General features: G+C 42.9%; 62 protein-coding genes, 2 pseudogenes and 2 riboswitches (1 of these 66 running past the window's edge). Of the genes and pseudogenes, 44 read left to right on the forward strand and 20 right to left on the reverse strand.

All coding sequences use genetic code 11. The features are described 5' to 3' along the window. The 3 genes from DW091_RS17110 to DW091_RS17120 form a co-directional block, all read right to left on the reverse strand. The coding region (locus tag DW091_RS17110) for a peptidoglycan-binding protein (RefSeq protein ID WP_147365303.1) at window positions 1-332 on the reverse strand (332 nt) is incomplete at its 3' end. Continuing rightward, complete coding sequence (locus DW091_RS17115) at window positions 332-565, reverse strand: phage holin (RefSeq protein WP_118518772.1); 234 nt, start codon at window positions 563-565, stop codon at window positions 332-334. The genes DW091_RS17115 and DW091_RS17110, both read right to left, overlap by 1 nt. 32 nt (window positions 566-597) lie before the next feature. Further along, window positions 598-882, reverse strand: coding sequence for a hypothetical protein (locus DW091_RS17120; RefSeq protein WP_158577928.1), 285 nt, complete (start codon window positions 880-882; stop codon window positions 598-600). Window positions 883-1,336: 454 nt separating this feature from the next. Between DW091_RS17120 and DW091_RS20755 the strand changes: the two genes are divergently transcribed. The 5 genes from DW091_RS20755 (at window position 1,337) to DW091_RS17145 (ending at window position 6,434) form a co-directional block, all read left to right on the forward strand. Continuing rightward, window positions 1,337-2,500, forward strand: a complete 1,164-nt coding sequence (locus DW091_RS20755; protein ID WP_118518774.1) for a glycoside hydrolase domain-containing protein — start codon at window positions 1,337-1,339, stop codon at window positions 2,498-2,500. Window positions 2,501-3,176: 676 nt separating this feature from the next. Further along, entirely contained in the window at window positions 3,177-3,800 is a 624-nt protein-coding gene (locus tag DW091_RS17130) for a hypothetical protein (RefSeq protein WP_118518775.1), read from the forward strand. 118 nt (window positions 3,801-3,918) lie between these two features. Further along, window positions 3,919-4,320, forward strand: a complete 402-nt coding sequence (locus tag DW091_RS17135) for a hypothetical protein (protein WP_118518776.1) — start codon at window positions 3,919-3,921, stop codon at window positions 4,318-4,320. 188 nt (window positions 4,321-4,508) lie between these two features. Further along, the gene (locus DW091_RS17140; RefSeq protein WP_118518777.1) at window positions 4,509-5,459 is read left to right on the forward strand and encodes a hypothetical protein; all 951 of its coding nucleotides are present in this window, start codon (window positions 4,509-4,511) and stop codon (window positions 5,457-5,459) included. Between the two features lie 408 nt (window positions 5,460-5,867). Further along, window positions 5,868-6,434 carry a hypothetical protein gene (locus tag DW091_RS17145; RefSeq protein ID WP_118518778.1) on the forward strand — a complete coding sequence of 189 codons (567 nt, stop codon included), beginning with the start codon at window positions 5,868-5,870 and terminating at the stop codon, window positions 6,432-6,434. 487 nt (window positions 6,435-6,921) lie between these two features. Here DW091_RS17145 and DW091_RS17150 read toward each other — a convergent pair whose 3' ends face one another. Further along, window positions 6,922-7,950: a GHKL domain-containing protein gene (locus DW091_RS17150; protein ID WP_158577929.1), complete on the reverse strand. Its 1,029-nt coding sequence runs from the start codon at window positions 7,948-7,950 to the stop codon at window positions 6,922-6,924. 423 nt (window positions 7,951-8,373) lie between these two features. On the opposite strand from DW091_RS17150, the gene DW091_RS20205 reads away from it, so the two are divergent. Next, window positions 8,374-8,544: a hypothetical protein gene (locus DW091_RS20205; RefSeq protein WP_158577930.1), complete on the forward strand. Its 171-nt coding sequence runs from the start codon at window positions 8,374-8,376 to the stop codon at window positions 8,542-8,544. Beyond that, complete coding sequence (locus tag DW091_RS17155; RefSeq protein ID WP_118518780.1) at window positions 8,541-9,119, forward strand: accessory gene regulator B family protein; 579 nt, start codon at window positions 8,541-8,543, stop codon at window positions 9,117-9,119. The genes DW091_RS20205 and DW091_RS17155 overlap by 4 nt, the downstream gene beginning before the upstream one ends. A 47-nt stretch (window positions 9,120-9,166) precedes the next feature. On the opposite strand, the gene DW091_RS17160 is transcribed toward DW091_RS17155, so the two are convergent. Both DW091_RS17160 and DW091_RS17165 read right to left on the reverse strand, forming a co-directional pair. Next, window positions 9,167-9,886 (reverse strand): LytTR family DNA-binding domain-containing protein, encoded by a 720-nt coding sequence (locus DW091_RS17160; protein WP_118518781.1) that lies wholly within the window; start codon window positions 9,884-9,886, stop codon window positions 9,167-9,169. Window positions 9,887-10,014: 128 nt separating this feature from the next. Beyond that, the gene (locus DW091_RS17165) at window positions 10,015-10,260 is read right to left on the reverse strand and encodes a helix-turn-helix transcriptional regulator (RefSeq protein ID WP_118518782.1); all 246 of its coding nucleotides are present in this window, start codon (window positions 10,258-10,260) and stop codon (window positions 10,015-10,017) included. A gap of 288 nt (window positions 10,261-10,548) precedes the next feature. Here DW091_RS17165 and DW091_RS17170 point away from each other — a divergent pair, with 288 nt between their 5' ends. Beyond that, window positions 10,549-11,079, forward strand: coding sequence for a sigma-70 family RNA polymerase sigma factor (locus DW091_RS17170; protein ID WP_118518783.1), 531 nt, complete (start codon window positions 10,549-10,551; stop codon window positions 11,077-11,079). A gap of 45 nt (window positions 11,080-11,124) precedes the next feature. Here DW091_RS17170 and DW091_RS17175 read toward each other — a convergent pair whose 3' ends face one another. Continuing rightward, window positions 11,125-11,628: a hypothetical protein gene (locus DW091_RS17175; RefSeq protein ID WP_118518784.1), complete on the reverse strand. Its 504-nt coding sequence runs from the start codon at window positions 11,626-11,628 to the stop codon at window positions 11,125-11,127. 37 nt (window positions 11,629-11,665) lie between these two features. Continuing rightward, window positions 11,666-13,165 carry a DNA methylase gene (locus tag DW091_RS17180; RefSeq protein WP_118518785.1) on the reverse strand — a complete coding sequence of 500 codons (1,500 nt, stop codon included), beginning with the start codon at window positions 13,163-13,165 and terminating at the stop codon, window positions 11,666-11,668. 696 nt (window positions 13,166-13,861) lie between these two features. On the opposite strand from DW091_RS17180, the gene DW091_RS17185 reads away from it, so the two are divergent. The 3 genes and pseudogenes from DW091_RS17185 to DW091_RS17195 all read left to right on the forward strand — a co-directional run. After that, the gene (locus DW091_RS17185; protein ID WP_118518786.1) at window positions 13,862-14,044 is read left to right on the forward strand and encodes a helix-turn-helix domain-containing protein; all 183 of its coding nucleotides are present in this window, start codon (window positions 13,862-13,864) and stop codon (window positions 14,042-14,044) included. Between the two features lie 63 nt (window positions 14,045-14,107). Next, window positions 14,108-15,214, forward strand: a complete 1,107-nt coding sequence (locus tag DW091_RS17190) for a site-specific integrase (RefSeq protein ID WP_118518787.1) — start codon at window positions 14,108-14,110, stop codon at window positions 15,212-15,214. A gap of 170 nt (window positions 15,215-15,384) precedes the next feature. Further along, window positions 15,385-15,686 (forward strand): annotated as a pseudogene (locus DW091_RS17195) (D-Ala-D-Ala carboxypeptidase family metallohydrolase); the annotation flags it as partial. Window positions 15,687-15,708: 22 nt separating this feature from the next. Here DW091_RS17195 and DW091_RS17200 read toward each other — a convergent pair. Further along, a complete protein-coding gene (locus DW091_RS17200) occupies window positions 15,709-16,329 on the reverse strand; it encodes a class I SAM-dependent methyltransferase (protein ID WP_118518788.1) in 621 nt (206 codons plus the stop codon). Window positions 16,330-16,421: 92 nt separating this feature from the next. Next, window positions 16,422-16,985, reverse strand: coding sequence for a TetR/AcrR family transcriptional regulator (locus DW091_RS17205; RefSeq protein ID WP_074616046.1), 564 nt, complete (start codon window positions 16,983-16,985; stop codon window positions 16,422-16,424). A gap of 303 nt (window positions 16,986-17,288) precedes the next feature. On the opposite strand from DW091_RS17205, the gene DW091_RS17210 reads away from it, so the two are divergent. Then, the gene (locus tag DW091_RS17210) at window positions 17,289-17,585 is read left to right on the forward strand and encodes a class I SAM-dependent methyltransferase (RefSeq protein ID WP_224168835.1); all 297 of its coding nucleotides are present in this window, start codon (window positions 17,289-17,291) and stop codon (window positions 17,583-17,585) included. 48 nt (window positions 17,586-17,633) lie between these two features. Here the strand turns inward: DW091_RS17210 and DW091_RS20405 are convergent. Beyond that, window positions 17,634-17,788 (reverse strand): annotated as a pseudogene (locus tag DW091_RS20405) (phosphoribosylaminoimidazolecarboxamide formyltransferase); the annotation flags it as partial. Between the two features lie 158 nt (window positions 17,789-17,946). Between DW091_RS20405 and DW091_RS17220 the strand changes: the two are divergent. The 4 genes from DW091_RS17220 to DW091_RS17235 all read left to right on the forward strand — a co-directional run bounded on the left by DW091_RS17220 (window position 17,947) and on the right by DW091_RS17235 (window position 21,297). Continuing rightward, on the forward strand, window positions 17,947-18,912 hold the full coding sequence (locus DW091_RS17220; protein ID WP_118518790.1) for a TIM barrel protein: 966 nt from the start codon (window positions 17,947-17,949) through the stop codon (window positions 18,910-18,912). Window positions 18,913-18,959: 47 nt separating this feature from the next. After that, window positions 18,960-19,133: riboswitch (cobalamin riboswitch) on the forward strand. A 107-nt stretch (window positions 19,134-19,240) separates the two neighbouring features. Next, on the forward strand, window positions 19,241-19,768 hold the full coding sequence (locus DW091_RS17225; protein WP_147365304.1) for a DUF2115 family protein: 528 nt from the start codon (window positions 19,241-19,243) through the stop codon (window positions 19,766-19,768). 24 nt (window positions 19,769-19,792) lie between these two features. Beyond that, window positions 19,793-20,374, forward strand: a complete 582-nt coding sequence (locus DW091_RS17230) for a DUF2284 domain-containing protein (protein WP_083336986.1) — start codon at window positions 19,793-19,795, stop codon at window positions 20,372-20,374. Between the two features lie 170 nt (window positions 20,375-20,544). Continuing rightward, window positions 20,545-21,297 (forward strand): class B sortase, encoded by a 753-nt coding sequence (locus tag DW091_RS17235; protein ID WP_118518792.1) that lies wholly within the window; start codon window positions 20,545-20,547, stop codon window positions 21,295-21,297. 66 nt (window positions 21,298-21,363) lie between these two features. Here DW091_RS17235 and DW091_RS17240 read toward each other — a convergent pair whose 3' ends face one another. Then, the gene (locus DW091_RS17240) at window positions 21,364-22,293 is read right to left on the reverse strand and encodes a LysR family transcriptional regulator (protein ID WP_224168836.1); all 930 of its coding nucleotides are present in this window, start codon (window positions 22,291-22,293) and stop codon (window positions 21,364-21,366) included. Window positions 22,294-22,414: 121 nt separating this feature from the next. Beyond that, window positions 22,415-22,592, forward strand: a riboswitch (cobalamin riboswitch). A gap of 93 nt (window positions 22,593-22,685) precedes the next feature. Between DW091_RS17240 and DW091_RS17245 the strand changes: the two genes are divergently transcribed. From DW091_RS17245 to DW091_RS17265, 5 genes are read left to right on the forward strand one after another with little or no spacing between them, the layout of a single operon-like run. Next, window positions 22,686-23,543 (forward strand): nitrogenase iron protein NifH, encoded by an 858-nt coding sequence (locus tag DW091_RS17245; protein WP_224168837.1) that lies wholly within the window; start codon window positions 22,686-22,688, stop codon window positions 23,541-23,543. Continuing rightward, window positions 23,524-25,068, forward strand: a complete 1,545-nt coding sequence (locus DW091_RS17250; RefSeq protein ID WP_158577931.1) for a nitrogenase component 1 — start codon at window positions 23,524-23,526, stop codon at window positions 25,066-25,068. Before DW091_RS17245 ends, DW091_RS17250 begins: the two co-directional genes overlap by 20 nt. Window positions 25,069-25,089: 21 nt before the next feature. Beyond that, a complete protein-coding gene (locus tag DW091_RS17255) occupies window positions 25,090-26,178 on the forward strand; it encodes an ABC transporter substrate-binding protein (protein ID WP_118518794.1) in 1,089 nt (362 codons plus the stop codon). A 19-nt stretch (window positions 26,179-26,197) separates the two neighbouring features. Beyond that, entirely contained in the window at window positions 26,198-27,235 is a 1,038-nt protein-coding gene (locus DW091_RS17260; protein ID WP_118518795.1) for an iron ABC transporter permease, read from the forward strand. Beyond that, window positions 27,232-28,005 (forward strand): ABC transporter ATP-binding protein, encoded by a 774-nt coding sequence (locus DW091_RS17265; RefSeq protein ID WP_118518796.1) that lies wholly within the window; start codon window positions 27,232-27,234, stop codon window positions 28,003-28,005. Before DW091_RS17260 ends, DW091_RS17265 begins: the two co-directional genes overlap by 4 nt. A 63-nt stretch (window positions 28,006-28,068) precedes the next feature. On the opposite strand, the gene DW091_RS17270 is transcribed toward DW091_RS17265, so the two are convergent. Further along, window positions 28,069-28,362, reverse strand: coding sequence for a metalloregulator ArsR/SmtB family transcription factor (locus DW091_RS17270; RefSeq protein ID WP_058694887.1), 294 nt, complete (start codon window positions 28,360-28,362; stop codon window positions 28,069-28,071). Between the two features lie 193 nt (window positions 28,363-28,555). Between DW091_RS17270 and DW091_RS17275 the strand changes: the two genes are divergently transcribed. The 11 genes from DW091_RS17275 to DW091_RS17325 all read left to right on the forward strand — a co-directional run bounded on the left by DW091_RS17275 (window position 28,556) and on the right by DW091_RS17325 (window position 35,900). Beyond that, window positions 28,556-28,927: a hypothetical protein gene (locus DW091_RS17275; protein WP_074616039.1), complete on the forward strand. Its 372-nt coding sequence runs from the start codon at window positions 28,556-28,558 to the stop codon at window positions 28,925-28,927. 2 nt (window positions 28,928-28,929) lie between these two features. Then, window positions 28,930-29,220 (forward strand): ferredoxin family protein, encoded by a 291-nt coding sequence (locus DW091_RS17280; RefSeq protein WP_118518797.1) that lies wholly within the window; start codon window positions 28,930-28,932, stop codon window positions 29,218-29,220. Continuing rightward, entirely contained in the window at window positions 29,217-30,065 is an 849-nt protein-coding gene (gene gcvH, locus DW091_RS17285; protein WP_118518798.1) for a glycine cleavage system protein GcvH, read from the forward strand. The genes DW091_RS17280 and gcvH overlap by 4 nt, the downstream gene beginning before the upstream one ends. Further along, window positions 30,055-30,453 carry a putative zinc-binding protein gene (locus DW091_RS17290; RefSeq protein ID WP_058694884.1) on the forward strand — a complete coding sequence of 133 codons (399 nt, stop codon included), beginning with the start codon at window positions 30,055-30,057 and terminating at the stop codon, window positions 30,451-30,453. Before gcvH ends, DW091_RS17290 begins: the two co-directional genes overlap by 11 nt. A gap of 6 nt (window positions 30,454-30,459) precedes the next feature. Further along, window positions 30,460-30,858 carry a putative zinc-binding protein gene (locus DW091_RS17295; protein ID WP_096919489.1) on the forward strand — a complete coding sequence of 133 codons (399 nt, stop codon included), beginning with the start codon at window positions 30,460-30,462 and terminating at the stop codon, window positions 30,856-30,858. Window positions 30,859-31,135: 277 nt separating this feature from the next. Then, window positions 31,136-32,014 (forward strand): Sir2 silent information regulator family NAD-dependent deacetylase, encoded by an 879-nt coding sequence (locus DW091_RS17300; RefSeq protein ID WP_118518799.1) that lies wholly within the window; start codon window positions 31,136-31,138, stop codon window positions 32,012-32,014. Window positions 32,015-32,052: 38 nt separating this feature from the next. Continuing rightward, window positions 32,053-32,898: a transporter substrate-binding domain-containing protein gene (locus DW091_RS17305; protein ID WP_118518800.1), complete on the forward strand. Its 846-nt coding sequence runs from the start codon at window positions 32,053-32,055 to the stop codon at window positions 32,896-32,898. 17 nt (window positions 32,899-32,915) lie between these two features. Beyond that, window positions 32,916-33,656: an ABC transporter permease subunit gene (locus DW091_RS17310; RefSeq protein ID WP_118518801.1), complete on the forward strand. Its 741-nt coding sequence runs from the start codon at window positions 32,916-32,918 to the stop codon at window positions 33,654-33,656. Next, window positions 33,653-34,366 (forward strand): ATP-binding cassette domain-containing protein, encoded by a 714-nt coding sequence (locus DW091_RS17315; protein WP_118518802.1) that lies wholly within the window; start codon window positions 33,653-33,655, stop codon window positions 34,364-34,366. Before DW091_RS17310 ends, DW091_RS17315 begins: the two co-directional genes overlap by 4 nt. 3 nt (window positions 34,367-34,369) lie before the next feature. Next, window positions 34,370-35,227, forward strand: coding sequence for a hypothetical protein (locus DW091_RS17320; RefSeq protein WP_118518803.1), 858 nt, complete (start codon window positions 34,370-34,372; stop codon window positions 35,225-35,227). Window position 35,228: 1 nt separating this feature from the next. Beyond that, the gene (locus DW091_RS17325) at window positions 35,229-35,900 is read left to right on the forward strand and encodes a 4Fe-4S binding protein (RefSeq protein WP_096919493.1); all 672 of its coding nucleotides are present in this window, start codon (window positions 35,229-35,231) and stop codon (window positions 35,898-35,900) included. A 75-nt stretch (window positions 35,901-35,975) separates the two neighbouring features. Here the strand turns inward: DW091_RS17325 and DW091_RS17330 are convergent, their stop codons facing one another. Continuing rightward, window positions 35,976-36,398, reverse strand: a complete 423-nt coding sequence (locus DW091_RS17330) for a DUF2000 domain-containing protein (protein ID WP_118518804.1) — start codon at window positions 36,396-36,398, stop codon at window positions 35,976-35,978. Window positions 36,399-36,871: 473 nt separating this feature from the next. Here DW091_RS17330 and DW091_RS17340 point away from each other — a divergent pair, with 473 nt between their 5' ends. Continuing rightward, complete coding sequence (locus DW091_RS17340) at window positions 36,872-37,510, forward strand: cadmium resistance transporter (protein ID WP_158577932.1); 639 nt, start codon at window positions 36,872-36,874, stop codon at window positions 37,508-37,510. Between the two features lie 78 nt (window positions 37,511-37,588). On the opposite strand, the gene DW091_RS17345 is transcribed toward DW091_RS17340, so the two are convergent. Together DW091_RS17345 and DW091_RS17350 are read right to left on the reverse strand one after the other, a co-directional pair. Further along, the gene (locus tag DW091_RS17345) at window positions 37,589-37,996 is read right to left on the reverse strand and encodes a heme-binding protein (RefSeq protein ID WP_058694873.1); all 408 of its coding nucleotides are present in this window, start codon (window positions 37,994-37,996) and stop codon (window positions 37,589-37,591) included. 204 nt (window positions 37,997-38,200) lie between these two features. Then, the gene (locus DW091_RS17350; RefSeq protein WP_118518807.1) at window positions 38,201-38,779 is read right to left on the reverse strand and encodes a hypothetical protein; all 579 of its coding nucleotides are present in this window, start codon (window positions 38,777-38,779) and stop codon (window positions 38,201-38,203) included. A gap of 187 nt (window positions 38,780-38,966) precedes the next feature. Between DW091_RS17350 and DW091_RS17355 the strand changes: the two genes are divergently transcribed. After that, window positions 38,967-43,517: an EAL domain-containing protein gene (locus DW091_RS17355; RefSeq protein WP_207665250.1), complete on the forward strand. Its 4,551-nt coding sequence runs from the start codon at window positions 38,967-38,969 to the stop codon at window positions 43,515-43,517. Window positions 43,518-43,603: 86 nt separating this feature from the next. Here DW091_RS17355 and fucO read toward each other — a convergent pair whose 3' ends face one another. Further along, complete coding sequence (fucO, locus tag DW091_RS17360; protein WP_118518809.1) at window positions 43,604-44,752, reverse strand: lactaldehyde reductase; 1,149 nt, start codon at window positions 44,750-44,752, stop codon at window positions 43,604-43,606. A gap of 313 nt (window positions 44,753-45,065) precedes the next feature. Here fucO and DW091_RS17365 point away from each other — a divergent pair, with 313 nt between their 5' ends. Then, window positions 45,066-46,427 (forward strand): MATE family efflux transporter, encoded by a 1,362-nt coding sequence (locus tag DW091_RS17365; RefSeq protein WP_118518810.1) that lies wholly within the window; start codon window positions 45,066-45,068, stop codon window positions 46,425-46,427. A 45-nt stretch (window positions 46,428-46,472) separates the two neighbouring features. Here DW091_RS17365 and DW091_RS17370 read toward each other — a convergent pair whose 3' ends face one another. Genes DW091_RS17370 through DW091_RS17380 form a run of 3 tightly spaced genes read right to left on the reverse strand, consistent with a single transcriptional unit; the run spans window position 46,473 to window position 47,678 of the window. Beyond that, window positions 46,473-47,249: a DUF3169 family protein gene (locus DW091_RS17370; protein ID WP_058694868.1), complete on the reverse strand. Its 777-nt coding sequence runs from the start codon at window positions 47,247-47,249 to the stop codon at window positions 46,473-46,475. A gap of 1 nt (window position 47,250) precedes the next feature. Then, window positions 47,251-47,466, reverse strand: a complete 216-nt coding sequence (locus DW091_RS17375; RefSeq protein ID WP_058694867.1) for a helix-turn-helix transcriptional regulator — start codon at window positions 47,464-47,466, stop codon at window positions 47,251-47,253. Then, the gene (locus tag DW091_RS17380; protein ID WP_058694866.1) at window positions 47,463-47,678 is read right to left on the reverse strand and encodes a helix-turn-helix transcriptional regulator; all 216 of its coding nucleotides are present in this window, start codon (window positions 47,676-47,678) and stop codon (window positions 47,463-47,465) included. Before DW091_RS17380 ends, DW091_RS17375 begins: the two co-directional genes overlap by 4 nt. A 403-nt stretch (window positions 47,679-48,081) precedes the next feature. Here DW091_RS17380 and DW091_RS17385 point away from each other — a divergent pair, with 403 nt between their 5' ends. The 9 genes from DW091_RS17385 to DW091_RS17425 form a co-directional block, all read left to right on the forward strand. After that, the gene (locus DW091_RS17385; protein WP_058694865.1) at window positions 48,082-48,552 is read left to right on the forward strand and encodes a 4Fe-4S dicluster domain-containing protein; all 471 of its coding nucleotides are present in this window, start codon (window positions 48,082-48,084) and stop codon (window positions 48,550-48,552) included. A 2-nt stretch (window positions 48,553-48,554) separates the two neighbouring features. Continuing rightward, window positions 48,555-50,351 (forward strand): aldehyde ferredoxin oxidoreductase family protein, encoded by a 1,797-nt coding sequence (locus DW091_RS17390; RefSeq protein ID WP_058694864.1) that lies wholly within the window; start codon window positions 48,555-48,557, stop codon window positions 50,349-50,351. 70 nt (window positions 50,352-50,421) lie between these two features. Next, the gene (locus tag DW091_RS17395) at window positions 50,422-50,697 is read left to right on the forward strand and encodes a MoaD family protein (RefSeq protein WP_096919514.1); all 276 of its coding nucleotides are present in this window, start codon (window positions 50,422-50,424) and stop codon (window positions 50,695-50,697) included. Between the two features lie 17 nt (window positions 50,698-50,714). Then, the gene (locus DW091_RS17400; RefSeq protein WP_058694862.1) at window positions 50,715-51,203 is read left to right on the forward strand and encodes an NAD(P)H-dependent oxidoreductase subunit E; all 489 of its coding nucleotides are present in this window, start codon (window positions 50,715-50,717) and stop codon (window positions 51,201-51,203) included. Beyond that, complete coding sequence (locus DW091_RS17405; protein WP_118518811.1) at window positions 51,200-52,999, forward strand: NADH-quinone oxidoreductase subunit NuoF; 1,800 nt, start codon at window positions 51,200-51,202, stop codon at window positions 52,997-52,999. The genes DW091_RS17400 and DW091_RS17405 overlap by 4 nt, the downstream gene beginning before the upstream one ends. Further along, complete coding sequence (locus tag DW091_RS17410) at window positions 52,999-53,742, forward strand: 4Fe-4S dicluster domain-containing protein (RefSeq protein ID WP_058694860.1); 744 nt, start codon at window positions 52,999-53,001, stop codon at window positions 53,740-53,742. Before DW091_RS17405 ends, DW091_RS17410 begins: the two co-directional genes overlap by 1 nt. A 132-nt stretch (window positions 53,743-53,874) precedes the next feature. After that, window positions 53,875-54,702 carry a YwaF family protein gene (locus tag DW091_RS17415; RefSeq protein WP_224168838.1) on the forward strand — a complete coding sequence of 276 codons (828 nt, stop codon included), beginning with the start codon at window positions 53,875-53,877 and terminating at the stop codon, window positions 54,700-54,702. Further along, window positions 54,659-55,153 carry a flavodoxin domain-containing protein gene (locus tag DW091_RS17420; protein WP_058694858.1) on the forward strand — a complete coding sequence of 165 codons (495 nt, stop codon included), beginning with the start codon at window positions 54,659-54,661 and terminating at the stop codon, window positions 55,151-55,153. Before DW091_RS17415 ends, DW091_RS17420 begins: the two co-directional genes overlap by 44 nt. A gap of 133 nt (window positions 55,154-55,286) precedes the next feature. Further along, a protein-coding gene (locus DW091_RS17425; protein ID WP_118518812.1) for a Sapep family Mn(2+)-dependent dipeptidase crosses the window boundary here: on the forward strand, window positions 55,287-56,297 show its 5' portion. It continues 270 nt past the right edge of the window; the window shows 1,011 of its 1,281 coding nt (coding positions 1-1,011); the start codon lies at window positions 55,287-55,289; the stop codon falls past the right edge of the window.

The following is a 56,297-nucleotide window of genomic DNA, read 5'->3' on the forward strand; positions in this document are numbered from 1 at the left end:
GCGGCTTCAGTGTTATAGCCGACGATGCCGTCAGCGACGAGTCCAAAATCGGCCTGCAGTGCTTTGACGGCTGCATCGGTTAAGGGGCCTGGAAGGCCATCGACTGGGCAGCCGCAGCCTTTTGCGTTTAACTGCGCCTGTATGCCGCATACCTGCCCGGACAGGTGGTCTTTTGTCACCGGACCGGCAATGCCGTCAATCTCAATGCCATAGCCTTCCTGGGCCCGCCTCACCGCCGCCTGGGTTTCGGGTCCATCAAGGCCATCAACCGTCCCCGGGGCATAATTGCAGAGCTTAAGGCTTTCCTGAACCTGTGTCAAGGTCATCTCCATTATTTTTCACCTCCACCTTTATCGTTATCAGAATCTTTAACTCCCGGTGTTGTGGGATCAATCAAAATCCCCAATGTAAGAGCACATAAAACAATGGCTGTTAATATTTTCTCTATCACAGAAATATTTAGATCAAAGGTTAAATAATTTTGTATATACTGCAATATTAAGACTACCAAACCCACACATGCAGCCCAAAACGCTTTGTTTTTTAAGCGGTTTTTCCATTTCAAATAAACATCACCTCATTATTATGACAGAGAGCCTACTTAATCCGTTCTTCAAAACGTGTCAATTGCTCTGTCGTTTTTTGTATTTTCTTATCTAATTCTCTTATTTCATTTTGATTAGAAATGACTTGTTCATTTAAATGCTTTATATCGTTTTTTAAAGCACCCATCTGTTTTCCTTCATTTTTAACATTATCGCGATAAATAACAAATCCGAAGGCTATACTTGTGAGGATTCCCACAATTGTTATGATGGTCTGAAACTCAGACACATGATCACCTCCAGATAAAGCAGGCTCTTCAACTGACACTTTTATCATAGCATGATTTTTAATAACATGCTGTACACAGATTGTCACATGTTTTTTCAGTTAGCCTAAGTATGATAATATTAATAATTGATCATAAACTGGGCTGACAAATTCAAGGTGTCAGCTTTTTATTTTATGTTTATATTACTGAACTATATGGATAGATTATAGCGAAGTTTAATTGGAACTTAGTTACATAATTATTTGCGTTGAATACATTTTGATATAAAAATAGGGTAAAATGCTTGAATGTGCTCTATAAACGGGGTAATATTAAAGTGTGCTAGCACATAAAATATTTTAAAAAGACTTTTGGAAAAAATTTAGGAAGGTAGTTGTTAAAATGGATGCAATGGTAAAAAAATCACAAATGTGGTTGAATTCAAATTATGGAAGCTATGGTTAAGATCGATTTCCAACAGTAACTGAGGATGGACAAACTGGCTGGGGAACGATAAATGGTTTGATAAGAGCTTTACAGATTGAATTAGGAATACAGGAGACTGCAGATAACTTTGGTGATGGGACAATTTCAAAATTTAAACAAAGATATCCAAATGGAGTTGTACCACAAGAAGATAATGATAATACAATGAATAATGTATATGGAATTATTCAGTGTGGGTTATGGTGTAAAGGATATTCTACGGGAGCCAGTGAAATTACCAAATTTTTCAGATCTGGAACTGCTGCTGGTGTGATGGAATTAAAAGAAGATGCTGGAATTAATGCGACAAATGGTACAGTTACTTTAAACGTTATGAAAGCGCTATTATCAATGGATCAATTTAAGGTATTGAGTGACTATGGTGGTACGGTACAAATTGCGGCAATACAACGGACGTTAAATTCAAAATATGAAGATTATATTGGATTATCGCCTTGCGATGGTCTTTATGGACGCAAAATGAATGACTCGATGATTAAAGTTCTCCAAGCTATTGAAGGATATAGCGTTGAAGATGCGACTGGGAATTTTGGAGATGGAACGAAAACAAATTTAATTCATATTTTACTACCATCTTCGGTTAATAGTGAAGCAGTATTTCTTGCACGCTATGCGTTGGTATGCAATGGTTATGATGTCAACATACTGAGTTCAACTTGGGATTCAGCATTAGCAGCCAAAATTACCGAATTTCAAAGTGATTTAGCTTTACCAGAAACAGGCACAGTAGATGTCAATACCTGGATGTCTTTATTATTAAGTAAAGGAAATCCAGATCGAGGTAGTTTAGCCTGTGATACACGTTTTGAGATGACAACAGGGCGATTACAGTATATTCTTTCACAAGGTCACCAAATTGTAGGGAGATATCTCACTGGCGGAGATTTTAAAGAACTTAGAATGGGCGAGCCGCAAAGAATCTTATCGGCAGGAGTTCAGTTTTTTTCGATATTTCAGGAATCTCCCGGCAGCATTGAAGCGGCATTAGAATACTTTACGGAACAGAATGGAAGGCGTGATGCGGAAACTGCAGTTCATCAAGCGAATGTTCACGGAATTCCAAGCGGTAATGTTATATTCTTCGCAGTCGATTTTGATGCTACAGAAGATATGATTGATAGTACTGTTTTACCATATTTTGAGGCATTGAAGGACAAGATGGATTCATTAGGATATTAGGATCACCCTATAAAATTGGTGTTTATGGAACTAGAGCAACGAGTCGAGCAGTAATCAGTAATCATTATGCAATAACTTCCTTTGTTAGTGACATGTCTACAGGTTATAGCGGTAATATGGGTTACAGAATTCCCGATAATTGGACTTATGATCAATTTCATGAATATAGTGTTGATAATTAGGATTTAGATAAAGTAGCTTATTCAGGTCAATATCCAGCTGTTAGCAGTGTGTTAAGTAATCCTACTTTTGTTGAGGCAGCGACCAGAAATATTCGTGACGGTGACACTTATACTTATTTAGGTAGTTTAAAACAATTTACAAGTGGTAGTGGACGTGGATTTAGAGTTTTAGCAACAAGTATGCGTGTTCATGCTGATTACTTTTCAAATAACACAAGTGGGGTTGGAGAATTAGAATTAGGCCAGTACAGGAGAAACATTAGGTTCTATTTCTGTATCGAATGGTGGAACAAGTGAGGTACATTTCAGCGTTGTCTATGGTGAAGTTTACTATTTTAGGTATACATCAAAGGTACCAGGAATGGGTCTAACGCCGGGGAATTTTGATGTTTGGATTACAACAGATTATTTAATTTAATTTTAGAGAAGGAGCCCTAACTCCTTCTCTCTTGAATTATTTACTGCTTTTGATATTTAAATATAGGAGTCAAATCATGAAAAAGAGCCAAAAATTTGTTTTTTTATGTCTTTCTGTTGTATTATTATTGATACTTCTTTTCTTTGGGGCCCTCTCATGGGGAGTATTAAGTCAAATTCATTCAGATACTTCTATTACGAAAGAAATAGAGAATGAAAAGAAAAACATAGAAACTAATCTCAAAACTTCATCCGATATATATATTGAGTTATATAATAAGCTTTATGCAGCAACTGAAAATTATACAAGTTGGGAACCAATAGACAGTTCAAGCTCTCAAACAGCTTATGAAAATATCTTGAATGTATCCGGAATAAAGTCTACCATCGTAACGTTGTCTGATAACGATGGCATTTATCTTAATGATGAAGGGGAGAAAGAAGGAATAGTGATCTTTCATATCACGTATAAAGGATTAGCGAAATTTGAAGATGAACGCACAGAATACATTGAGAATGTTGTAAGTTATTTGATTAAGCCAGTTATACCACAATATCAAGATGAAAAGTTAAAAGTATTGATCGAAAATGCTCAAAAGAACACTTCGTCGATTGATAAAATAGAAGGGATTAGCTATACACCTGATGTGAATACAAATAATGAAATAAAATTTAATCTTATGTTAAGAACAGACAAATAAAAACATGAAAAATTTGCATTTAAGTATATTAAATATATACAATAATTCTTTTTTATCTAGATGTATATTAGCAAAAAATAAATTGTTTTGGTACATCTTTGAAAATGGGAGGAAAAATGTGCAGCAAGAAAAAGTTGATAGACATATCAATGTATTTGATATAAATCAAGAATTAACAATTGAACAATTAGAAAAAGACCGTTATGTTAAAAGAAAAGAGAGGTTACTAGAAAAAAAGAAAGTTATTTCTTATCAGCAGAGTGATGAATGGAAAAAATTAGAAAAAGAAATTTATTGTCTTAATAAACAAATAGAGGAAAAAGATCGTATTATTCATTTATTATATAAGACAAAAAAAACAATAGAAAATGCTATTGCAAATATGAAGAGTATAGAAAGAAAAGTTTTTTATGCACATCGTTATTTGGGTAAAAGTCTGGTTGAAATTGCTGCGGAATTTGAATATGATTATGGCTATATTCGGAATTTATCTTCAAAAGCTGATAAAAAGATAAGATAACGTATAAAATATTTTCTTAAATAGGCATTTGCACATATTTTAAAAATATGTAAAATATAGGAATAACAGAATGTCTTTAGCTGATGAGAAATAATTGATGAGGCATTATTATGTTTTTGCTTTTTAGAGGGCTAAAGTATTATTATGACAAAAAATATTAAACTGTTCGATTTGTTAGGAGGTATAAAGTGAGAAATCAATGTAGAAAAAAAAGATTTATTCTTGTTCTTGTTTTACTAATAGCTATTATAATTCTGGTATATTGTGTTTGGAATAAAGGACAAATAAATAATTCATATAAAGCTCCATATATTCCAACAGGCTTTAAAAGTGTGAATGAAAATAATGCTGAGTGGTCTTGGGAGAATAATGTATGCATTAATTGGAATGAAGGATTAGTTATTGAAGATGAAAAGAATGGAAATCAGTTTGTATGGGTTCCGGTAGATAATATTAATGTCAAAGTGGATGATATCCATATTTATGAAAATGAGCAGATATTTCTTGAGGAGAATATAAAAAAGCAAATTGAAAATTATGGTGGATTTTATATATCTCGTTATGAAGCTGGACTTCCTGAGGATATCTCCAAAAATACCACTATTTTTTCAAAAGAGACAAATGATATTGGCGGAATTCCTGTTAGTAAAAAAGAAGAGATACCATGGAACTATATAGCAGCGGATTTAGCCGAATTAAATGCTAAAAAAATGTATAACAATGAAGAAGTATATACAGAGCTAATTCCAGAATCATGTTGGAATATGACAATGCAATGGCTGAAAAGTCATGGTTATGATGTTAACCAAAATAGTGCTGACTTTGGAAACTATTCGAATACCTATTTTGAGTTTACGGGATATTTTTCTCAGGATCATGGCAAAACTTACGAGTTTGGAAATAATATTATGAAGAAAAAAAATAATATGATTTTGTCTACTGGAGCAACTAGTAGAAATATGGCTTTAAATATATATGATATCGCAGGAAATTTGCAGGAATATGTTAAAATGGAGAACGGTATCTGTTCTTATGGAGGGAACTATGACAATCCTTCCTTTTACTTTGCGAATTCACGACAGGGAATCAATCAAGCAAATGATTTAATGGGATTTAGAATTGTGCTATTGAAATACTAGTGAAATGTACCGTAAATACTAATAATGTATTTATTGATTTTAGAGAACTAAAGAATCTTAGTTGAATTATGTAAATTCTTGGTTTTTTTTATTAAACAGGAAAATTGAAGATTCAGTTGAACTAAAACTAACGACTTGTGTTTTCTTTAAGTTTATAAATTGATCATTCAAAAGTTGTTTTTCAATAAATTAAGGTTATTGAAAAAATAAATATTGATTTTTGTTTATTACTGAAAATAATGCGTTGATGTTTTATATATTGCAAAAATTTAATAGTGGTTGTATCCTGATATTAGAGAAAACTAAAAATAAGTTTTCTCATCATTAAAAGGAGGTGCTCCCCTTGTTCACTAATAAGTAGAAGAAATTTTTATGAAAAAGTGTTTTTTAAATTAAAAGGAGAAGATAATGAGTAAATTATTAAAGAAAATTATGATCTCAGTTTTGGCAATTGGCGTATTGTTTTCACCTTCTTTAGCATTTGCACAAGAATCATTATCTGTTAAAGAAACTCAAAATACTAATTATTCAAAAGAAACGGTTCGAGCCTTAAATGAAAATGAAAGATCAAACATTTCATTTGACCAAAATACAGGTATAATGACTGAAACTTATGAAGTTTATATGCAGCCTGGAAAAAATACAATTCAAATCCCATCTAATACAAGAACCGCACGAAGTTATAAAGATGGAACGATCTTGTTAGACACTTGGAATATTGGCGCTTCTGAGACTATGTATGGGAATTATATGGCTCTGGAAATAATGGCAGAACCATATGGAGGACAATCATGGAGTCCTACTATTGCGTTGATGGGAACAAGTTCAGGAAAGTTTTTCCAAAAATCGTATCCTTGTGACTCTCAATATCATAAAACTGATTATATCTCTATTTATGATGGAGAAGCTGTTTGGCTCGAATACTACAGTAATGGACCAGTTTGGGTATCAATGAAATTATATAGTTGGTACTAAAGTTATTTATTAAATTAGAAACTATGCAATAAAAAACATAAATCAATTTGATTTAGAAAGCAGAATACAAAAAATATTTGTTTGGTTTTACGCTTATGTGGGTTGTGTCAAAAATATTACGCAAATCCAGAATCATTTTAATGAAAGTTTTTTCATGGAACATTTACTTCGTCGGTAAAGTTGGGTAATGGCCGCATCAAAGGGAGATACTTTTGAGTTTTGGCACGTTTAGACTTAATTTACCTGCAATAATATGAAAGTTTCTATGATCATAGTTTGATCGTGATGCATTTAACGTTTCATCGACACTGTTGCGGACAAGATATTTTAATTTAGTATAGATTAGTTTATGGTTTAATGGAATTATAATGTCAGATATGATTAGTGCCTCCTATTGATTGATTACGCTAACTTATTCTAACAAACGATATGGGATCATGTTCGTCTCATTTTGTGAAACTTATTGTAGTTTATCTGTTCATGAGTATTACTCGTTATGTAAAGATACAGTAATAGAAAAAATACCATCTTTAGTTTCATATTGTACTATTCCATCCCATTTCTCCGCAATATTTTTAATAATCATCAAACCATAACCATGATTTTCTTTATCTTTTTTAGTGGTTTCGTAAGAGGATGAAGTATTTATTGTTGGATTTTGACAGCAGATTCTAAGAAAAGAAAGATTGCCATCATAACATATTTGAAAATCAATAATACGATCATTTATAGGACATTGTTCAGTGGCTTCAATTGCATTATCAAGGATATTTGCACATATGATAGAAATATCCGCTTCATTTATTTTTAAATTTTCTCGCGTTGGCATCGTAATTACTGTTTTTAAAAAAATATGCTTTGACTTTGACATGATAGCTTTTGATGACAAAACGGCATCAAGGCCATCGTAACCAGTTGAGAATAGATAATCAATTCGCTTAGAAAGATCAAGGAACTTCATAACATAAATACGGCAGCCATCGTAATTTTGTGCATTGATTAGGCCTAATAAATGTAAAAAGTGTGATTTAAGATCATGATTTATTTGTTTTATTTCTTGTTTTGATTGATCGAGTTCTTTTACATGAGCTTTTTCAAGCGATTCGCATTTTTCATAATATTCCAAAAGCAGTTTGTCTGTTTTACTTTTTACAAGATAGGTAATTAAGTATACTAAAAATAAATTTGATAACAGCACTAATAAGGCGACTACGAAAAAGATCACGTATTTAATTTCATTACCTAGATTAAACATCACAATACAATAAAGTGCATAAAGAATTAAAATCGAGCTTATTGGATAAAATAGCAACAAAATATTTGTTTTAATTGCAACATCCTTGTTGCTTATTGTTTTTACCAGTAAAACATTCGAGTAAAGTAAAATGCTGGTAAGTGAAATGAGAATAAAGCCGTAAAGAAGGCTTGTCTCAAATGTGTCGACTGAAATATCCATTATTAATAGAATTAAACCAGACAATAACTCTGATACCGCAACAAGTACAATTAAAATCACTAAATATACAATTTTTTTGAGCCATCTATCTTTATAAAACAATAAATATGATGTCATTATAATAATGCTTACAAAAGTGCTTAAAAAAGTACTGGGATTATATTCAAACATGAACGCTGTAAAAGATACTGATAAGAGTAAAAAATATAAGTAAAAGATAATCTTTTTTTTATTGGTTTTTTTATTAAGACAGAATCTAAAAATATTATTTCAATATAGTTTTTGACTAATAAGCATATAATATCTACGGTCATTTTTGAACCTCCACAAAAATATCATTTTAATACTATTATACACTGATTCTGCTTTAAGGAACTTTATGATTTTTACACTAAACTTTATTTTTGTGCAAAGAATATTGCTTTAAGGAATATAAAGCTATATATTTAAGATGTAAAATATATAGTTAGGAGGAGCAATCTAATGAAAAAGGAAAAATTTAAAAAGGTAGCTAATAACATCTTTTTTAAAGGAATGGCCGTGATATCGGCATTAATATTTACTGTATTGCAAACAGGTGACACGTGTTTAATTTGGAAATATCAACCTGAACTACCAAAAGCCAAAGAAAATTTCTCAATTAAAGATCTATGATTACACAAGCAGCTGTAAAATTTGCGCATAAGTGCAAAGAACTTAGACTTATCAAAGCAGAAAATGAACAAATCGTTATGTTTGGGATGGAGCAAATAATTTTCTTTTTGGTAAATTTTTTATTAATGTCAGGTATTGGTATATTAACCTCATCTGTGAATCAAACAATTATATATTTTGTTTGCTATATCTCATTAAGTGGTTTAATCGGCAGTTATCATGCGAAAAACAGATTAAATTGTTCAATAAAAACTGTATTTGTTTTTTGCATTTATATTTTGACAATAAAATATACGCCGAGCAATGTCTATACTATATTATCTATTATCTACCAAATTCTTTATTTTTTTATTGTATGGAAAATTGCTCCGGTAGAACATAAAAATGTAAGTTACTCTGATGATGAGATTTGTCGAAAGAGACGAAAATTATGGTTAAGATCAGTGGTTTATGTATGTATTTCTATGATTTTAGTTTTAGGGACTACATTGTACCAATATTTATATTCAATTAGCACATCGCTGTTAATAATCGCTCTCTTTGCTTTGGCAGGTTATTTATTTAACGAAAAATAAATAAGGCGGGTGATGCAGTTTATTATATCACCCGCCTTATAACTTAGTTAGTTGATAAGTTTATCATATAAATATTGTTTGTATTTTCTTATGATCAGTGAGCGTTTAGTATGGCTGATATCTGCAGTCATACCATTTAAAAGATTAAACTTGTAGCCCTCGTAGTTTAAAACATAATCCATGTTTACAAGATAGCTTTTATGTGTGCGAAGAAAATTATAAGGGATCAACTTATTTTCAATATCGGATATCTTCCCATTAACAGTATAATTTCCCTGAGTTGTATGATAAATAAGGGATCTGAAATTTGATTCTACATAAATGATTGAATGAACTTCTATTAATGAATGCTTATTATTTGAAGAGAGTTCTATACATTTATGTTGTTTTTTGTATTTTAAAATAACTTTATTAGTCACATCGCTAACCTTTTTTGTATCTAGAGGTTTCACTAAATAATGAACAATATCATAATCCAGAGCGGTCTCAACATAACTGATATATGAAGAAATGAATATAGAATAACATTTACAACCATTATTTCGAAGGGATTTTAAAACATCAATTCCATTAAATCCAGGCATCTCTACATCGATATAAAGAATATCAATGGTATTGCCCTCAAGTGCATACCACGACAGTAGATCGCTCCCATTAAAGAACTGTATTATTTTAGCTGAGGGGTATTCATTTTTGTAAATGGGTAAGAGTATGTCTTTTAACTCGTTAAGAAAGCCAGGGTCATCATCACATAGTATTACATTCATGACTTCTCCTTCAACACACTTGAAACTTTTTATTTAGTTAAAGATATTAAGTAACTGCTTAATAAAATAGAAGATAGATATCGAAAAAAGTATCTATTGATAGCAATGTTTAAAAGATTGTAGTGCTATTAAAGCAGTTCGTCATCTTCTTCACAAGTCTCAAATAATTCTGAATTAAAAAATTCTTTTACATTTATCTCAAAGCCACGACAAATTCTAGCAATTGACTTAATGGTAGGAGTGCTTTTATTTTTAACTATACTCATTAAAGTGGATTTTGGGATAGCTGCCTTATAGGAAAGTGTATGATATGTAATTCCATGTTCTTGGCAAAGGTCATTAATTCTTTGGATTACTGCATCAGTAGTATTCATAAAAGTGCCTCCAGCAGCTTCTTTAAAATTATTATATAGTTTTTAAAAAGCTAAAGAGTATGATATATCGTACTCTTTAAAAGATAATAGGTTCATATATATGATTTTTGTCTATTAAATTAAATGGGAAGTGAATATTTTTCGGCTATTTTTTATTAATAGCTTACGAACAAAAAAGATAGAAAATGAAAGTTACAACTTAGCTTTCATTTTCTATCTTTTTTTGTGTTTTTTTATCCGAGAGCCACCACCAGTCAGTTTGTTAAAAAATTGATTGGAGGAAAAAACATGAAACGAAAACCAAGAGAATTTAGTCCAGAAGCGGCCTGTTATATAAAAGATCATTCAAAATATCGCCAAATGACTTATGGTGAATTAAAGAAAATGAAAGAACTTGATCCAGAAGCTTTTTCAAAAAGGTGGTTTATACCCGTTGGGGGCGCTCTACTGGAAGTTGATCATCAAGATTATCAAGATTTTTACCGCGATAAGGAGCGACAGGATTATTTAAAAGCATTAGATGAAGAATACCGTGCGATTTCTTATGAGACATTAAAAGAACAAACCCATCGGGAAAAAGAGGCGATCAGTGTTAAGGAAGTGGATGTACCTAAAATTGTCGAAACAAGTCTATTGTTAGAAGAACTCAGGAAAGCATTGTCGCGGTTAAATAAGGATGAAACAGCTCTGATTAAAGCGCTTTATTTTGAAGATCAGACAGTGAAGGCGATCGCCAACCGACGGGGTGTTTCTATTGACACAATATACAAACAGCGGAAGAGAATTTTACAGAAATTAAGAAAAATGATTAAAAACTAATGGATAAAAGGACGCTCGCATTTTGTGAGCGTCCTTTAAAATAGGTCAAACACAGTCATCCTCAAAAATACAGACTGTTTTTTCAGAAGTGCCCGTTAAAGGACCTTTTTGAAGATCAACCACATCGTCGATGCCAAGCGATTCGCCGGATATTTGAATGCGCTGCGTCTCTGAATTAATTTTTTCCGCTGCACCGCTGATTTCCAGATAAGACCCCAGTTCTATGTCACTTTCGCCCACCGTTTTTCCAGGATTGCGCACTGGTTTTGGCACAAAATAGCGGATTGTCACAATCGGCTTCTGCCCGTTTTCCAGCCATTGATTCAGGATGTGCAGTTTCCGATCAAGGAGGCTTTTCGCATCCTCTGTCAATTCGATTCGCGGCGTGTATCTTTTTTGTTTTAACTGGAGCGCCTCCTCGTAGCCCTTCAGGGCGGCAAAAGGGCTGAACTGTTTTGCCCGGTCCGCATTCGCCATAGGCGAGTGCCGCTTCGAAATGGGGCGAACCTGATCAATGATATCCTTGTAACTGAAATCATTGTTTTCCATCTAAGAAAACCTCCTTTAAATCGTACTGAAAGATCATTCAAGCCTTATGGCCGCCGATTTGATTGTTGCGTTCCATCGTCGTTGCGCCCTCCTGTAGATTCATGCCCTTAAAAACAGCGTTGTTTCCGTATTTCTGCTTTATTCGAAATAATGCCTGCTGTATCCTTTGCTCTTGATCTTCCTGCTCTTTTTCCAGGACATCTTCTGTGAACATGCTGACTTGTCGGCAGATTACTTTACGGGCAACAGCGACTTCGACATCATTGAAAGTCAGAGACACTCTTCGCAGCATGAGCTTCTTGTCAATGATCCGGTCATAGAGCTTAAGGGCAGCGTTCATAATTTTCTTGGTTGATTGACTGTAAAGCGCCTGGCCGCCTGTATCGGTTAGTCTTTCTGTCCCGTGCGCCGGTTTCGGCACTGCGCGGCCAAAATGATCAATGTGAACACCTCCGCGGTAATGAGATTCCTTCAGACCATCTTTGTCATAGCCGATATGCAGGGTAATACTGGCTGTGACCAGGTTTTTTTCGATCAGATCGTACACCAGCAGATCCACCATTTCCTGGACGATCAACCGTCCCTTTTCAAAATCATAGGCATGGGGAAGCACCTGACCGGAGGAAATAGAGTGAGTGCTGGGCTTATAATGCTTGATGTCGGCCATGGTACAAGGCTCAATCCCCCAGGCATGATCAATGAGGAGTTCCGCGTCAATGCCAAATTCATTGAAAAGCAGATTCTCACCATACCCATTTGTGTCAGCGCCCTGCAAGCTCATTCTGGCCACATCCCCCGTGGTATAAAGCCCGTTTTTTTCAAGCCTTTTGGCAATGCCCCGCCCGATGCGCCAGAAATCTGTGAGTGGCCGGTGATCCCACAGAAGCTGTCGATAATTGGTTTCGTTGAGCTCAGCAATCCGGACGCCGTCCGCCTCCGCTTTGACATGCTTTGCCACAATATCCATTGCGATTTTGGCCAGATAAAGGTTGGTTCCAATACCAGTGGTAGCGGTGATGCCCGTAGCTGCCCAAACGTTCTGAATGATCCTCTTTGCAAGCTCACGGGCGGTAATGGGCCGTCCGTTTTTATTGCGATTGGCCGAAAGGTAATGGGTTATGTCCATAAAAACTTCGTCGATACTATACACATGGATATCCTCTTCAGAGACATATTGAAGATATACTGCGTATATCCGGGCACTGTAATCAATGTAAAGCTGCATTCTTGGAGGTGCAGCAATATAAGGGATATCCCTGCCCGTTCGCAATTTGATGCCTTTTAACTTTTGTTCAACCTCGAAAAGGCGGGGTCTGCCAGGAATGCCATAGGTTTTCAAGGCAGGGGAGACCGCCAGACAGATTGTTTTCTGAGTACGCGTCACATCAGCGACAACCAGGTTGGTCGTCAAAGGGTCAAGACCACGTTCAACACATTCCACCGAGGCATAAAATAATTTTAAATCAATGCAAAGATAAATGTGATCAGGATTCCCCGCTGATGCACTAGGTGGGAGCTGATTGTCAGAAACGTTCATTATTGAGGACCTCACTTATCAATTTTTATCGGGACATAAATTCAGTGTTTAACATAAAATTAGAAAAACTTATGTTTACATAAACAACGAACAAATGTTTTTATCAATATTATATTATAACGATATCTGAAAAATGTCAAGTGTAATATTCCGTATAGCGCATTTGCTTATTTTGAAATTAAGTGTAAATAAAAATATAAGAACAGACGTTCGGAAACAATGAGCAACAAGAAACCTTAAATAATACTTAAAAAACAATGTGTTAAAAAAAATTCATTCTAAAAAACGCCTTTTTTTCCTTTATATAGATAGAGGGAGTTTTAAAGATTTTAATCGAGCAAAGCTCTCAAATTGAAAGCAATTGTTTTCTTGGTCTTTGAAAACTAAATGAAGATTATCTGGGTAAAACCCTTGATCCGGCATGGAGAGACGTTAGAATGGGCGCTTGCCGATGAACCATGTCTATAAAAAAATCGTGGTAGATTTTTCGCGATGACGCTGGAGAAAGGGCAATGCGACGGTTACGTACTGCACTTTGTGTGATATGGAGTGAAGAAAGGTGAATTCCCTTTACTTTCGTGGTTTTCTTACCAAAAACCTTATCCCGATAATGCCCCGCCGGTGGTGTATGGCAAACCGGCAATAATATCAATTGGCTAATATAGATAACAAATCACTATAAAAGGTGGTACTAAAATGTTTAATCAGTATGATGATATTATTTTAGTTCAAGATTTGGCTAAAATGTTAAAAATAGGAAAAAACAAAGCTTATAATCTGTTACAAAGTGGCCAGATAAAGGCGAAAAAAGATCGAACTGGACACTGGGTTATTCAAAAAACAGCGGTGATCGAATATACCAAAGCTAGCAACGCATAATTGTCTCACACATTTAATCCTGTTATACTGAATCTGTAGTGATGGGACGATAGGAGTATCGTTATGAAAAAGCAAGAATTTAAAGTAAAAGCAACACTGCAAAAGAAAAATAATTTCTGGTATGTAGTATGTGATTATAAGGATGGTGATGGAAAGAGAAAACAGCCGTGGTTAAAAACAGGTATTCCAGTAAAAACAGGTAGTGATCGCGAAAAGAATAAGCTTGCTCCATTGCTAGAAGAAAAGCGTAAGGAATTAGAGCTTTCACTGCATACATCATCGGACATTTTGTTTGTTGATTATGCGCAACAATGGATTAATGATAATGCTTTTCGATACGCTGAAGTGACGGCTGAGCGCTATAAAGATGTTATTAGGAGCAATATTATCAAATATTTTAAGCCGTTGAAACTCAAATTAAATGAAATGACTAAAAAAGACTTGGAAAGCTTTTATCAGCATCTCTATAAAGAAGGAAAAAAATCAAGCACGGTAGGTCATATTCGAAAAGTGGTTGGTAATATTTTCCATGCAGCAGAGGACAATGAGTTAATAGTAGACAATCCGTATAGTAAAGCAAAGTGCATTGTTCCGACCGAAGTAAAAAACAATCAGAAAAGCCGTTTTGATTATTTAAGAGCAAGTGAAGTTAACACTGTATTAGAAATTGTACGGTCAAATTTCCTTTATCCAATGGTCTATATTGCGATAAATTACGGTCTTAGGCCGAGTGAATTACTTGGATTAAGATGGCAATCGGTTGACTTGGAACATGGTAAAATGATGATTAATTTTAGTGCTGTACAAGTGCGTTCAAAAATGGTGTATAAAAAAACGTTAAAAACCAGTTACAGCTATCGCTCTTTTATGTTATCAAACGAGGCCATTGAAATATTAAAAAATGTAAAAATTGAGCAAGAAAGAAAAGAAAAATATTATGGAAACAGTTATCACAAGCAAGAGCATGACTTTGTTTTTCTCAAACCAAACGGTGAGCCTTACCATGAAGGTGCTTTAAATAGTAGTTTTCAAAGAGCGCTTGAAAAAAATGGCTTTCGTAAGATGCGTTTATACGATCTTAGACATACATGCTGTTCCTTAATGATTAATGCGAGAACGAAAGAGAGATTATGGAGTATATGGAACATGGAAGTATTGATACCACCATGAATATCTATGCGCATGTCGAAGAAAAGATTCAAAATGAAATTCTAAATAAGATTGTCGCTTTGATCCATGAAAAGAAAGATGCAGAAGAGACCGCTTGTTAGAATATTGTTAGAAAGGCTTTTGACGCTCTTGAAAAATGGCATTATTAGGGAATTCTGAGGAAAAAAGCAGAGTACCGCTGTGACTGCCCGGGCTACTGCGATGGCTGGCCCTGCGCCATGGAGCCGGAGCTTTTAGAAAAGATCGAAGCCCTGCGCTGTTATTTTGGACGGCCGGTCATCATCACCTCGGGCGTGCGGTGCGAGGCGCGCAACGAGGAGGTAGGGGGTGTCAGCTGGTCCTTTCACAAGCGGGGCTGCGCGGCGGATTTGTACTGCCCGGGGGTGGGCGTGGGAGATCTGGCTGCCGGGGCGGGCTGAATATTCTGCCCTATTACAGCAGTGGCTACATCCATGTGGAGATTATGCCCTGAGGCAGAGAGGATGGGTGGCGCGTTATGAAAGCCTTGCGTTTAAAACAAAGGATTTATAGTTGGGCTTGGCCCATCCGTAGACCTGAAATCCTTCCTGGCTGAGAAGATCAATGATTTCAGATTTATGGTAAATGTGGTGGTCACCGGAATTGCTGTGGGCCATAGCGCTGTTTAAAAAGCCAGTCAACACTTTAAAAGGGGTCGTTGGATCGCCCAGTATGAGGGTCCCGTCTTTTTTTAAAACACGCTGCATCTCACAGATGACCGCTTTTGGGTGGGGGTAGTGGTGAAAGGAAGCATTGCAGATAATCACGTCAAACTTATCGGCCACATAAGGCATTTTTTCGGCGTCACCCACCATAAAATGAACATCGTGCAGCCGTTTTTCGGCCTGAGTGATCATGGCCTCTGAAATGTCCAATCCATAATAATCGGCGTTCAGACGCTTTTGAAGGCGGGCAATGATATTGCCATTGCCACAGCCCAGATCTAAAATTATTTTTGGCTTTAAATCAAGGACGCGGTTCACGATATCCTCATACATACATTCGACAAATTTTCCATCATGACTTTGGTCATAATCCTTCGCGGTGCTGTTAAAATAGTCTATAGTGGTCTGCTTAGTGTTTTTAGTATTTTTCATAATAATTCCTCCATTGATTTAGATTCATTGACAAATATTCAATGAATGGATAATTTTTAACCCGCCTGTAAAGGCGGGGTGTGGTTATGGTGCTATTTTAAGATTAAGGTGAGCATCTGCCGTATAAAAAGATTTTTTTCTTTGACAGAGCCGGCGGCATTGTTAGTGACGGCCATCTGGCCGCCCCATATAAAGCGCGACAGCATATGTGCGTCCTGTTTTTCGATTTCTCCGCGCGTCATCAGGCTTTTAATATAGGCTTCAAGATGTGGAAAAATCTCTTTTGACATATATACTTCCAGCTGGGCATGAAAGAGTTCATTGCCGTCTTTATCGAAGAAGTCGCGGTATTTATAGTTTTCTGCTTCGTTTTCGGATGTTGTTTCCAGTATTTTGATACACTCAGCTAACGGCAGCCCGGTCTGTTTAAAAACATCTGCAAAGGGCTTGCTGCACGCCTTGGCGTATTGTGTGAGGGCTTCCTGGTACAGCGCATGCTTGTTTTGAAAATAGTGATAGCACAAGCCGGCTACAACACCTGCCTCTTTAGCAATATCCTTCATTGTTGTGGTCTCGTAGCCTTTTTCTGCGAAAACACGCATGGCAACATCCAGAATTTCCTGTTTTCGGATCTCCGGGTCCTTAGATACTCGCATTTCATCACCTCGCATATAGGATAGCACAGTAATTGAATAAGTGTCAATGATTAAAATTTAATAAAAGAGAAGCCTTAAGAATTTGTTGTGTTGACAAAGTGCAGGTAATCTCAGAGATGAAGTCTTCGATAGTTTAAAGTGATGCAAAATATCTGAAAATGTATTTTAGATGTGCTTCCGATTAATAGCCGTAACTAATTAATGAACAATAATAGCATAAAACATAATACAAGACCAGTATTCTCTTGGTTTATACAGTATGATTAATTTGAAGGTAAAATGATAATGTACAAAGGAGAAAAAGTGAATTCGACCTTAAAATCATCAGAAAAAAACTGGTATAAAGAAATATGGAGCCTGGACATCAAAAACCAGTCGTGGGTAGAAAATACCGTCGATAAAGTTGCGTTTATTATAAAAACCTTAAAATTGAATGGGACAGAAAAAATCCTCGACATGGCCTGTGGCTTTGGGAGACATTCGTTGGAATTTGCCCGAAGAGGGTATGAGGTTGTCGGTGTGGACATCACTAAAGACTATGTAGATGATGCCATAAAAAGCGCTGATCATGAAAAATTGAAAGAGGAATGCGCGTCGTAAGCACCTTTTTAGATTACTATGGAAAAGCGGCACTGACCGGCCTTAAACTTAATAATGGAACAAACGGAGTCCGGTCATGACCATAGCAATATTGTATTGATCACAGAATTCAATGACCATGTTATCCCGGACCGAGCCGCCGGACTGGCAATGCAGGTGACGCTGCTTTTGCACGCGCGTTCAATGTTGTCGCCAAAGGGGAAAAGGCATCACGGCTTCTTAATCTGGTGTCAATGCTTTTGCAGCAGTAACAGGTATGAAAAGTTTTATGGAGATTGACAAAACAAAGCGTGAAAGCTATGATAAAGACAAGTCAGTCATTTTTAAATTTTGAAAATATGGGAAAAGCGGAGCTGCTAAGATGAAAAAATTGATTAATATGACAGTATTCAGCCATGATATGGATCGGTTTGAAGATCGGGGGGCCTTGAAGGATTTTTACAAATCCCGCGGTCTGGACGGTCTGGAGCTTCAGGTATTGTGGAATGAGCGTATTCCTGAGAAGATACCTCAGGAGGATGTTGTGGGCGTGCATCTGAGAATGTTCCCTTATTGGCTGGATCTATGGCGTAGTGATGAAGATGCCTTGCTGCAGGAGTTTGATAAGCCGGAAAATTGGGAGGTATATTATGAGGGAAAGGATAAATCCAGTATCCTCAACCGCTTAGAAAAGGAACTGGACATAGCGCAGACACTGAATGCCGAGTATGTGGTGTTCCATGTCTCGGACTGCCGTTTTACAGAAACTTATCACAATGTTTTTCATTATAGTGACGAGACAGTGATTGACGCAAGCTGTGAAGTGATCAACACGCTTTTGGACGGTAAAAATTACACATTTAAATTCTTGGTCGAAAATCTTTGGTGGCCAGGCCTGACTCTTACCCGACCGGAAATGACGGAGCGGCTGCTGAGGGGAATACATACCGCTCAAAAGGGGATTATGTTGGATACCGGCCATTTACTGCATACCAATTTAGAGCTGAGGACAGAAAAGGAAGGCATTGACTACATCAATAAAATGCTCGACGCCCACGGACCGCTTTGCGATTATATCTGTGGGATGCACCTCCAGCAATCCCTCTCAGGGGCCTATGTCCAGAAAATTGCCCAGAATCCGCCGGATTTAAAAGAGTCGTTCTGGGATCGTTTTTGTCAGTGTTCAGAGCATATTTTTAATATTGACGCCCATCTGCCCTTCACACACCCAGAAGTAAATGCACTGATACAAAGAATATCGCCCGAATACCTGACGCTGGAGCTTGTGAGCGCCGACTCGGCCGAGCATGGGCAGAAGCTGGATTGGCAGCTCATGGCCTTAAAGTAGCATTCTCTGGCGCTTTTTTCTTGACAAAAACGGCAGAAAGCGATATGATAAAGAAAATTTAATTGTGAAACTGTTCTGTGTAATGGGAAAAGGGTGTGACTCCCTTGCTGTAATCGCAGCTGTAATGCAAAATGCCTCTCAAATAACCACTGCCTGTGGGCGGGAAGGGAGAAGGATGATATTGCAGAGCCAGAAGACCGACTCAGAAGCAGGTTCTTAAAGCTCCGATTTAGAGTAATAGGACAAACCACAAGCAGTCTCGTGTCTTTTTACCTTCTCTGAATCAGAGAAGGTTTTTTTGTGGACAAAGGAGCGGGAAAGGAAAAAAATGACAAAATATGATTTAGTCCTCCAGCTTCAAGAGGAAGCCGAAATGTTTGATCTGGAGGTTTTGATGCAGCAGCGCGAGGAGGTACAGAAGATTAAGTATAAGCCGGGGACGCTGGCACACCAGACTATGCTCAATACCATTTACAATGTAACAGCGCTGATCAGCCTGAAGACAGAGGCTCTGGAAAACTGCGCCATAAAAAGCATCAGTGAAAAACGGTTACATGCCTTTGAACGCCTGATTGACCAATACCTGGAAGATTATGCCCTTGGAGGAGAGCTGCAGAGAAGCATGGTCAAGCTCGCGTGCACTTATTTGGCTTTTATCGAAGAAAAACCTCTCCACCCTGTAGGAAGCCACTTTGACGGACAGTTTCTGGAGCAGCAGTTTGATCAGTATTACTGTCCTCAAAAGGCCAGAGAGCTACGCAATCCGGACGCACTCTGTCATTTCTGCAGTGCTCACTGCAAAGAGACGCCGGAGACTGGGGATTGTGCTACGGCAGAGAATCGCATCAGTGTGTAAAGCCGTTTTAGATTTGAGGTAACAATGGATAATTTGAGAACAGCATTTAATACGAATGAAAAAATCATGAATCATCCGAGTGTGTTTATGCACCCATCACCGCAGGAAATGGGTGTGAATGAATGCGCTTTTTCAACGACCGATCAGCTGCTTTTTTCAGACCAGACGCGGACTTTGTGTCAACACAACAGCTGCGGACAATTTGACGCGACATGGGCGTGCCCTCCGGCTGTGGGAAGCTATGAAAGCTGTGTGCTGAAATGTCTCTCCTATAAAAATGTGCTGATTTTTTCTACCGTCGCGGATTTGAAAGGGCGCTATAACGCAAGGGGCTGGCAGGATGCCCGTATCAGACACGAGGCAGTCACGGCCAGAGTAGCTCAGCAGTTTCGGACACATCGGCCGAACAGTCTCGTATTGTCGACAGAAGGGTGTCTGGTCTGTGACGCGTGCACCTACCCACACGAGCCTTGCCGGTATCCAGATAAGCTCTTTCCCTCAGTGGAGGGGTATGGGATTATTGTAATGGATATTGTGATCAAAACTGGCCTGCGTTATACCCATGGCCCGGAAACCCTGACGTATTTCAGCTTTATTCTTTTTTAAGACAAGCACAAAATCCTTTTTGTTATCATTTAAGTCTTTATCAATTTAGAAAGATTTGATATAATGAATAACCATAAAAGGAGGTATGAAGCCTTTGGGTTTTATAAAATCGAGTTGACTAAAATACAAATGCGCAAGGACAGCAGGCCCGAAGGATATAAAACATAAATATGACAAAAAAGAAAGTGAAGAAAAAAAGAAGCGCTGTGCGTGTCGTTGGTGACATTGTCATCATTTTGATCATTCTCGCCCTTTTAGGGGCGGCAGGGTGGATGCTTTATAAAGAGTTCTTTCCAAACAACACACCGATTCTTAAAATGCAGGTCATAAACCGCGAGGATAACAGCATCGACTGGGCGGCATTGCGTGAGGTAAACCCGGAAACCGTTGGCTGGCTGAGTATTGAAGGGACAAATATCGATACCCCTGTAGTACAGACAACCGATAATGATAAATATTTGTATACCTCATTCAACGGCGAGTCGGATGAAAGAGGCGTTCCCTTTTTAGATATGAATTACAAGTGGCAGCCCAGAAGCCAGAATTCGCTGATTTATGGGCATAGCACCATGCGCAGCGGCGTGCATGTCATGTTTGACGATTTGCTTTATTACTATAAAGACCCAAATTTTATTACAGAGCACAATAAAATTGTTTACAGAAGACCGCTAGAACTGGGCGGTGACGGCGTTTGGGAGATCTTTGCCGTGCTGGTGGTTGAGCAGGACTATGATTACAGACAGCTGGAATTTGCCGACGATGAAAGTTTTCTGGCCTATTACCAAAACATAAAAAACCAGAGCATTGTCGCGACCGATGTAAATGTACAGCCAGGTGATGAGATCCTTACACTGTCCACCTGTATCTTTAATGTCGGACTGAACGATGGCCGTTTAGCCGTAATTGCCCGTCGTGTTTCATAAAAACAACGCCGGGTCAAAAAATGTTACAAAAGCCGTATCATTGTGAATACGGCTTTTTTTACTTTCTCAGTCCCATTTTTCAAAGGATTTTATCTTTTCGGTCAGGACCTTAATATATTTCTCGCCGATGGCGCTTAAGCTGTGCTCGTTTCTGAGAATATATCCGGCGTGGAGCCGCTGGTCGTTGTCTAAAAGACGGACAGCCCTTACTTCACTCATGTTGGAATGCATACGGTCAGCATCGCTGTTGGTCAGGTCAGGGCCGATGCTGAAGCAGTTTGTGCCGCGGACAAGGGCGATTTTGGAGCATCGGTCAATGACGTGAATGTTTTTATCCCAGATTTCATTAAACAAGATTTCCTCAGAAAAATGCAGCATGTTGTCCTCGCCCTGGTCATAGGTTACGAAGGGGTATTCTCTGAGCATATCCAGCGTCAGGGAGGTGTTTCCGCTCAGGGGGTGCTTTTTCCGCAGGAAAACATAAATGGTGAGCTGCCCCAGCTCACAGAAGGTTAAATTACTGGAATCAAGGAGCTTCTGCATGGTGTTGAGATAGTGCTCGTTAATACATAAAATACCAAGCTCACTGCGCCTGGACGCCACATCGTGTATGACCTCATGGGTTGGGCACTCGCGGATGGCGATGTCATAATGCCTGAGTTCAAGGTCCTCGACAATCTGTATGAAGGACATGACCGAGAAGGGAAGGCGTTGAGTGGAAACAGAAAAACGCATGGGCAGGGTTTTTCGGTGCTTGTACCGCCTTTCAAGATATTCGCTCTGCTCCACAATATCCTTGGCGTGGTTTAGAAAGTCTTGTCCCTCAAAGGTGACCTCAATGCCACGGTTATTTCGTCTGAAAATTGAGATGCCAAGCTGCTGCTCCACCTCACGCACCGCTGTTGAAAGCGTTGACTGTGAGACAAAAAGAGACTTGGCGGCAGCGGAGATCGAGTGGTGCTTTGCGATCTCGACAATGTATTTCATGTTTTGCATAGAGATCATATTTATACTATTCCTTTCTTTTGTTTTAATTATACTATCAAAAAATTCGATAGCTGGCAATCAAAAATTGAGTTAATTGCAGTGGTTGTGAATTATCAGATATCGTGATATAATATAGCAAAATTACATAGAAGACTTGTTGCATGAAAACCGGTGAGAATCCGGTACGGTGCCGCCACTGTAAGGGGGAGCCGCTGTAAGTTTTATCAACACTGGAGAGCATTCTCTGGGAAGTTGTTACAGCTGGCAATGAACCCAAGTCAGGATATTTCAACATTTCTTGTCTATACCTAACCTAACGGATCATTAGGAGAGGGTGTTGCTTATGTTGAGGAACTCTTCTGATGAATCGGTCAGAAGAGTTTTTTTTTATGGGAGAAATTATGGAAAAGAGCAGTAAGAGAATCGCGTTTTATGGAAAGGGCGGTATTGGAAAGTCGACCATTGCGGCCAATGTTTCCGCCGCTTTCGCAAAAATGGGGAAAAGGGTGCTTCACATCGGCTGTGATCCTAAGTCGGATTCAACCCGGTGCCTGATGAGAAAGCGGATTCCCACAGTCATTCAAAAGCTGAATGAAAAAGGAGAACAGGTGACGGTACAGGATATCCTGTTTATGGGAGAGACGGGGGTGGCATGTGTAGAGGCTGGAGGACCGGAGGCAGGCATTGGCTGTGCGGGAATGGGGATCTCTACTACCATGGAGACCCTTGAAAAGCTGGGAATATTTGAAGAGAGCTGGGATTTAATCCTCTATGATGTTTTAGGCGATGTGGTCTGCGGTGGATTTTCAATGCCTATGAGAAAAAAGTGTGTGGATCAGGTGTATATTGTCACCTCCTCTGAGCTGATGTCGCTTTACGCCGCCAATAATATCATGATGAGCATTGTGCGGTATTCTGCCCGGGCACAGCCCCTGCTTGGCGGACTGATCCATAACCGGGCCAGGCCTGGTACAGACCATCGGGCTGTCGAGCGCTTTGGTGAGCTGACAGGCAGCCTGATTGCGGCCTCTGTCAGCCAAAGTGATACGCTTCGGCTTGCCGACTATCAGAAGACAACTGTTTTTGAGCAGGACGAAGGTGAAGCACTGCAAAAAAGTTTTATGGCACTGGCCAGAGCCATAGCCCGTCAGGAGGCCGGGACACTCCCGAAACCCCTTTCTGATGCAGAGATGGACAGTCTGGGTGAAATACTCTATCAGTTTGAGAAGGAGAACCATCATGAGCACAGCAACGGTTGAGAAAGCACAGCCAGGAATGGGAGATGAAGCGCTGTCCAGACTTCTTTTCCAAACTGAAGGTGTGCGCGTTCTGGCAGTGGGGCCGCCGGCCTGTCTCCGAATTCTTTATTTCAGGGCAATGGAGAAAGAAGCCCTCAGCCGCCTGAGACTCTGTCCAGTCTCCAGGCTAGAGTATACACTTGGCAGCTGCGCGCACAGAGTCCGCGGTATGCTCGAGGAGCTTGTTACGACCAGAGGGACAAAGGGGGTGGTGCTCTATGTTTCCTGTCCAGATATTCTTATACAGACCGATTTTGAGACGCTGGTATCAGAAGCGGATAATCCTTATAATGTGCCGGTCGCTGTTTTCAGACGGGGTCCTATGGAAAAACGGAAGAAAAAGTCTGTGGAACGGCTTGAAGAAATCATTCAGGGATTTGGACACGATCAGGAAAACCACAAAGAAGGAAAAGAGGAGCGCCTCTGTCCGCTGCCGCCTCTGGCAGCAGATTACAGCGGCGCGCTGACTGCTTTTGAAGGGGACCGCTCGATCTGCGCCTGTCTGGTAACAGGCGCGGGCTGTGCCTCCTGTCCACGGTCCATTGATGATTTCAGAGAACAGCCTTTCTGGTATTCAAGAATGAACGACCTCCAGGTGACACTTGGCGCGGCTGAGAGCATCGAGAAGGGCATAGACGCCGTCATGCAGGAAGAAAACAGGCAGTCTGCGTTCATTGTGGGCACACCGCTAACTGTTATGACGGGTCTTGACGACAGCTCTTTTCCTTCGCTTAAGGAAAAAATATTCATCCAGACCAACGGCTTTCAAGACGCCCTTGAGGGAACACAGCAAGCGCTATCCAACGTTTCAAGAAAGCAGATGCGGCGTTGTAAGCGCACCGAAAAGCGAATCAATTTTGTGGGGTATACCCCCTTTGTTTTTGGAAACCAGCGGCAGTTTGCTGCGCTGGTACGTGAGCTTGCCCAACTGGGCTATGCTGTCTGCTGGCTGGGAGGCGGAAAGCTTGCTGAACTTAGAGAAGCGCCCAAAGCGAGTGTCAACTGGGTTATCTCAGAAGTGGGCCTTGAGCTGGCGAAGTGGATGGAAAAACAGTATGGTACGCCGTGGTTTTATCAGATGCCTGTCAGCGTGAGCGGTGTCAGGGCCGCTTATCAATATCTGGAAAGCATAACAGGAGACGCTGCGTTCCGGAGATGCCCCCAGGACACAGTGCCTTTTAAGCGGGAGCAGAGAAATGCAGTGATGATAGGGGATCATGAGCTGAACCGGCAGATGAGTACGGCCCTGAAAAATGAATTTTATGTTGAGTGCGCCATTGTCGAAAAGCTTCCTTCCCAGTGGGGTCTTGCCGGAGAAGTGGATTATGTTGTCGCGGATCCGCTTTATTTTCAGTATCTTCCTGAAAACACAGCGGTTAAGGTTCCCTTGCCCTTCCCAGCCCTCAGTGGAAACCGTTATATGAAGGGGGATTACTGTATTATCGGCCGAGAAGGCTGTCAGTATTTAAAACAGTTTTTTATGTAATTAAAAATAAAGGAGTTTAAAATGAAAAAAACATGGTTAAAAGCAGCAGGCCTGTGTCTGGCTGTCAGTTTGATTTTTGGAGGCTGCGCCAGCAGCGGAAAAACCGCGGAGAGTACCGACAAAGCCGAGGCGCGTATTATAACCGATGAGGGCGGTAACCAGGTAGAGCTGCCGGAAAAGATTACAAAGGTAGCCATCACCCCGATTCCATGGGCATCGGCTGTGTGGACGGTTGACGGGGGAAGTGACAGGATTGTGTCCATTAACCCCAGCGCGATGGCCCAGTATAAAAAAAGCTTTATGACCAAACTTGCGCCGGAATTTGCAGAGATTTCCACTGGAGAAATCTCCCAGGATTTTTCCATTAATATCGAAGAACTGATGAAGCTTTCGCCAGAGGTGGCGTTTATCTGGAATGACCAGGAGGCCGAGGCCGAAAAGCTGAAAGCGGTTGGTATTACGCCTGTTATGTTAAACTATGCCGAAAACCTTGAGAACCTGAAAAAGGATTTAACACTGGTGGGAAAGGTTCTGGACAAGGAGGATTTTGCCCAGAAGCTCATCGATTATCACAATGATACCGAGACGTATTTTACCAATAAAAAGGATCAGGTTGCCGCGGCAGATCAAAAGAGCGTTCTCTACCTGCAGAATAAGAAACTGAGCGTAGCGGGGTCAAAAAACATTAATAACTATCTGCTTGAGCTGACAGGCGGCCGGAATGTTGCCGCTGGTTTAGAGAAAAAGTGGGCAGAGGTAAATATGGAGCAGATTATGGAATGGAACCCTGAGATTATCTACCTTTCAAATTTTGACGATACCATGCCAGAGGATTTGTATGAAAATAAAATCGAAGGACAGGACTGGAGCAATATCGACGCGGTCAAAAACCACCGCGTTTACAAAACACCGGTAGGGATTCTGCGCTGGGATGCCCCCTGTGTGGAGACGCCGCTGATGCTCAAGTGGATGGGCAGCATCCAGCAGCCGGAAATCTTTTCAGATTATGATATCCGGAGTGACATTAAGGATTTTTACAAAAAGTTTTTTGATTACAATTTAGCCGATGAAGAGATTGACGCCATTTATAATGTGAAAGTAAACCAGTAAAATTTGAAGGGGAGAGAATATGAATACAGCGGGACTTAAAAAGAAAATCAACCAGAAATACTATGCTGTTTTCGCTGGACTGATCCTCGTTTTGGTTTTATCCGGAATTCTGGCTTTGTGCTTGGGCCGTTACTGGATACCCTTTTTAGATGTGGTTAAGGTGCTTCTGTCCAGGGTTTTTCCGATTTCAGGGAGCTGGGACGCCAACACAGAAAGTGTGGTTATGACCCTTCGGCTGCCGCGTATAGCGGCAGCTGTCCTGGTCGGCGGCTCTCTGGCTCTTTCCGGTGCGGTTTATCAAGGTGTTTTTCAAAACCCTCTGGTGGCGCCGGATCTGCTGGGTGTATCCTCCGGGGCCTGTATTGGGGCGGCCCTCGCCATTCTTTTTAGCGTTGGCACCTTTGGTGTGCAGGTTGGCGCTTTTATCGGCGGCATTATCGCAGTCGTGATCACAACGGCTATTCCCAAAGTTATCAAAAATAACTCCAATATGATGCTGGTGCTGGCAGGCATCATTGTCACAGGGCTTATGAACTCCATTATGGGGATCATTAAGTACATCGCCGACCCCGAGACACAGCTGGCGGAAATCACCTACTGGCAGATGGGCAGCATTGCAAAGGTGCTGCCAAACAGCCTTCTGATGATCTGTCCCGCGGTGCTTATCGCCACAGTGGTATTGATGGCCATGCGATGGCGAATTAACGTGCTGTCCCTCGGAGAGACAGAGGCAAAAAGCCTGGGAATCACCATCAAAACTACAAGGATGATCGTGATTGTCTGCGCGACACTGCTGACAGCCTGCTCTGTCTGTATCTGTGGGACCATCGGCTGGGTTGGACTGGTTGTGCCGCATCTCGGCAGGCTTTTGGTGGGGCCGGATAATATGAAACTGCTGCCAGTCTCCTTTGTGGTCGGGGGGATCTTTTTGCTGGTGGTGGATACCATCGCCCGAACACTCACAAGCGCCGAGCTGCCCTTGAGCATCTTAACCGGACTGATTGGTGCGCCCTTCTATTTTTATCTGCTTAAAAAACAAAGGATGAACCTCTCATGAAGCTGGAAGTCAATAATCTTAGTTTTAAATATTTAAACAGCTGTGTTATTTTTGAACAGGTGAATTTTGAGCTTGAAAAAGGTCAGATACTGTCAATTTTAGGGCCGAACGGCGCAGGAAAATCGACATTGTTGAATTGTATTGGAAATTTGATCACGCCGCAGGAGGGGAAGATAAGGTTGAATGGGGAAGAGGTCGATAAAATGTCCCCCAAAAAGGTAGCTCAGAGAATTGGCTATGTGCCACAGATTCATGTTCCCACCTACGAGTACACAGTCAGAGAGTTTGTGGTCATGGGGCGCACTCCCTATCTTGGAAAGATGCGTTCCCCGGGTGACACCGATTATGAGCAGGTAGAGCGGGCGCTGGATATGGTCGGCATAAAGCATCTTGTTGAAAAGCCCTACACGCAGATCAGCGGTGGTGAAAGACAGCTGGTAACCATTGCCAGAGCCATCGTTCAGGAGCCGGACTTTATCCTTTTGGATGAGCCGACAGCTCACCTGGACTTTGGCAACCAGATTAAGACCATGCGCCTTGTCAAAAAGCTGGCTGAAAATGGATTTGGTATTATCATGACAACACATAATCCCGATCAGGTTTTTTACACCGGTGGGTTCGTTGCGCTCTTAGACCGGCAGGGAAGACTGCACTGCGGAGTGCCGGAGGATATTCTCACTGAGCCGTCTCTCACACAGCTCTACCAGGAAAGAGTCTGTGTGTTTTATTCGGATGAGCTGAAACGCAGGGTGTGTATATCGGGAATTTAATAGATGAAAGGGTTATAAAAAACGCAGCGGGTACTTAGCGACGTGTACCTACTGCGTTTTTATTTATTTAAACTGGCCCAAATATTCCTGGCTCATGGTTTCGGCCGCGGCAATTAAGGTGGCGGTGCTTTTTAAAGCGACATGATAGTGTGTCTGGACACCAACCTTTTCGCTCTCAATAATACCAGCTTCCTTCAATATTTTTAAATGCTGGGAAAGATTGGGCTGGCTGAACTCAAGGTTCTCTTTCAGCTCACAGACACAATGGGGCTTGTCCAATAAAAATTTGACAATTTTCAAACGGATCGGGTGGCCCATTGCTTTTAATATTTTGACGGATAACGCTCCAATATCCATATTAAGCCTCTTTTCTATAATGATATAATTGATCTATTATATTATGATTATATAGGAAGAACGGCTAAAAGACAAGAGACTTTGTGAATTAATAAAAAAGAGGTCGTTTTTCCAAAATAAAATACCTTGACTTTCTTCGGTAAACGTAATATTATAAATATATAATTAAATAATTATATAAAGAGGTGCTAATATGAATGAAAACTTGCCAGGGTTTATAATGTGTGTATGTACAGGAAAATGTCCGGGATTTCAGGCAATGGATATTTGGGATTTTATTAATCAAGTGCGTGTGGAGTTGCCGGTAGAGTATGCCATCATTCATCCGCAGCTGTGTGAGGAGGATGGAGACCGTTTTTGGGCAGATTTTTTAAAAACGCACCAAAAGCTTGTGATTGGCGCCTGCGCGCCGAATATGCAGCGCAAGATGTTTAAAGAGGCCTTTAAGGAGGCTGGTCTCGATATTGAAAAAGACGTGCTTATGCTGGATATTCGGGATATGACAAATGAGCAGGCATTTGAAAAGGTTGAAAAAGCTCTGGATGCCGTGAGACTGGAGGTTTAAGGATGAGTGATACAACATTTATGGGAGTGGAACGAAACCGGATTGATTGGTCACCCCGCATTGACTACGGCAAATGTAACGACTGTATGGATTGCATGGATTTCTGCCCGCACCAGGTATTTGAAAAGCAGGTGGGCAGCGCGCATCAGCTGGCGGTAAAAAATCCGGATAATTGCGTTGTTTTTTGCCGCGCCTGCGGAAAGACCTGTGGACTTGGCGCCATCACATTTCCGGATAAAGCAGCGACAACTCAGGCCATTAAAGCCATGCGCAGGGAGGACAAAGAATCATGAAAAAAGATTTTTGTGTGCTTCCCTGTAATGGGCTGGACAAATTTGCCGGCTTACTGACCCGCGAGGTGGCCCTCAAGCTTTTGGAGGATGGCGACCATGAGCTGATATGCCCGGTGCTGTACCACGCCGCAGAAAAACGTTACCAGAAGGCGCTGGCTGAAAAGCCCCTGCTGGTCATCGACGGCTGTAATACGAAATGTGCCAGTAAGCTGGCCGCCGAAGGGCATTTAAGAGTGGCGGAACGAATCAACGTGAGCGAGAGCGCAAGGGAAAGAGGCTTCTCGTTAACAGACTATCTGGAAATGGATGAATCCGTTGAGATTTTTATAAATACACTTATCAAGGACTTTGAGGAAAAGCCTGACGAGGGTAAGGCCTCGTCCTTTGAAATGCCGGGTCTGGTCCATTACAAGAAGTTTTCTAAAGGAAAGTTTATTTTTAAAGTGCCTGAAAACTATTATTACTTTAATGAGAATGATTGCTGGGCGCTTGTTAAAAACGGGATCGCCCGGGTGGGCGTGACGGATTTTATTCAGCAGAACCTGTCCGATATTTTGTTCGTGGATTTTCCAGAGGTTGGGAGGAAGCTTGAACAGTTTGACGATGTGGGATCAGTGGAGTCTGGAAAATCAATTTTCGAGCTGGTTTCACCGGTCAGCGGTGTGGTTACAGCCATTAATACAAAACTGGAGCAAGCCCCTGAAATCGTCAACGAAAGCCCCTATGAAGGAGGATGGATTGCAGAAATAAGACTGACTCACTGGGATGAGGACGCCGAAATGCTTATCCGTGATGAGGCGTATTATGAAATCATGAAAAGGAAGGTGGAGGAAATTGAACTCTAGAATAAAGGTTATTCCATGCAGCGGGATCGGAAAGGTGCTTGGGCTGATTGCCCGTGAAGCGGCCTTAAAGGTAACTCGTGAATTGCTGCCAGAGGAAACAGAAAGCCTGTGTCTGGCCCATATTGTTACTGGCGATGATGAGGTGGTTTCGAAGATAGAGGGACAGCCCTGTATTACCATTGACGGCTGCGCTAAATGCTGTGCGCAGAAAAGTGTAGAAGCTGCTGGAGGAAACATCTGTAATAAGCACCGTGTAGTTGATTTTATGAAATCGCATCGGGGAGAGGAACACGGCACCGGAACCCGTCTGACAGAGGACGGCTGGAGGTTTGCTGGTGAGCTGGCCGAAGTTATGGCAGAAGAAGCGAAAGCAGAATTGGAGGGATAACAGGCGATGGGTGAACAGAATATTGGAATAATTGCGTGCAGCGGCGAGGAATGTCTGGGCGGAACCCTTTCACGTTTGGCAGTCCGCAAAATGATGGAGGAACTGAGACCTGGAAAGGTCAGCACCTTGTGCCTGCCGTTGTTCATTGCAGGTGGCGAGCAGGAGCGGGCCTTTGCTCAAAACCATCCAACCATATCGGTGGATGGCTGCAGCAGGTGCTGTGCCAGACGCGCCATTGAAAAATACAGCGGAGCCGTAGCAGGAATGGTCGATGTAGAGACGCTCCTTGGAAAAAAGACGGCGCTGAATGACAGTGTCGTTTCGACAAAAGACTTAACTCCTGAGCAGCTCGAGCTTGTGAACGAGATAACAAAAGAAATCATCCGGATTTTTGACACATTATGAGAATGGACAAACTATTTTGTAAAAAGGCTTTTCATGATTGGAACAGGATCATGAAAAGTCTTTTTTAATTGGTCTTTTAAAATAAATCTTAAGGAAAACTTAAAGATGGAACACCCATAAATTCCCAATGGTTACCATTTGGAAACTACCCCACAATATTGTGCCTTCTTCACAGTAGCACAGTCTTGTTTTATGATATAGGCATGAAAAGAAATCAGCGAAAATGAATAATTATAAAACATGAAACGAGGTGAGCATATTGTTTTTTAGCAATAGGATGAGAAAAGAAAATGACGAAGCGCGAAAAATCTGCTGGCTGAGAAACGCCATTGAAACAGCGGACGCTGTGCTGATCGGCGCAGGAGCCGGTTTGTCGGCCTCTGCGGGGATAGCCTATTCAGGGGAGCGCTTTGAAAAGCTTTTCCCGGATTTTATAAAGGCTTATCATTTTCCGGATATGTATTCAGCAGGGTTTTATCCTTACGATACACCCGAAGAACATTGGGGATACTGGAGCCGGTATATTTACCATAATCGCTATGAAGAACATGATCGCGGGCCTTATGAAACTCTTCTTAAGCTTGTTGGGCACAGAGATTATTTTGTGATTACAACCAATGTGGATCATCAGTTCCAACTGTCAGGCTTTGATAAGAAAAGGCTGTTTTATACCCAGGGGGACTATGGCCTATGGCAGTGTTCAAAACCCTGTTGTGATAAAACCTGGGACAACGAGGCCGCAGTTAAGAAAATGGTTGCCGAGCAGAGGAACCGCAGGGTTCCATCCTGGCTTGTGCCACGCTGTCCTGTGTGCGGCGCGCCAATAATGATGAATCTCCGCTGCGATAACACATTTGTCCAGGATAAGGGCTGGTACGCGGCTCACAGCCGATATGAGGATTTTATCCGGCGCCATAAAAACATGAAGCTCTTATTTTTAGAACTGGGGGTTGGTGGTAATACGCCAGTGATCATTAAGTATCCATTTTGGCGGATGGCTGCAGCAAACCCAAAAGCGTCCTACGCCTGTATCAATTTAGGCGAGGCTGTCTGTCCTCAGGATATCGCAAAGCAGTCTGTCTGTATCGATGGTGATATTGGAAAAGTGCTTATGGAAGTTAAAAACTGCAGTGGTATGGACATTGAGGCGGTATGAGCGCTAGCGTGTTAAAGAAAAAAAGTAAGGAGTAGACAATGAAAAAAATAACAGGATTATTTGTGTGCGTTTTGATTGCGGGTTTGGTTTTGGCCGGCTGTTTCGGTCGGGGAGGCGGAGATCAGGGGGGAGAAGCCCCGCTTAAGGTCGCCATGGATCTGAAGTTTCCACCTTTTACAGAAATGGACGAAAAGGGTAATCCCAAGGGGATAGAAGTGGATATCGCCAACGCCTTCGGCGATTACATCGGACGTGAGGTCGAGATTGTCAATACAGATTTTTCCATGCTTATTCCAGCATTGGAAACCGGAGAAGCGGATATTGTCATCTGCGATATGACTGTCAATGAGGAGCGCAAAGAAGTGGTTGATTTTTCAGAGCCTTATCTGTATGGCCGCACTCTGGCACTGGTGCGCAAGGATTTTGCAAGACAGAACAATATTACAGATGAGATGAAACCAGAAGACTTCTTTTCCATCAAGGACGCCAGGTATGTTGGGCTGGCGGGGACGATCTCCGTATCAGTTCCCCAGAGCTATGGCGTACCAGTTGAAGAAATTACAGATGTGGCCAGCGGATTGATGGAGATAAATAACGGAACGGCTGATGTGATGGTGGGAGCAAATACAATCATTAGTAATCACTATGCTTATCCGGATACCACTCAAATTTACTGGGGCATTGAAGAATACAGCCAGTCTGCGATGGCGGTTAAAAAGGGCAACACCGAGCTGCTGAACCAGGCCAATGCATTTGTAAAAACCATGTACGAGGACAAAGGATTTTACAAAGCAGCCGGTGATAAATACGATGAGGAAATCCATCATTATTTAAAGGACGACAGCCTGGGCATTGATTTTATCATTTATCCGCCGCAGCAATAGGAAAGGATGTGCAGAATATGGTAAGAAAGTACAGCAAGCTGCTGCAATACCTGGCGGCAGGTGTTCTGTTCCTGCTTTTGATCCTCTATGTTCTGGGTAATACCACCGATCATCCGCGGTACCATCTGATTCTTGACCAGTGGCCCCTGCTCTTGAGTGGCATTGGCTATACGCTGATGGTAAGTGCTGTTACCCTGGTTCTTAGCGCTGTGCTGGGCTTTGTGATTTATCTGATGATGAAAAGCCGTGTTCCGTTTATAAGGGGGATGGCGGTTGTTTTCAGAGAGATCATTATGGGGACGCCGCTTTTGGTTATGGTGTTTCTGGCTGTCTATGTGCTGGGGGAGGCTGTGCATATCAGCAGCAAATTTGTGTTGGGCATTGCAGCTTTAACGCTTTACACGGCCCCCTATGTGGCCAACTCCTACCAGAGCGCAGCGGAGGTGATTGATGAGGACCAGTATGTCGTCATGGAGCTCTACCATTTTACAGGCTTTCAGAAGTATTTCTATGTCATTCTGCCTCAGATGGTAAAGCCCTTATTGCCAGCGTTCATCAATCACCTCTCAGGGATCATCAAAGGCTCCGCCCTGCTAAAGGTCGTGTCCTTTCCGGAAATTGCCTATGTGATCACAGTGATCGCAGCGAAAAACTGGGCCTCGGTCGAGGGTTACCTGGTAATGTGGATAGCTTATCTGGCTGTCACGATTCCGTTGTCGCTTTTAGCGCAGCTTATTGGAAGGAGGCTTTCACGATGAGGATAGTGCTCGAACAGGTTACAAAAAAATATGACGCCAGTATCCTGAAAAATTTGAATCTTTTAATCGAGGATAAAAAGGCAGTTGGTGTTATGGGCGCTTCCGGCTGCGGCAAATCGACCTTGCTGCGTCAGCTGGCAGGCATCGAGTTTCCAGAGGAGGGAACCATAAAGGTGAATGACACAGTGGTATCCCCAAAAACTGTTCAGGCATACCAGCAGGAGATTGGTGTTGTGTTTCAAAAACACAACCTCTTTCCCCATCTTACGCTCAGAAAAAACATTCTGCTGATTCTTGAAAAGATTAGGGAGATAAGTCCAGAAGTGGCTAAGCTTAAGGCCAGCGCGCTCCTTGACCAGTTTCACCTCACTGAGCAGGCAGATAAACTGCCCCGTCAGGTGTCAGGAGGCCAGGCCCAGCGGGCAGCCATCGCCAGAGCGTTATGCACAGAACCAGATCTGCTTTTTCTTGATGAACCGACAGCAGCCCTTGATCCTATCCTGACAGGTGAGGTTCTGGAGGCCGTCACAGAGCTCAAGAATCTTGGAAAAGACTGCATTTTTATCACACATGAGATTGATTTTCTCAAAAGGTTTGCAGACTATTTTGTGTTTATGGACCGAGGAGAAATCGTTGAGCATGGGCCGATAGGATTGCTCGAGTCGCCTGAAACAGACAAGCTGGCCACTTTTTTGAGAAGGGAGAGATAAGAAATGCTCGGTGTTTTATACGAGTCAGAGGAATGGTCAAGCTACAAGCTTCTTGAAGAAATTCAGGACTCTGGAATCGAAGCCTGTCTCATCAACCTTGAGGAGGATCAGGCCCTTGGAATGATCAGCCACTGTGATCTGCTTGTCAGCCGGATATTTGCCAGTGCGCAGTTCAGAGCGCATCAGAAATCGCTTGCGCGTATGCCGGAAATTATAAGGCAGGCAGAGTGTGAAGGCATTCCAATGATCAATCCGCCACAGGCGCATTTTTATGAAACCAGTAAAGCCTTGAGTACAGCCTTTCTCAGACAAAAGGGCATCGCGGTGCCAGATGTTTACGGCGTGTTTTTTCCTGATGAGATTGATCCGGGGAGCCTCAGCTATCCCTGTATCATCAAACCAGACTGCGGGGGAAGGACCACCTACACGTCGATCATCAATGAGGCAGAGGCGTTATCACAGGCCATGGCAGAGATACCGGCGATCCGTATGATCGCAGAGGAATATATCCGTCCTGTCTATGGCTATATCACACGGGTCGAGGTGATCGGTGGAGAATGCCGCCTCATTTTAAAACGCAGTGTAACACCGGACGGCTTATCGGCCTATCACCTGGGTTCTGCTTATAGCCACTATACCGATTGTCCCGAAAAGCTCAGACAGACAGCGGTAAGGGCAATGGTGCTTTTGGACATTGAATTCGGGAGCCTTGATATTATTGAAACAGAAGAGGATTTTTATATTATTGATGTGAACGCTGTATCCAACGCGTCGGAGGACAATACCGGGATGTTTAACTTTGACCTAATGAAAGAAACAGCGGCTTATATCGCGAAACGTTACAGAGAAATGGAGAAATGAAATGATGACAATAAAGGAGATTTACGAAAATTTTAACCAGATTGGCTGTCTGACTTTCTCAACTCTGGCGGAGAATGGCTATGTGGAATCCCGCATCGCCCACTTTTTCGCTTTTGATGAGGACGGTCTGTATTTCAGAACCATGGACGTCAAGCCGTTTTACAGAGAGCTGAAGCAGACGGGTAAGGTCAGTGTGTGTGGTATGTACCCCAGCAGTCAGGTGAGCCATGATGAAAATAATCTGCCCTCCTTTGTGCCGGGCTATACCATGCGGATCACTGGTGACATACGGGAGCTCACAATGGACGAGGTGGCGGAAAAGGCAAAAAGCAACCGGGATTTTAACGTGGCGGCCTATGACATTAAAAAATATCCCCGGACACGTATTTTCGTGCTATGCCGGGCATGGGGAGAACGGTATGACTTTGATTATGCAAAAGAAAAGCGGGATCATAAGCTGGAGCGTGAGCGATTTGCCTATGGTGGAATGCCTTATGTGAATCCAGGTCTGGCCATAACAGATGCCTGCATCGAGTGTGGGAAATGTGCGGAGATATGTTCCTTTAACGCCATTGAGAAGGGTGATCCCTACCGGATCAACGGAAATCGGTGTGATGAGTGTGGCAACTGCTTTCATGACTGTCCAGTAAGCGCCATCATCTCAAAAGGATGAGGCTTGATAATTTATGTACAGCTTTTTAATAAAAATGGCCGTATGGATAGGGATTCCCATCCATGCGGCCATTGATTATTTTAAAAGCGGCATACTGCCAGTAAGCTTGTTCACTTTCTTTTTGGGGCCGCAGATAGCAACGCCCATATACTGAAGATCGGCCTCTGGTGAGTCTGCCATAAGATTGATAAATGCATCGTAATCATTGCATCCCTGCGCCAAATCTGAAAAATCCACAACAGTCATATCGTTAAAATCAGAGGTATAGAGCCTTTGGCGTATTTCCCGAATGCTGTCTTTATTTCCTTTCAAGACAGGAATGGGGAAGGCGATAATGCCAAGATGTGCATTTCCGTTTTGATCCGTTACATCACAGCCCACAATGTCCGGCCTTTTTTTGCCAAGGGTGATTCCCAGGATAGCGGCGGTATTAGCTATGATACCCAGAGGGAGTTCTTCATCAATAATCATAACACTTTTTTCATTTTCCAAGTTCATTTTCAGTCTCCTTTTTGGTTGCTGAAATTTATTTTACACGTTAAAATAAAAAAAGGCTTGAACGATATTCTTTTAATGAGTGGATTGTTTTTAAGGCTTAAGAAGCGAGTAATTCAGCAGGTTCTTCGAGACATCTTCATCTCAATAGGTTGAGATGACGGCTTGAAAGGCGCCCCTGTCAAAGGGCTCGTCTTTAATGATATTCACCGTCAATGGCGACGCTGCCAGGCGCTTGAATGTGGACTTTCATTTGCCCAAGATGGTCAGATAATGGCTCTTATGGACTGCATTATAGTACTGCTCAAATTTTTCGATAAAGGTTTCCTTTTTGTCGAAGAGACAGGTCAAAATAGTATGATTATAACATAAGCGGGCTGTTTTGAAATCACAGGGTTCTATTTAGTGCTTTCTTTTACTCCTGAAAAAGGATAAAATAGTGGAATAAAAAGATATTATGGATGAGGGAGGAAAATATGTCCATTGTTATCACTGCACTGTTGTCCTTTGCGGGGACGAACATTGATGATATTTTAATTTTGACCCTGCTTTTTTCAAGGGCAGAGACAGCGGCGGATAAGAGAAGAATTGTCCTTGGCCAGTATCTGGCAGTTTTAACGCTGACCTTTTTCAGCCTTTTCTTTGGCTACAGTATTTCCTTTGTTCCCCATGCGTATATCGGTTTGTTCGGCTTGATTCCAATTTTTCTTGGGCTGGGCGCAGTATGGCGGCTTAGAAATAAGAAAAATGATAAAACAGCGGGGAGGAAGGAAGCGCAAAAGGAACTCGTAAAGTTAATAGGGCTGCTTGAAAAAATATTTCCGGCAGATATTCTGTACGTCTATTTTCTAACGCTTGCAAACGGGGCTGACAATGTGAGTGTTTATATCCCTCTGTTCACAAATCTGAGTGCTGTGGAGATCATAACTGTTATTGTGATTTTTGTGATGTTGATTGGTTTCTGGTGCTTTCTTGGAATGAAAATAGGCCAATATCCACTGATCAGGGAGTTTCTTGAAAAATATAAGGATGTGCTCATACCCGTTGTATTCATTGGGCTGGGGATTTACATCTTGTTGAAAAGCGGCACGCTCGGCTTGCTGATGGCGGGGTAAAAAACTCGGCGAAATAAATTGCCCCATCCTCGGACTTGAATTCTGGGGATGGAGCAGATTCTGTATCAAAAGAACATCTTAGAGAGCCGCAAGTCCTGCCTGGGCGACGCTCTCGTCTTCAGCAACACTACCGCCGCTGACACCAATGGCACCAATAATACGATCCCCGTCTATAATCGGAAATCCACCGCCAAATGTCACAATTCTACCTTCACAGCAATTGCCAAGACCAAAGAGTTCGCCGGCTTCCTTAGCAGCATCCCCTGCAACAGAGCTCGGCATTTTTAATGAAGCGGCTGTATAGGCCTTGTTTTGGGCAATGCTTATACTTGCTAGTAAAGAATCTTCCATACGGTGGACTAAAACAGTGTTTCCGCCCATATCGCACACCGCGATTACCATAGGTACATCAATTTCCACAGCCTTTTTTTCGGCTGCTGCGGCCATTTTTTTGGCCATTTCCAATAGTTTACCTGTCTGAGTCATTTTAATCTCCTTTTTTAATATAATCTACCAATTTGCCAAACAGATACTAACAATTATATTATACATGTTTTGCAATTCGATTACAATTAGTTTCGCCATAATTTTGTTCCTTCTAAAGTAAAATGCCCTGATCTTAAGAAAAATGGTTATGTGTTTGCAAAATAAAGTTTTGAAGGGACTATATGGAAGTTGCCAGCGGCTTTTTTATAAATCCTTTAGGACTTCTTTCCGAAACAGCTTTGGATCTTTGTTGAACTGATCCTTCTTGCTCTTCAGAAAGCTTTTAAATTCGGCCCATGTGCCCTGGGTCATATCGCCCTCATGGATCACAAAGTTCTGGTGCTTTGTCTGCAGTGTGATGAGACTTTCTGTCATATCGCATTTAATGATTTCACCATAGGCAAAGATCATTTTTTTATCACGAAAGAGGATTTCAAGTTTTTTGGGTGTAAAAGTAAAGGCTCTTACTGAAAAGTACCGGTCTGGCCAGAAATGAGCCGAGAGCTTTATGAGCAACGGGTTAAGCTTTCCAAAAAAGAACAGCGCGCCAAGCACACCGCTGATCAGGCGAAACGCAAACAGACCAAGATAGACAAAATCCCCGCCGGCAAAAAGCTTTATCTGCAGATAGACCATAAAGAGGGTATAAACAGTAAAAATAAGAACAAAATAGCTTACAATGCGCAGCGGTTCGGAAGGCCCCATGCTGAAACGATTGTATTTTTTATTGAGCAGCAACAAATCCTGAAGGTCGGCTGTTACAGATGCTTTAAAAGACTTCATATAAAAGGCTCCTAATGATTTTTATTAAACTTGTCCACTATTTTAACATAGCTGATGATGAAATAACAGTAAAAATTAAGACATGCGGGGCGCCAAGACGGGTTTAACTTTATTTTGAAGGCCATTTATACTATAATATAATCAGTATTTGAATTTTATGGGCACAATTGATGCCGGGGGTAAGGATATGACTGGTAAGACTGTTTTAATTGTCGATGAAAATCCTGCTGAAAACACTTTGCTGGACAATATTTTAAATAAAAGCTATAAGGTTATCATCTCAAAAGAAAACGATACCGCTTTGAAGTTTCTTCAGCAGAATAAGTCAATGGTGGCAGTGGTTATTTTTAGCTATGCTTTGTTTTATGGGATGCTGCCGGCGCTTCGGACTGTGCTGTGGGACATACAGGCTTCGCGGGGTACAGGTGTTTTAGTATTGACAGATGCGGACAACCCGATCATGGAGGAACAGGCCCTCAAGCTGGGCGCGACAGATATCCTGTCCAGACCCCTTGATCCACGGCTGATCAGACAGCGTGTCCGAAATACCTCGCTTCAAAGCAATTTAAAGTCCCTGGAGGAATACGATTCTCTGACAGGGCTGTTGAATAAAGATACCTTTTACAAAAATGTCCATGAAATTTTAACGGCTTACCCCGAAAAAGCTTATACCATCCTTTGTTTTGATATTGAACGTTTTAAGGTTATTAACGATTTATTCGGTGCAGAGGCGGGAGACCGCTTGCTTCAGTATATCGGTGATGAATTAAATGCCTGGTCAACGGAAAAGAATGGCTGTGCCGGGCGCATTGTAGCGGATGTTTTCGCAATTTTACTGCCAGATGTGCAGGGATCTGCGGACAGCATTGCACAGAGGCTGACCGATGGCCTCGAGCAATACCCGTTGGATATGGAAATATCCGTGGCCGCAGGCTTATATCATATTGATGATGCGAGTCTGCCAGTCAGCCGAATGTGTGACCGGGCGATCCTTGCGCTTAATTCCGTAAAGGGGAATTACCTGAAACGTGCCGCCGTTTATGACAATCATCTGAGAAGCTCTCTGATCGAGGAGCAGGAAATTGTCAATGAGATGGCACATGCTCTGGCAGACCGACAGTTTCAGGTGTATATGCAGCCAAAATGCGATATGCGCACCAATAAAATTATTGGCTGTGAAGCACTTGTCCGGTGGATTCACCCTGAAAAGGGAGTTATCAGCCCTGCTGCATTCATTCCGGTTTTTGAACGGAACGGCTTTATTTTAAAACTGGACGCCTATGTGTGGGAGGAAGTCTGCCGTTTGATAAAGAACTGGATTGACAACGGGCACAAACCTATACCGACCTCGGTAAACGTTTCGAGAGTTAATTTGTACCACCAGGGGCTGGGTGATCTGTTGGATAATCTGGTTAAAAAATATGATCTGCCGCCATATCTGCTGGAGCTGGAGATTACCGAAAGTGCCTACACCAAAAACCTTGATCAGCTGCTGAGTCTTGTGAACAGGCTTCGCGATCGGGGCTTTACTATTTTAATGGATGATTTTGGCAGCGGTTATTCTTCGCTCAATATTTTAAAGGATATCAATGTCGATGTGCTGAAGATAGACATGCGATTTCTCTCCGATATGGAGCATCTGAAAGGCCGCGCTGGAAATATTCTGGAATCAGTGGTCCGTATGGCGAAGTGGCTTGACCTCGGTGTGATCGCGGAAGGAGTAGAGACAAAGGAACAGGTTAATTTTCTTTTGGATATCGGCTGTCACTATGCCCAGGGCTATTATTATTACAAGCCCATGCCCATAGGTGAATTTGAAGCGTTGCTGTTGCGGGATGCCGCCAAACTTGATTTTTCGGGGATGGAACGTGAAAAGAACAACATGATCAGCTATGATGAGTTGATGCATTCGGACGGTATGACCCGGTCATTGTTAAATAATCTGATTGGCGGTGTGGCCTTTTATGAGTACTTTCAGGGAAATCTTGAGGTTTTAAGAGTCAGTGAGGGCTATTATCAGGTGACAGGCTGTGATGCGGAGACCTTAAAAATCAATGGACGCCATATCCTGGACCGTATACTCGACGAAGATAAACCTGTTATCCTTGACGCACTGCAAAGGGCGCCCCAAAGACCTGAAAAGGGAATAGATATTCAGTTCAGGCGGAAACGGCTGAACGGTGAGTACATGTGGATGTACATGCGTCTCTTTTTCCTGGCAAACCGGGGAGACCGCCAGCTCTTTTACGCTTCGATTATCGATGTGACAAAGCAGAAAGAATCTGAGGAGGCACTCCGTCTTTCAGAACAACGTTTTCGGATTGCCATGGAAGCGACCAATAACGTGATTTTTGATTTCGACATTGAGAAAAGAACAATCGATTACTCGGACTATTTTGCTCAAAAATACGGCTTGAAGACGCATTTAGTCAATGTACCAGACAGTTTAGTTGAAGAAGGAGTGATTCATCCCGATTCAAAAGAGCGCTTTCTAAAGATGTATCGTGAGATATTTGAAGGCGCTCCTAAGGCAGCCTGCGAGGTGCGGGTCAAGCTATACGACAGTAGCTATCTCTGGAACAGGATCACACTGACCAATATCTACGATTCAATGCGAAAACCAGTGAGGGCAGTCGGTCTGGTTGAAGATATTTCTAGGGAAAAGGAAATGGAAAATCAAATCCTGCAAAAAGAAAAGTCCCTTTCTAATTTAAAAAAAGAGAATCGGCAGGCCGTTTTGTCTTTGTTGGGAGAGTCATCGCCAAATGGTCTCATCGGTGGCTATTGTGAGCCGGGTTTTCCGCTTTATTTCATCAACAAGGAAATGCTCGAGATAATGGGGTATGATTCCTACGATGATTTTATGGAGGGGACCGGCGGCTTTGTCTATAATACGATTCATCCCGATGACCACGAGCATGTGACGCAGGTAGTCGGTCCAAAGGATAAGGAGGGCGATGAGTATACTGTCCGTTACCGCACGCTGCGCAAGGATGGCACCTGCTTCTGGGTCATTGACCGGGGGAGGGTGGTGCGCGCGGAGGATGGCCGTCTGGCCATTGTGAGCGCCTGTATAGATATTACCGAGCAGGTCGAGCTTCAGAATGAATTTGAAACGGTGCTTAACAGTACGCCGGGTGATATTGTGGTCTTTAAAATCAAAGAGAAAAACATACAGACGCATTACATGAGCTTTGGACTCGCAAAGGTTCTGGGCTATGAAGAAAAAGAGTACCAGCGTATGCTGACCTGTGAGAACAGTCTTGATCTGATATACGCTAAAGACAGGGCGTTCTATTTTAATACAGTCTATAAAAGCGCGGTGAAGCGTCTGCCCATCAACATTGATTTCAGGTCAGTGAGCAAAAACGGCAGATTTGTCTGGATTAATTTATCGGCTGAATTCTATGGAACCGATGAAGGCAGTATGGTTTATCATGGTATTTTTACAGATATTTCTGAGCTTAAGCAGAAGGAAGAAAAGCTGAAGCTTTCTGAAGAGCGTTTTAAAGCCGCCATTGAGCATCTGGATATAAGCATTTGGGAATATGATATCAAGACAAAGAGATTGATGAAGGAAGCCAAATGGAATAAGGAAGGAAGCCGGCGTCTGGTATATCCTAATATGCCTGATGAGAGCATTGTGAAGGGCTATGTTTTTCACGAATCTGTCGGGGAGTATCTTCGTCTTTATGAGGATATCAGCGAAGGCAAGCTCAAAACCTCGGCTGAGGTTCAGATCCAGGAGCGTGATGGAAAGTACTGCTGGTACCGCATCACCTATACGGTGGTGCTGGACGAGGATGGGCAGCCCATGAAGGCCATCGGTACCTCTGAAAATATTGAGGAGGAGAAACAAAAACAAAAACGTATTGATAACCTTTTGCTCAAAGCGCAAAAGGATTTCCTGACAGGGCTTTACAACAGAGAAACCATTGAGGAGATGGTAAAGCAGGGCCTGAAGACCAGTTTTTCAAAAAAAGGTGTCTCTGCGGTGCTCATGGCCGATGTTGACAATTTTAAGCAGATTAACGATTTTTACGGACATGCAGAGGGAGACCGCGTTTTAAAGGAAATTGGCCGTATTGCCCCAGAGGTGTTTGGAGACAGGGCGCTTACAGGGCGCCTTGGCGGCGACGAGTTCCTGATTTTTGTGACTGGCAAAGATTATGAAAGCGATGTCTGCAGCTTGGCACAAAAGTTCTGTGACCGCCTGAGTGAGCTGGAGGTTCAGGATAAAAAAATCACTGTATCGGTTGGCATTTCGTTTGTGGAGGAAACGGTTAGAGATTTTAAAATGCTGTACCAAAACGCGGATGCCGCCCTCTATGTGGCGAAATGCAGAGGCAAAAACACTTATGCTGTCTACCATGCTTTACAGTTTCAAAGGCAGCGCGCCTATTTTAATATGGATACAGCCATCCTAGACGAGCTGGACAGCTTTGTTTATATCATCAACGCGAAAACCTATGACATCATCTATTGTAATACAGCCTTGTTGCGGGAGCTGGATGTAGATGAAGTTGAAGCGAAAAAGCATAAATGTCATGAGCTGCTGGCGCAGTGCAGTCAGCCCTGTACAGGCTGCGAGCAGCGGGAGCTGTTTTATGATCAGTTTATTTCCAGAGATATGTCCTTTTTCAATGGAAAGATGCCGGTAACACTGAGAGAAAAACTTTTTAAGTGGGGAAGTCTTACCCTGCGGCTTGGCCTTGCGCGTTTTAAAAGGGAAGGATAGAGCATTTTAAAATAACCCATCGGAGGGATGATCCGATGGGTTATTTTTGATGAGGTATTGCTGGAGAAAGAATGGTAAAAAAGGCTTTACATCAGAGATTTATATAGTTCAACGATGTCTTCCAGGCTGGCGTCTCTTGGGTTGCCAGGTTTGCAGGCATCATCAAATGCAGACTGTGCCAGGAATGGAATATCCTCTTCCCTGACAATTTCTTTCAGATTCTGAGGAATGCCAACATCGATTGACAGCTGGCGAACCGCATCCACAGCCGCTTTACGGTATTCGTCCTGAGACATGCTTTCGGTGCCTTCAACGCCCATGGCCTGGGCGATATATCTGTATTTTTCGCCGGTTTCAGGCGCATTGTATTCCATGATGGTCGGTAAAAGGATCGCGTTGGCAACACCGTGGGGTGTGTCATAAACAGCGCCCAGTGCATGGGCCATGGAGTGAACAATACCAAGACCGACATTGGAGAAGCCCATTCCAGCGACATATTGGCCGAGCGCCATGTCTTCGCGTCCTTCAGGAGTATTTTCGACAGCACCTCTTAAGGAGCGTGCGATAATTTCAATGGCTTTTAAATGAAACATATCAGAAAGCTCCCAGGCACCCAGGGTGGTATAGCCTTCGATGGCGTGTGTGAGGGCATCCATACCTGTTGAGGCAGTCAGGCCCTTAGGCATACTGGACATCATATCCGGGTCGACAAAGGCGACGACCGGGATGTCATGCACATCAACACAGACAAATTTGCGTTTCTTTTCGACATCGGTAATAACATAGTTGATGGTAACCTCTGCTGCGGTACCGGCAGTGGTCGGGACGGCAAAGATCGGAACACTCGTGTTCTTTGTCGGGGCAACACCTTCCAGGCTGCGGACATCTTCAAATTCAGGGTTGGTAATGATAATACCAATGGCCTTTGCGGTGTCCATAGAGGAGCCGCCGCCGATGGCAATCAGGTAGTCTGCACCGGAAGCTTTAAAGGCCGCAACACCAGTTTGTACGTTTTCGATGGTGGGATTCGGCTTAATTTCTGAATATACTTCATAATCAAGGCCTGCTTCATCAAGAATATCCGTTACTTTTTTTGTCACATTAAATTTCACCAAATCAGGATCAGAACAAACAAAGGCCTTTTTAAAGCCGCGCGCCTTTGCTTCGGTTGCAATTTCATTGATTGCGCCGCTGCCGTGATATGATGTTTCATTTAGAACGAATCGATTTGCCATAATAGTAATCTCCCTTAACTAATAAAATTAATATCATTTTATTTAATTTTCGTAAAAATCTCAAGATAGATTAATGTTCATTAAATGCAAATATTTATTAACGTTTTCATCGATAAAAGAAAGGGGTTTTTACAAAGCTATATAAATGAAAATATTTTGCTCTGAAATGAAAGAAAAATTGAAAGAAAAATCAGAGTTATAAAAAAATGATAATTTACCAACCGTAAACGTGCACAAATTTAAACTGGAAGCATTAACCGCCCTTTGTTTATGCTATAATAATAAAGCGATTTATTATATAACAGGAGTAAAAATGACCACGACTTTTCCAGAAAATACGAAGAAGGAATCCTTATTCAAGCTGACATGGCCCATTTTTGTGGAGCTTTTTCTTCAGATGCTGGTGGGTAATACCGACCAGATGATGGTGGGACAGGTGTCGCAGACCGGTGTGGGCGCCATCGGCAATGCCAACCAGATCATCAATGTTCTGCTGATTTCTTTTAGCATCATATCACTGGCGACCACGATTCTGGTTTCTCAGAATATGGGCGCAAAGAATTATAAAAATGTATCGACAATCTACACGCTGGCATTGATCGTCAACCTGATTTTTTCTGTGATCATCAGCGTGGTTTTGCTGTTTTTCACAGAGTCGATCTATCATATACTGCAGGTGCCAGATACCATTATGCCCGAAACCGTTACCTATACGCGTATCATCGGGGCGGGGCTCTTTCTTCAGGCTGTATTTCTGACCTTTTCGGCTATTTTCAGAAGTAACCGTCTGATGAAGGAAACCATGTTTGTCTCAATTATTATGAATGCACTCAACATCGGTGGGAATTACATTCTGATCAATGGCATTGGCCTGCCATCACCTCTTGGCGTAACGGGAGCAGCCATCTCCAGCAATATTGCCAAACTCATTGGTGTGATTATTGTCGTCTGCTTGTTTATTAAAAAAATCAAACCGGGAATGTCTTTGAAAACATTGAGGCCTTTTCCAACTGAGATGCTTAAAAGACTGCTGTTTATTGGGATACCTTCGGGCGGGGAGACGCTTTCCTGGACGCTGAGCCAGACAGTGACCATGGGCTTTGTGAATCTGTGCGGTACGGTGGTCATTACTACCCGCGTGTATGCGGTGATGTTTGCTATGATCACCTATCTTTACAGTAACGCGATTTCCCAGTCTTCTCAGGTTTTGGTGGGGTATATGATCGGCGCGAGGGAATATGACAGTGCGGACAGGCGGGTGAAGGCCACACTTAGATCTTCTGTGCTGGTGTCCTTCTGTGTGGCCCTTTTGATTTTTCTGTTCAGCGATCAAATCTTTGGCTTTTTCACCTCTGACCCGGCGGTCATCGCCCTTGGCAAGCAGGTTATGTTTATTGATGTTTTTCTGGAACTCGGACGTGCGGTAAACATGGTAATGGTCCGATCGCTTCAGGCGGCCAATGACATACTGTTTCCCATTGCCCTCGGCATCGGCTCACAATGGTTTGTGTCGGTGGTTTTATGCTATGTTTTAGGCATTGTGCTGGGCTGGGGATTGATTGGTATCTGGATCGCCATGGCCTGCGATGAAATTTTAAGGGCGGCTATGTTTTTAGTTCGCTGGAAACGCAGGAAGTGGATGGATTTAAGCATTAAAAACGCAGTGAAGGTTTGATAAAGAGTAAGGAGGTGCGCCGTTTCGGCGCACCTCCTGTTTGTTTTAGCAGTCATCACGGTCCAATTTACTGTTTTTTTGAAGCTTCATAGAAAAGATACAGCACAGTGTGCTCTGCAGTCCCCATAAAATACCAATAATAATAAAGGGAAAAGCGCCAATGGGAGTAGTCAGAGCCGCAAACATGAGCAGCATCATGACAGCAAGAAAGGCCATCTGCATAATCTGAAAGGTTTTATAGGCGGCCTTGTAAAGAATGAATTTTTCTGCTTCATCACTGCTTTTCATCCAGACTTTTTGGAAGTTTAAATCCAGCGGGTTTCCCTGCTTTTCCGGATTTATTTTTTTGGTCAGATTCACAAAAAGGATCTGAAGGATAAGGCAGAAAATAATTGGGAGTAAAAAAGCTGCAAGTACCCATAAGATGGAAACAGAGCTGTCATCGTGCATGCCGCTGCCGCTGACATTAATGCCGTAAAAGGCAAAGGTAAAGATCAGCGTGATGTTGGCAAAAATTATCCCTGTGTCACAGAGGCGATCAGCTTTTTCATAGAGCACGTCCGAATCGTTGGTTTCCAGCAGCCTGTAGGTATTTCTTGCTGAAAGGTAAAACAACACAGTGATGAGCATTAAAAGAGCAGAACCGGCAGAAGAAATATAAATGCCATAGGTCAGAATCTTGTTTTGCAGCAGCACTACGGTATCGACGACGTTAAAGCCTGGAAAGTTCAGCAAAAAGCCAACCAGTCCGCCTAAAAAGCCGCATATGATGATCAGGGTAAAAAATTTAAGGTAAATGTGTTTGCCTTCTTTTGCTTTCATGTCAGTTTTCCTCCTCGAGAGTATGAGTAAAAAGGGAATCAATGGTCGTATTGAAAATATTCGCAAATTTTGCGGCAAGCCGGACAGAGGGAGAATAATGGTTTTCCTCGATCAAAACAATGGTTTGTCTTGATACACCAGCCAGCTCGCCAAGCTGTGCGTGCGTAAGCTTTTGTTTGATTCTGTAATTCTTCAGATTGTTTGTGTGAGTATTCATTCTGATTCCTCCTCTTCAGAATAGGTAAAGATATCCTCAACGGTTGCGTTGAAAATTCTTGCGATTTTAAGCGCCAGCGTTACGGAAGGAGAGTAATCTCCGCGTTCAATTAAGCTGATGGTCTGCCTTGATACACCGGCCAGCTTACCAAGCTCTGACTGATTGATTTTATCCCGGGCCCGGAACTCTTTTAATCGGTTTTCGAGGGGCATGCTCAGGCCTCCTTTGTATATGATTTTTGTCATCTTGACAAATATTCTTGTCAAAAATAGTTTAGCATTGACAAGAATATTTGTCAAATAAAAATTCAATAAATCTTTAGAGTTTTCAAAGAACGTTTACAAGGATTGAAAAATGTGCTATGATAATTATAACAATAGAATTGCTCTGAAGCTGAATAGACCCCTCCGGGGCCTTTACAGCCAATGGGTAACAGGGGCAACCCTGTTGTCTGCCATCTTTGCAAAGGAGCCCGTAGAAACAGCTTGTACTGTGTATAAGCTGTTTCTGCGGGCTTTGTGTTTTCCTGAATTCCAGGACACAAAGCGATTCTCATTTTGTAAACTTACCACAAAGGAGGTGTAAGGATACCGCGTCAGCGGTATCCGGAAGCGTATGAGCAAACAACTCATGATCAAACCTGAAAAGTGCATAAGCTGCAGAACCTGCGAACTGGTCTGTTCCTTTGGGCACTATCAGGAATTTAATCCAAAACTGTCAAACGTAACAGTGATGGATTATGAAAAAGCAGCCGTAACCATTCCTGTGATGTGTATGCAATGTGAGGAACCAGCTTGCATGAAGGTGTGTCCGGTGGGCGCGATCTCAAGGAATGAAAACGGTGCGTTTGTTATGGATGAAGCAAAATGTATCGTGTGTAAAATGTGTATGAATGCCTGCCCGCTCGGCAACATCAGCTTTAATCCAGTTAAGAGAAAAGTGTTTAAATGCGATCTGTGTGACGGTGATCCAAAATGTGCCAAGTTTTGTCCCTCTGGCGCCATTGTCTATGGCGAAGCGGTTGAGATGGAACGTAAAAAGGCCATCGCGGATCAGTTGAAAGACGTTTATGGATTGGAGGGATAACGATGAACGGATGGATGGGACAATTAATTCGCGTTGATCTTGCAGCAGGGACCATCAAGAAGGAACCGCTTAATATGCAGGCCGCCCATGATTTTATCGGCGCAAGGGGCCTGGGCACAAAATACTTTTGTGACGAGGTAGACCCACAGGTGGACCCGCTTGGTCCGGATAATAAAATGATTTTTATGACAGGGCCGTTAACCGGTACGGCTGCTTCCTGCAGTGGCCGGTATGAGGTGGTGGCGAAAGCGCCTCTGACAGGAACCATCGGCGCTTCAAATTCAGGCGGGCATTTTGGCCCAGAGTTAAAATTTGCAGGCTATGACGGGATTATCTTTGAAAACCAGAGCGACCGACCAGTTTACCTGTATATCAATGACGACATAGTAGAGCTCAGAGATGCCTCAGATCTCTGGGGTAAGGACGTTTATGAAACGACAGAAGCACTGGAGGAAGCCTGCGGAGAAGGCGCGCGGGTGGCCTGTATCGGGCCAACCGGTGAACAGGGGTGCCTGTACTCTGCTATTATGAATGACAAGCACCGGGCAGCGGGCCGTGGCGGCATGGGCGCTGTAATGGGCAGTAAAAAACTGAAGGCTGTGGTGGTTCGCGGAAGCGGCGGGGTAACTGTTGCACGGCCTGAAGGCTTTATGGAAGCACTGACCGATGCCCGCACCAAGCTTAAGGAACACCCGGTTACCGGGGGTGGCCTGCCCACCTACGGTACAGAAGTTCTGGTCAACATGATCAATGAAGTTGGTGGTCTGCCGCTTCGCAACTGGCGTGACGGGGGCGTGTATGATAAAGCTGATGATACCTCTGGTGAAGCGCTGGTCGATTCTTATCTGGTTAAAAACAAAGGCTGCTTTGGCTGCTCAATTGGCTGCGGCCGCGTTACCAGAATACCGGATGGGCCTTTTAAATCTATGGGTGAAGGCCCTGAATACGAGGCGGGCTGGTCCTACGGTGCAGACTGTGGCGTCAATGATCTGGCCGCTATCTGTAAAGCCAATTTCCTTTGCAACCAGTATGGTATGGATCCGATCACACTTGGTTCTACCATTGCCTGCGCCATGGAACTTTACGAAAAGGGGCTTCTGAGTGAGAAAGAAATTGGCCGTCCGCTGCCCTTTGGCGACGCACAGGCCATGGTTGAACTGACAGAGCTCACAGGAAAAATGGAAGGATTTGGTGTTGAGCTTGCCCAAGGCTCATACCGCCTGGCGGAAAAACATGGTGCGCCAGAATTGTCCATGTCTGTTAAAAAGCAGGAAATGCCAGCCTATGATGGGCGCGCTGTTCAGGGGATGGCCCTTGAATACGCTACATCAAACCGCGGAGGCTGCCATGTGCGCGGTTACCTGACTTCACCTGAAGTTTTAGGGATTCCGTTAAAGACGGATCCGCTTGTAACGGAAGGAAAGGCGCCGCTTCTGAAGACTTTCCAGGATCTCACCGCAGCAGTGGATTCCAGCGGTATCTGTCTCTTCACAACCTTTGGCATCGGCTTACCTGAGATTGCAGCGCAGTACCGTGAGGCAGTAGGCTCAGATGAAACAGATGAGGAATTCCTGTTAAAGGGAGAGCGCATCTGGAACATTGAAAAGCAGTTTAATATTGCTGCAGGTGTAGAGAAGGATACACTTCCTCCAAGACTTCTGCGTGAAGCCCTTCCCGATGGCCCAGCAAAGGGTAAGGTGGCGGAGCTTGATATTATGTTGAAAGAATACTATGAAGTACGCGGCTGGAGCACAGAAGGAGTGCCAACCGAAGAAAAAGTTCAGGAGCTTGGACTTTAAACGACAGATACTGGAGATGGGGCGCAGCCCTGTCTCCTTTCATGCATCATAACGCAAAGAGGAGATTAAAATGAAAGTAAAATTTTTCGCTACCATCCGGAATTATACAGGTTGCCGTCAGGCAGATGTACCGGTCTATAAGGATATGTACACGCTTTTACATACCCTCTCTGAAACCTATGGCGATGCTTTCAGAAATCATGTTTTAAGTCCAGATGGGGAGGCGCCCGGAGCAGAGATTATTCTGATGGTCGATGGTCGCCATATCGAGCATTTGCAGGGGCTTAAGACACCTCTGAACGAAAACAGTACTGTGGCAATTTTTCCCGTTGTTGCGGGAGGATGAGGAAGGGGAGTGAGCCCATGCAGGAAATAACAAAAGAATCAATCGACAAAATTTTATCAGCATATCCCAGGGACCAGCGCCATTCTCTGGCAATGATGCAGGATATGCAGCATCATTTTAACTATATTCCAGAGCAGGGAATGAAGGCCTTGGCCGAATATTTGGATTGTCCGTTATCATCATTATATTCAATGGCGACTTTTTACAGGGCATTGAGCTTGAAGCCAAAAGGAAAGCATATCATTAAGCTCTGTGACGGAACTGCGTGTCATATTCGAGGATCTGTCAACCTGATCACTGGCATTAAACGTGAGCTGGACATCAGTCCAGGTGAAACCTCGGGAGATGGGCTTTTCTCGCTGGAAACCGTGAACTGTCTCGGCTCCTGTGCGCTGGCGCCCGTGATGGTGATCGACGGCGTATATTACGGAAAGGTAACGCTTGAAAAGCTGCCTGAGATATTAAACCAGTATCGGGAGCTTTCGGAAGGAGGCGCAGAAGCATGAAGCAAAACGTTTTAGTCTGCTGCGGTACCGGTTGCCGGGCCAATGGGAGCCTGCTGGTTTTAGAGGCGCTTCAAAAAGCTGCCAGAAAGCATAAATCCGATATTGAGGTGTCGCCTCTGATCAAATCCACTGGCTGCAATGGCTTTTGTGAAAACGGCCCGATCGTTAAAATTGAGCCGGCCGATATCTCTTATTATAAGGTTAAACCAGAAGACGCGGACAGCATCATAAAGGATACAGTACTTGGCGGAAAGATTATTGAGAAGCTTTTATATAAAGGAAATGATGGAAAACGCGTGCGCTCGCAGCATGAAAATCCATTCTATGCGCCACAGAAAAAGTGGGTGCTGCATAACATAGGGGAGATTGACCCGACCAATATCGACGATTATATCGCCAGAGGAGGATATAGTGCTTTAAAAAAAGCCTTATCCATGGATGCGGACAGGATCATTGGGGAGGTAGAAGATTCAGGTATCCGGGGCCGCGGTGGTGCAGGGTTCCCCACTGGAACAAAATGGCGTCAAGCGTTAAAGTATGAATCGGATGTAAAATATGTAGCATGTAATGGTGATGAGGGTGATCCTGGGGCCTTTATGGACCGGTCAATACTGGAGGGCGACCCGCACTCTGTTATTGAAGGGATGATTATCTGTGCCTGTGCTATTGATGCGCAGGAAGGCTATATGTATATCCGTGATGAGTACGGCCTGGCAGTAGAAAACTGCAAAATTGCGCTGCAGCAGGCAAGAGAAAAGGGATTCTTGGGAGATTCTGTTATGGGAACAGGCAAAGCCTTTGATATTCAGATTGTTCGGGGCGGCGGCGCTTTTGTCTGTGGCGAATCCACTGCGCTGATGGCGTCGGTAGAGGGCCGGGTAGGTGAGCCGAGAGCAAAGTATATCCGCTCTGTCCAGAGAGGGCTGTGGAACAGGCCAACCGTCTTGAATAATGTTGAAACCCTGGCGAATATTCCGAGAATTATCCAGGATAGCGGCGCGAAATTTAAGGAATTAGGAACAGAAAAGAGTAGTGGTACAAAGGTCTTTGCCCTGGTCGGCAAGGTCAAGCGTACCGGTCTGGTTGAAATACCAATGGGGAGTACCCTGAGGCATTTGATCTATGACATTGGCGGAGGAATCCCGGGAGACCGTCCCTTTAAGGCTGTGCAGACCGGCGGTCCATCGGGCGGCTGTATTCCTGCTGAGCTTTTAGACCTGCCCATGGATTTTGATACCCTCACCAGCTATGGCGCCATGATGGGATCTGGCGGTGTGATTGTCATGGATGACCGGAGCTGTATGGTTGAGGTTGCCCGATATTATATTGAATTCCTGTGTGACGAATCCTGCGGTAAATGTACACCGTGCCGTGAAGGACTGCGCCATCTTCTGACCATACTGACCGATATCTGTGAGGGCAGGGGCCAGGAAGGCGATATTGAGCTGATGGAAAAAATCTGCCATACCATGCAGGATGCATCTCTGTGCAGTCTTGGAAAAAGTGCCGCGAATCCAGTCCTGACCACCATAAAATATTTCCGGAACGAGTATGAAGCGCATATCCAGGAAAAACGATGTCCTGCCGGAGTCTGTCCGAAACTGACCGCTTTTGTGATCGATGAGGAAGCGTGCCGGGGCTGTATGCGCTGCTCCAAAGCATGCCCTGCCGGAGCAGTGAGCGGCGAGGTCAAAAAGCCGCATCATATCGATCCGGTTAAGTGTATTGCGTGCGGAAGCTGCCGAGAGGCCTGTAATTTTGATGCGGTCGTTACTGTGAAAAGGGGTGAAGCGTAATGGAAATCAAGATCAATGGTAAAGAATGTACCTGCGAAAAGGGAGAATTTCTGTTAGAAGTTGCGAAACGTAATGGATTTGACATTCCAACGCTGTGCCATCACCCTGGTCTCGCGGAGCAGGGGTGCTGCAGGGTCTGTATTGTTGAGGTCGTGGAGAATGGAAGAAGCAAGGTTGTTGTCTCCTGCGTTTACCCATTAGAACGCCCCTGTGAGGTTTTCACAGACAGCGAAAAGATAAAGGAGGAGCGCTCCGTTATCCTGATGCTGCTGAAAACAAGGGCGCCTGCCAGCTTGGAAATACAGGCGATGTGTGATAAGTACGGTGTCTTTGAGACATCAAGGCTGAAACCTGTAGACGGTGAAAAGTGTATTTTATGCGGGCTTTGCGTCAAAGCCTGTGGGGCTCTTGGTACTGGCGCGATCTCAACCATTAACCGTGGTGTCACTAAAAAAGTTGCGACACCCTACGAAAATCCTTCAAATGATTGCATAGGCTGCACAAGCTGTGCTCAGGTCTGTCCGACAGGTGCAATTGAATGGTCCGAAGATGGCGAAACAAGGACGATTTGGGGAAAAAATTTTGCATTGGCAAAATGTGAATCTTGTGGTAGAATTATAAGTACAGAAGCTGAGCTTCGTTTTGCGGGAGAAAGGGCAGGTGTGGAGACCAATTCCCTTTGTGAGAGCTGCCGTAAGAAGAGCATGGCTGATGTGCTTGCCCATACATATGGGATTGAGTAGGAGATCTTAACCAGAAAAGCCTTCGGTGCCAAGGTGCCGGGGGCTTTTCTGTCGCGTGCTTTTTTAATTTTAATGAATTTATTTTTGGGGTATGTTATACTGTGCACATTATGTAATAGAGAAGGAAGCAGCATGGATTATTTTTACGAACATTACTTTGCTCCACAAAACGTTGAGCCGCACAATCGTATTTTTTCACCGGAGCACCTTATCCTTTCATCATTATTGATGATTTTTATTGTGGTCGTTATGGTCATACAGACTAAAAAACATGACCGGGGCTTCAGCCAGAAGCTGATCCGGGTTCTGGCAGCTGTCATGCTGGCCCTGGAGATTTTCAGAATCAGCTGGAGAACCTGCTATTTTGGCTTTGACCTCAGAAATATTCGTTTTGACTGGTGTAACCAGGTATGTATCGCCCTGCCGTTGATCGTGTTGTTTAAGTGGGAAAAGGCTTATCCTTACATTGATGTCCTAGCTGTGATGGGCGGACTCATGGTACTCATCTACCCATTGTGGGTTTTCTATGATTATGGTGGAATTCACACCATGGCTGTGCAGAGCATGGTGTCTCACGGCCTCATGGTTTTAATCGCGCTGACCATGCCCTTTGCGGCAGATTACAGGCCAGAAGTGCGAAAGGCCTGGAAGCCGATAATTGGACTTAGCATCATCGCGGTTATCGCCTTTATCATGTCACATGCTTTAAACGAAAATTATCTTCTGATGCTGGGAGCACATGGTGTCCCGGTGATCGACCAGATACCTTATCCCTGGTACTGGCTCCTTGTGGCGCCGGCTTTGATCGGTCTGGTTACGCTGATGACCAGAGGCTTGAGCCTGCTGGACGACCGGCTTCTTGGAAAGGTACAGCCAGATGCGGCAATGCTTTTAAATATGGATAGAGGAGCTTTAGATGAAAATACTGATCGCATATCACAGCAAAAACGGAACGTCTGAGAAATGTGCCCGGCTGCTGTTAAGGCAGGTAGGAGAAGCAGATTTGGCGGATCTTAAGAAAAAGACGCCTGATTTTAACGCCTATGATCTTATCGTTATCGGCGGCTCTATCCGTATGGGAATGTATACGCGTCCGGTGCGGAAGGCTCTCAAAAAGTATGAAGGTATTCTGGAACAGAAAAAGGTGATATATTTTATTAACTGCGCTTTTCCAGAGAACAAGGAAAAATATTATAAAGATAATATTTCTGAAAAGCTGAGGAAGCGTACCCTGGGCTGCTTTAACTTTGGCGGTGAGATGGACCTTGCGCGGTTAACGGGCTCGGACCGTATGATTGCGGCGACTGTGGCCCGCCAGTCACAGGGCAGCGGACATCCCCTTGCATCCATTGACGAGCGGGCCATTGAGCAATGCGCTGGCAGAATAGCGGCAATTAAAGAAAATATATAATGGAAATATGGCACTTCTGTCATCAACATGTTTTTCAAACACCGTTTTTGGGTATATCAAAACGGTGTTTTATTTAGTTTAAGGATTTTTTTAAAAGTATGATGAAAATGACAGGCGGAAAGGAGTATTCACGATGAATTTTAAGGTGGATCAGGAACAAATGCTGCGTGATCTCAGAGGTTTGTTAAGCATAGCAAGCACGAATGGGGATGCCGGTGTCATAGATGAAATGACACCGCTCGGCAAAAATATTAACGACGCCATTGATTATATGCTGGCAATTGGAAAGCGTTTTGGCTTTGAAACCCAAAACCTGGACGGGTGCTGCGGTATGGTTGACATGGGAGAGGGTGAGGAAATGGTCGGCGTGCTTGTGCATATTGACACCGTACCCGTTGGCGAAGGCTGGAGCGTTGATCCCTTTGACGGGACAGTGATTGATGGAAAGGTTTATGGCAGAGGCGCCAATGATGACAAGGGCCCGGCCATTGTGGCGCTGTATGCCATGAAAGCTCTGAAGGACAGCGGTGTGCCGATAAACAAGCGTATCCGTCTGATTATTGGCGGTGATGAGGAAAGCGGAACCTGGCGCTGTATGGATCGTTATAAAGAAACCGAGATCATACCAGACTATGCCTTTTCGCCGGACGCGTCCTATCCGGTTATCTTTGCCGAAAAGGGTATTCTCAAGGTTCAGATTCACAACAAGACTGGTGTTGCAGGTGAGGATTTGACGCTGAAGGCCGGAAAACAGATCAATATAGTACCTGACTTCGCGGAGGCCGAGGCAGAAGGGCGAAGGTTTACGGCAAAGGGCAAGCCTGCCCACGCCATGGAACCGCAAAATGGTGTTAACGCGCTGTTAAAGCTGGGGCATGAGCTTAAAGAGACCGGAATCGATCATCCGTTTTTAACGCTTCTGGACAGAGCAAATGTGGAGGGATTCAATATTGCTATTTCAGACGAGGTTTCCGGTGAGCTGACGATTAATCCTGCCATTGGCAGGGTCGATGAGCAGGGCTCAAGGCTGGAGTGCGATATCCGTTATCCGGTAACTGCGGATGTTGATGATATTATCGAGCGAATTCGCCAGTCTGTGGATCCTGTCGGTTATGAGGTAGATGCAATGCAGATAGTTCCGCCG

This window comes from Eubacterium sp. AM05-23 (assembly GCF_003477535.1).
Classification (GTDB): Bacteria; Bacillota; Clostridia; order Eubacteriales; family Eubacteriaceae; genus Eubacterium; species Eubacterium maltosivorans.

Coding starts and splice junctions, on each gene's coding strand:
- DW091_RS17260 (WP_118518795.1), top strand. CDS start 26,198: ATGAATACAGCGGGACTTAAAAAGAAAATCAACCAGAAATACTATGCT.
- DW091_RS17395 (WP_096919514.1), top strand. CDS start 50,422: ATGAAAGTAAAATTTTTCGCTACCATCCGGAATTATACAGGTTGCCGT.
- DW091_RS17380 (WP_058694866.1), bottom strand. CDS start 47,678: ATGCCCCTCGAAAACCGATTAAAAGAGTTCCGGGCCCGGGATAAAATC.
- DW091_RS17240 (WP_224168836.1), bottom strand. CDS start 22,293: ATGCAAAACATGAAATACATTGTCGAGATCGCAAAGCACCACTCGATC.
- DW091_RS17155 (WP_118518780.1), top strand. CDS start 8,541: ATGATTACACAAGCAGCTGTAAAATTTGCGCATAAGTGCAAAGAACTT.
- DW091_RS17325 (WP_096919493.1), top strand. CDS start 35,229: ATGATGACAATAAAGGAGATTTACGAAAATTTTAACCAGATTGGCTGT.
- DW091_RS17400 (WP_058694862.1), top strand. CDS start 50,715: ATGCAGGAAATAACAAAAGAATCAATCGACAAAATTTTATCAGCATAT.
- DW091_RS17205 (WP_074616046.1), bottom strand. CDS start 16,985: ATGCGAGTATCTAAGGACCCGGAGATCCGAAAACAGGAAATTCTGGAT.
- DW091_RS17330 (WP_118518804.1), bottom strand. CDS start 36,398: ATGAACTTGGAAAATGAAAAAAGTGTTATGATTATTGATGAAGAACTC.
- DW091_RS17375 (WP_058694867.1), bottom strand. CDS start 47,466: ATGAATACTCACACAAACAATCTGAAGAATTACAGAATCAAACAAAAG.
- DW091_RS17165 (WP_118518782.1), bottom strand. CDS start 10,260: ATGAATACTACTGATGCAGTAATCCAAAGAATTAATGACCTTTGCCAA.
- DW091_RS17175 (WP_118518784.1), bottom strand. CDS start 11,628: ATGGAAAACAATGATTTCAGTTACAAGGATATCATTGATCAGGTTCGC.
- DW091_RS17370 (WP_058694868.1), bottom strand. CDS start 47,249: ATGAAAGCAAAAGAAGGCAAACACATTTACCTTAAATTTTTTACCCTG.
- DW091_RS17345 (WP_058694873.1), bottom strand. CDS start 37,996: ATGACTCAGACAGGTAAACTATTGGAAATGGCCAAAAAAATGGCCGCA.
- DW091_RS17315 (WP_118518802.1), top strand. CDS start 33,653: ATGAGGATAGTGCTCGAACAGGTTACAAAAAAATATGACGCCAGTATC.
- DW091_RS17185 (WP_118518786.1), top strand. CDS start 13,862: ATGTTTAATCAGTATGATGATATTATTTTAGTTCAAGATTTGGCTAAA.
- DW091_RS17295 (WP_096919489.1), top strand. CDS start 30,460: ATGGGTGAACAGAATATTGGAATAATTGCGTGCAGCGGCGAGGAATGT.
- DW091_RS17230 (WP_083336986.1), top strand. CDS start 19,793: ATGGATAATTTGAGAACAGCATTTAATACGAATGAAAAAATCATGAAT.
- DW091_RS17305 (WP_118518800.1), top strand. CDS start 32,053: ATGAAAAAAATAACAGGATTATTTGTGTGCGTTTTGATTGCGGGTTTG.
- DW091_RS17280 (WP_118518797.1), top strand. CDS start 28,930: ATGAGTGATACAACATTTATGGGAGTGGAACGAAACCGGATTGATTGG.
- DW091_RS17340 (WP_158577932.1), top strand. CDS start 36,872: ATGTCCATTGTTATCACTGCACTGTTGTCCTTTGCGGGGACGAACATT.
- DW091_RS17245 (WP_224168837.1), top strand. CDS start 22,686: ATGGAAAAGAGCAGTAAGAGAATCGCGTTTTATGGAAAGGGCGGTATT.
- DW091_RS17420 (WP_058694858.1), top strand. CDS start 54,659: ATGAAAATACTGATCGCATATCACAGCAAAAACGGAACGTCTGAGAAA.
- DW091_RS17320 (WP_118518803.1), top strand. CDS start 34,370: ATGCTCGGTGTTTTATACGAGTCAGAGGAATGGTCAAGCTACAAGCTT.
- DW091_RS17160 (WP_118518781.1), bottom strand. CDS start 9,886: ATGAATGTAATACTATGTGATGATGACCCTGGCTTTCTTAACGAGTTA.
- gcvH (WP_118518798.1), top strand. CDS start 29,217: ATGAAAAAAGATTTTTGTGTGCTTCCCTGTAATGGGCTGGACAAATTT.
- DW091_RS17200 (WP_118518788.1), bottom strand. CDS start 16,329: ATGAAAAATACTAAAAACACTAAGCAGACCACTATAGACTATTTTAAC.
- DW091_RS17410 (WP_058694860.1), top strand. CDS start 52,999: ATGGAAATCAAGATCAATGGTAAAGAATGTACCTGCGAAAAGGGAGAA.
- DW091_RS17300 (WP_118518799.1), top strand. CDS start 31,136: ATGAGAAAAGAAAATGACGAAGCGCGAAAAATCTGCTGGCTGAGAAAC.
- DW091_RS17365 (WP_118518810.1), top strand. CDS start 45,066: ATGACCACGACTTTTCCAGAAAATACGAAGAAGGAATCCTTATTCAAG.
- DW091_RS17265 (WP_118518796.1), top strand. CDS start 27,232: ATGAAGCTGGAAGTCAATAATCTTAGTTTTAAATATTTAAACAGCTGT.
- DW091_RS17250 (WP_158577931.1), top strand. CDS start 23,524: ATGAGCACAGCAACGGTTGAGAAAGCACAGCCAGGAATGGGAGATGAA.
- DW091_RS17170 (WP_118518783.1), top strand. CDS start 10,549: ATGAAACGAAAACCAAGAGAATTTAGTCCAGAAGCGGCCTGTTATATA.
- DW091_RS17225 (WP_147365304.1), top strand. CDS start 19,241: ATGACAAAATATGATTTAGTCCTCCAGCTTCAAGAGGAAGCCGAAATG.
- DW091_RS17130 (WP_118518775.1), top strand. CDS start 3,177: ATGAAAAAGAGCCAAAAATTTGTTTTTTTATGTCTTTCTGTTGTATTA.
- DW091_RS17270 (WP_058694887.1), bottom strand. CDS start 28,362: ATGGATATTGGAGCGTTATCCGTCAAAATATTAAAAGCAATGGGCCAC.
- DW091_RS17310 (WP_118518801.1), top strand. CDS start 32,916: ATGGTAAGAAAGTACAGCAAGCTGCTGCAATACCTGGCGGCAGGTGTT.
- DW091_RS17255 (WP_118518794.1), top strand. CDS start 25,090: ATGAAAAAAACATGGTTAAAAGCAGCAGGCCTGTGTCTGGCTGTCAGT.
- DW091_RS17355 (WP_207665250.1), top strand. CDS start 38,967: ATGACTGGTAAGACTGTTTTAATTGTCGATGAAAATCCTGCTGAAAAC.
- DW091_RS17145 (WP_118518778.1), top strand. CDS start 5,868: ATGAGTAAATTATTAAAGAAAATTATGATCTCAGTTTTGGCAATTGGC.
- DW091_RS17180 (WP_118518785.1), bottom strand. CDS start 13,165: ATGAACGTTTCTGACAATCAGCTCCCACCTAGTGCATCAGCGGGGAAT.
- DW091_RS17220 (WP_118518790.1), top strand. CDS start 17,947: ATGAAAAAATTGATTAATATGACAGTATTCAGCCATGATATGGATCGG.
- DW091_RS17405 (WP_118518811.1), top strand. CDS start 51,200: ATGAAGCAAAACGTTTTAGTCTGCTGCGGTACCGGTTGCCGGGCCAAT.
- DW091_RS17350 (WP_118518807.1), bottom strand. CDS start 38,779: ATGAAGTCTTTTAAAGCATCTGTAACAGCCGACCTTCAGGATTTGTTG.
- DW091_RS17385 (WP_058694865.1), top strand. CDS start 48,082: ATGAGCAAACAACTCATGATCAAACCTGAAAAGTGCATAAGCTGCAGA.
- DW091_RS17190 (WP_118518787.1), top strand. CDS start 14,108: ATGAAAAAGCAAGAATTTAAAGTAAAAGCAACACTGCAAAAGAAAAAT.
- DW091_RS17120 (WP_158577928.1), bottom strand. CDS start 882: ATGATAAAAGTGTCAGTTGAAGAGCCTGCTTTATCTGGAGGTGATCAT.
- DW091_RS17390 (WP_058694864.1), top strand. CDS start 48,555: ATGAACGGATGGATGGGACAATTAATTCGCGTTGATCTTGCAGCAGGG.
- DW091_RS17275 (WP_074616039.1), top strand. CDS start 28,556: ATGAATGAAAACTTGCCAGGGTTTATAATGTGTGTATGTACAGGAAAA.
- DW091_RS17415 (WP_224168838.1), top strand. CDS start 53,875: ATGGATTATTTTTACGAACATTACTTTGCTCCACAAAACGTTGAGCCG.
- fucO (WP_118518809.1), bottom strand. CDS start 44,752: ATGGCAAATCGATTCGTTCTAAATGAAACATCATATCACGGCAGCGGC.
- DW091_RS17235 (WP_118518792.1), top strand. CDS start 20,545: ATGACAAAAAAGAAAGTGAAGAAAAAAAGAAGCGCTGTGCGTGTCGTT.
- DW091_RS20205 (WP_158577930.1), top strand. CDS start 8,374: ATGAAAAAGGAAAAATTTAAAAAGGTAGCTAATAACATCTTTTTTAAA.